Here is a 57,671-nt window from a genome sequence, read left to right as displayed (position 1 = left end):
AGAATGTTGCGGTCAATACGATCTAGTTCCTTGGACGGCTTCTTATAATTGTCTGCCATTTTTTATTCCACCTTATTACTTCCTTGCAAAAAAATATACTACAACTTTTTAATATTCAGTATCAAATTTTATCTAAACCTATCTATACTAGATATTAATTCGACAGAATTACCCTACATATAGATAAAACAACCAAAATAAAATGAGGAGTCAGGATGATCATTGGCGTACCTAAGGAAATCAAGAACCACGAATACCGCGTTGGTATGACCCCAGCTAGCGTGAGAGAACTAATCTCACACGGCCACCAAGTTTTTGTAGAAACCAATGCCGGTACTGGTATCGGTTTTTCAGACGATGATTACATCGCTGTAGGCGCATCCATTCTTCCTACTGCTGCTGACGTTTTCGCGAAAGCAGAGATGATTGTAAAGGTTAAAGAACCTCAAGCTGTCGAGCGAGCTATGCTTCGCGAAGGGCAAATATTATTTACCTATTTACACCTTGCACCAGATTTTCCACAAACTGAAGAGCTTATCAAGAGCAAAGCTGTCTGCGTAGCCTATGAGACTGTAACAGATAATATGGGTCGCTTGCCACTATTAGCACCAATGTCTGAAGTAGCTGGTCGTATGTCTATTCAAGCAGGTGCACAAACATTAGAGAAATCTAACGGTGGTTGTGGTCTTCTTCTTGGTGGCGTTCCAGGTGTTGAACCAGCAAAAGTTGTTGTTGTTGGTGGCGGTGTTGTAGGTGCTAACGCAGCACGTATGGCTGTAGGCCTTCGCGCTGATGTTACAATTCTTGACCGTAACGTAGATACACTGCGTCGACTTGATGAAGAATTCCAAGGTCGCGCAAAAGTGGTTTATTCTACTGAAGACGCCATTGAGAAGCATGTTCTAGAAGCAGACCTAGTAATTGGTGCAGTACTAATTCCTGGCGCAGCAGCTCCAAAATTGGTTACAAAAGAGCACATCGCTAAGATGAAGCCAGGTTCAGCAGTTGTTGATGTTGCAATCGACCAAGGCGGTTGTTTCGAGACTTCTCACGCAACCACTCACGCAGACCCAACTTACATTGTTGATGACGTAGTTCACTACTGTGTTGCAAACATGCCTGGCGCTGTTGCTCGTACTTCAACTTACGCACTAAACAATGCAACACTTCCTTACATTGTTAAGCTAGCGAACAAAGGCTACCGCGAAGCACTTCTATCTGATGAAGGCTTCCTAGAAGGTCTAAACGTTATTCACGGTAAAGTAACTTGTAAAGAAGTTGCAGAAAGCTTTGACCTTGAATACGTAGACCCAGCAGAAGCAATCGCAATGTTTAACTAATGATGTAATGACTAACTGAACGCAATAATCTTCTCGTTGAAGCGTTCAGTTAACTCATACACATTAAACAAAAAGCCAGTACGACATTATGTCGCGCTGGCTTTTTTGCGTTTATGACTTTATTTGCATTAATGAATTGAGATCGTAAAAACACGTAACAGTACGGTTTACCACTAGCGCTCGATTTTAACCCCATGAATCAATAGATTTCTTGGCGTAATACTGCGTTCACAGAACTCTTCAATCGTAGCTTCATAACCTTGCTCTTGCAGATAGATAGCGCGATCTAAAGCCAGCCATATCTCTAATGGTCGTCTAAAGACTTGTTGAACCAAACTCAGCTTTTCCATTTCCCAGAAAAGCGCTTCGCCTTGAATCAAATAAGAGTCAAAATCAATATCTGAGCCCAGCGATAGCTCTTTCACTTCAGATGCCCAACGGCAGAAAGATTCAAAACCCTCAGCTAACTCTGATTTTTTGATGCTCGGTACAGGAATGTATTCGTCAATGTTAAGTTCAGCCTTAAGCAACTGGCTGAAGCCTAGACGATAGCTCATCTCTAGTTGACGATGTCTTTTTACTCTTTCACCACCAGTAACGGTTTCTTGAAGCGGGATTCTCAAGTCGCTCTTACTTAACGTTAATGCTGAGCTTTTCGCGATAGAAGACATCGCTTGATAGTTTTCGTCTCGAATAAGATGATAACAACAAGGAGAAATAGTGACCGCTGGTAGCCCATGTGACACTGACTTTTTAACTAGCTCAACATGAAGATCACCACAAGCATGAAGGGCCACGGCATGTTGGTACGAATTAAACACGTCATCGGCCTTGTCTGAAAACGCATCTCCTTGAACAAAATCCATCGCTAACTTCTGGTCATCCGCAATCTTTTGTCCGCTTTCGCATAACGATTGCTGCCATTCAAAGCTAGTGACTTTTTGATCCGATTGCTGAGATAGGATTCGACCAAGAAAGCCTTTACCAGAACACCACTCGAGCCACTCTTTGCCATGGTGATGGCATAATGCAGCCTCGCCCATTGCGACAATTTGATGTAGCTTTCGGCCAGGAATACCATCAGCAGTACCACGTGGGAGGTCTAAACCAACCAAAGCAGTGTTATCGAACTGGATGTTTTGGGTAGCAGTTTCTAATTCAGGTAGGAAACGAGTCAGTTCCTCAATCAAAAGCTGAGGCTGCTCTTTTAAGGTTTGAATGCTTTCATTATCTAAGCTTTCTAACCAATCAACGAGTGGACGATTGACCTCTTTCCACGGCTGCTGTTGAGTTTGGCATAGGTGAAAAGGCTCTGAACGCCAGTAAATCTGGTGCTCTAGCAAAAATGAATCGAGTATTTTAAACCGTGAATGCATGCTTCCCCCTATGATGCGTGGATTGTAGGGGTAAGAGGTCGAAATGGAAAGGCCCGATAAAGAAAACGAAAACTAAAAGCCCAAAAGAAAAACGGCCTGCAAATACAGGCCGAATAAGAATCAAAATTTACACGATGAGATTAACGAACTGGCAGTTCGATATCTTTAAACATCTCTTCGATCTCTTCGTTCGATTTCAAAGAAATAGCTTGCTCAACCACAGGGCGAGTTAAGTGCGGTGCAAAACGCTCCATGAAATCAAACATGTAAGAACGCAAGAAGGTGCCTTTTCTAAAACCAATGCTGGTTGTGCTCGCACCAAATAGATGGCTCGCATCAATCGCAACCAAATCAGTATCTTGCTCGTGGTCAATAGCCATACTTGCAATTACACCAACACCAATGCCCATACGAACGTAGGTTTTGATTACGTCTGCATCGGTCGCAGTAAACACAACACGCGGTGTTAAACCTACTTTGTTAAACGCGGTATCAAGCTCAGAACGGCCAGTGAAACCAAATACATAAGTCACGAGAGAGTAAGCCGCAAGATCTTCGATCGTGATATTACGCTTCTGTGCCAGGGGATGATCTTTGGTCACGACGATCGAACGGTTCCAGTGGTAACAAGGCAGCATAATCGCATCTTGGTAAAGGTGTAGCGCTTCCGTTGCAATCGCAAAATTCGCTGTACCTTTAGCGACGGCTTCTGACATTTGGCTTGGCGTACCTTGGTGCATGTGAAGCGATACTTTTGGATAGCGCGCCGTGAAACCTTTAATCACATCAGGCAGTGCATAACGAGCTTGAGTATGAGTCGTTGAAATATTCAATGTACCCATCTCTGGATGTGTGTGTTCACCCGCTACCGCTTTAATGCTTTCAACGCGCGCCAAAATCTCTTGAGAGATACGAATGATATCCTCACCCGCTTGGGTAACCTGCGTTAGATGCTTGCCGCTACGCTCAAAAATCTGAATGCCTAGTTCGTCTTCAAGTAATCTAACTTGCTTACTAATGCCAGGCTGAGATGTGTACAAACTCTCTGCTGTAGCTGAAACATTTAGGTTATGGTTTACAACCTCAACAATGTACTTCAGTTGCTGTAACTTCATATCTAACCTCGTAATCCTTTACTCATTTCTGTGCTAACTTATTTGCAAAGAGAGCGTTATAGTCGCGTGTAATATAATTAATAGTTATAACGCTTCGAACACAAAAATGACAGGAAAATTGAGTTTTTCTAGCTTAACAAACAAAAACATCACTAACGCTTTGCAACCCAACCCTCATTCTCATACATTAGTTGGTAAGTTTTGATTGCCGATTTCGCTCAACAAGAGATAATTAGAAATTGCAATTTACGAGTGCCGATACACAATGGAATCGTGTATCCTCTCCAGTTAGCTATAGAAAATAATAAGCAGACTCAAATATATGAATATTGGTTTAATAATCGTCTTAGTAGCCGTTCTTTTGGTGTTAGTTTTAGGCTACAACATCATGCTTCAATATAAAGTTAAGGTAGAAACAGCGAAGAAACAGGAAGCTTCTCGTTATCTAACCATTATTGACGGTACAGAAGAACTGATTGGCAACGCTCATCACATGCCGTTTAGCCAAGATCTTCTTGTATGCTTAAACAATCGAATTCTTGATGCATTAGAAAACATGTATCAACTCGATCCAAAAAATAAGCAGCTTGCCCAACGCATTGAAAGCGTAAAACAACAAATCACTCAGCTAAAAGAGAACTACAAAGGTGGCGAGAGTACCGCTTTCCGCGTACCAAGTAGTGACAAACAAGCGATCATGATGCTTAAGTTAGTTAAACGCCTGCGTGATACGGTGCGCAACGAGCACAATAAAGGCCGTTTCGAGACTCAAGCTTATGTGGTTGAAAATGCTCGCCTAGAAACAATTCAAATCCGTATTAACATTGAAAATGTTATCAAACGTGCAAACGATTCGATTTCTCGCGGACAACCGGGAACAGCGATTCAGCTATTACGCAAAGGTATTGATGCTTTGGCGACTAAGAACGACTCGTACTCTAATCAAGCCAAAGAAAAGCTTCAACAGATGCTTAACGAGCTTGACCAGAAACGCCAAGACAAAAACGCTCAAGATTTGCAGCAGATGGAATCTAAAGAACGAGAAGACGATATGGATGCCCTCTTCGGTCAAAAGAAGAAATGGTAACAGTCTAACTCAACACTTAAAGGCCGCCTTATTTACATTAAATAGGCGGCCTTTTTTGTAGCTGTTGAATTTCCTTTCTCTGTATAGGGAGATCTCTTGAGCTGTGATAAAATCCCCGCATTATCAACAAACTTTCCCTGACCATGTATCAAGAATTACTCGCTCCAATCCACTCTTTTCTTAAAGCCGAAACGCCAGATTCATGGATAGATGAAGCCAAAAAGCCAGAAAATCTTCACATCATTCTACGCGATCACATGCTGTGTGAACTTAAGGCGGCACAGAGTGCTTTATTCCTTATTCGCAAGTACGCCGTCGATAAAGAAAGCGCGAAGCAACTGAATGAATGGATTTTGCCATACGAGCAATTTGCTTACCGTCGTATCGGAGACTTAGAGTCTCTGCGTGGTAAAAGCAACGTATCCAAGCAAATCACAGCGAAAGAAGGCTGTAATTACGGTGCTGACCTAATCGATAAGATGGTTTTACTGATCAAAGAAGAGCTGCATCACTTCTACCAAGTCATGGAGTTGATGGAGAAGAAAGGCGTGACTTACCAGCCAATCGAGGCGGGTCGTTACGCTAAGGGCTTGATCAAACAAGTTAAGACTTACGAGCCTGATGCTCTGGTTGATAAGCTTATCATCGGTGCGTTTATTGAAGCTCGCTCTTGTGAGCGCTTCGCTAAATTGGCTCCTTTCTTGGAAGAAGACATGGAGAAGTTTTACGTGTCTCTACTTCGTTCAGAAGCTCGCCACTACCAAGATTACCTTGAGCTAGCAGAACAGATCGCAGGGAAAGATATTTCAGAGCGTATTTCGCATTTTGCTCAAGTAGAAGCTGATCTTATCACTTCAGAAGACAGCGACTTCAAATTCCATAGTGGTGCTCCGGTTTAGGCTCCACACAGAACATTCAGTCCAGTTTAGACTAATCCAGACTAAAAAATTAAGGCCAGCAATTTGCTGGCCTTCTTTATTTATATCTCAATCCAAATATAGACTTAAGCAAGCGTACCGTTGATCTCTGCAAGTACAGCAGCAGGGTCTATCGCTTGCGTAATCGGACGACCAATAACAAGGTAGTCTGAACCTGATTCAATCGCTTTAGAAGGCGTCATGATGCGCTTCTGGTCACCAACATCTGCGCCGACAGGACGAATACCTGGAGTAACTAGCTTGAACTCTTGACCAAGTGCACCTTTAAGCAAAGAAGCCTCTTGTGCAGAACATACAACACCGTCTAAGCCAGAGTTTTTCGTTAGAGAAGCCAAGCGCATCACGTGTTGTTGTGGTTCAAGATCCAGACCGATACCCGCTAAGTCAGATTGCTCCATACTGGTGAGTACCGTTACACCGATTAACAGTGGACGATCTTTGCCATAAGGTTCTAAGATTTCGCGAGAAGCCGTCATCATACGCTCACCGCCACTTGCGTGTACGTTCACCATCCAAACACCCAGTTCAGCGGCAGCACGGACTGCTTTTGAACATGTGTTCGGGATGTCGTGGAATTTAAGGTCTAAAAATACTGAGAAACCACGCTTATGTAATTCACGAACAAATTCAGGGCCAAACAGGGTAAACATCTCTTTGCCCACTTTTAGGCGGCAAGATGCTGGGTCAATTCGATCGACAAAGGCTAACGCATCCGCTTGATTATCATAATCCAAGGCTACAATGATTTTTTGGTCATTCATTTCATCTCCTAACGCAGTTAACTTTCTAAAAATTTCTAATCACCTAAGCAGGTGATAAATAACAGTCATAAAAATGCAGCCCGAAAGCTGCAATTAATAATTTGGTCTTAAAGTGACCACAAATCTATTCACCATCAAGCCCACGAATAGGCTTGATCGTCCCCCACCCTTTACATGAAGGGCAGTGCCAATACAAAGAGTGTGTCGAGAAACCACACTGACGACAACGGTAATGAGGCTTAACCTTAAGCTGTTCACCAACCATAGATTGAAGTGTGGTTAAGCTGTCTTTTGCTCGGCCTTCTTCTGCTTCCGCTAGGTGGTAATCGATTAATCGATAAAAACCTTTCATGGTTGGATTTTTAACAAGCTGCTTTGTCAGTAACTCTTGAGCAGAGCCTACATCTTCATGGTGAGCAACCAATTGCGCCAGCATCAGTTCGGCAGATACACCGGCTTTCTTCTGAATACACGCTTTGAGGAACTCGACCAATTGAGCTTCTTGTCCAAGCTTGTGGTAACACTCAGCAAGGGTTGGCAACACCTCACTGATAAAATCGATATCTTGTTCAAGTACCGATTCAAGACAATCAATTGTCTTTTGGTAATCTTCGTTCGCTAAGTGGAACTTCCCTAGTGCGATACTTGCGCGAACACATTTAGGGTCTTCAGAAAGCGCCTTCTTAAAATGCTGAAGCGCTTTAGAACGATTACCATCGGCTTGTTCTTGCATTGCAAGCTCACACCAGAAATGCGCGACTGTGGCACGCATCTTCATTTTTTTCTTGCCGAGCTTAACTAAGATATCTCCGTAATGGATAGCCTTGTTCCACTCACGGGTCTGCTGATAAATAGCCACCAACTGCTGTAAAGCGCCCTCTTTATGGTCAGGTTCTTCTACAAGTTGTTCAAAGATTTTTTCAGCGCGATCAAGGAAGCCAGAGACCATGTAGTCTTTAGCTAATTGTTGCAGTGCGAGATTTTTCTGATCGAGGGTAAGCCCCGAACGAGAGATGAGATTTTGGTGAATACGAATAGCGCGGTCGACTTCGCCTCTTGAGCGGAACAAGTTGCCCAAAGCCAAGTGAGTATCGATGGTTTCATTGTCTACTTGAAGCAGTTCAATAAAGTGATCAACCGCTTTGTCAGATTGATCTGACAGTAATAGGTTCAAACCCGTCACGTATTGACGGGAGATCTGGTGTGATTGCTTTTGTTTTTCTTGCTGAGCGTTACGATTACCCATATACCAGCCATAAGCGGCTGCGATGGGCAAAAGTAAGAACAGTAACTCTAACATCAAATATAGCCTTTAAGCTTTAGTATCAGCAGGGACCTGCTTTGATTGCTTATTGAGTTGCTTCTTCAAGCGATGAATTTTTAGCTGAGACCGCATGTGCATATTACCAAAGACTAACCAAGCAAGGGCGAAGCCTGAAACGAATACAACACCTAATAAACTTGATAGGTGGAAGTCACCTTGCGCTAGCAGATAGTTGAAATTCACAGTTGTTTGGTTTTGAGAGCCTAAAGCCAGTGCAATTAGGAAAAGTGCGATAACGGCGACTATTTTTATAATTTTCATAGTTCATCACTCATTGGTTGGTTAGCTGTACGATTATGCAGGAAAATTACTAATCAGACCACCATATTATGGTCATAAAAAAGCGGCATACATTATAGTATGCCGCTTTTCTTAATTCCGATAAGTAGGCTACATTCCTGAGTTTACTCGTTCACGCAGCTCTTTACCTGGTTTGAAGTGAGGAACGTATTTACCTTCTAACTCAACCTTGTCACCAGTCTTTGGGTTACGTCCAACACGAGGCTCACGATAATGCAGAGAAAAGCTGCCAAAACCGCGAATTTCGATTCGATCACCACTTTCTAGTGTTGAAGCCATATGCTCTAAAATGTCTTTTACAGCGTCTTCAATTTCTTTTGCAGAAAGATGCGTTTGCTCAGCGCACAGTCTCTCAATCAATTCAGACTTAGTCATAGTTACCCTCGTTGGTTTTCTTTTTAGAAATTATAGACCTATCGGAAAAATAAGCAAAAAAAAAGGAGCCTTACGGCTCCTTTCTTGGCTAGATAGCTATAATTCTCTTAATGAGAAGCTATTATTCGCCTTTAGCAGCTTTGAATGCGTCTGCCATTGCGTTACCGAACGCGCCTTCTTCAGACTTGTTCAGTGAAGCCATTGCTTCTTGCTCATCAGCTTCATCTTTAGCTTTGATAGATAGGTTGATTACGCGGTTCTTACGGTCTACACCAGTGAACTTCGCTTCAACGCTGTCGCCAACGCTTAGGATTAGAGATGCATCTTCGATACGGTCGCGAGAAACTTCAGAAGCGCGGATGTAACCTTCAACGCCTTCGATTAGCTCGATAGTAGCGCCTTTCGCGTCAACTGCAGTAACAGTACCGTTTACAAGAACACCTTTCTTGTTGTCAGCAACGTATGCGTTGAACGGGTCGTTTTCCATTTGCTTAACGCCAAGAGAAATACGCTCACGCTCTGCATCTACTGCTAGAACAACAGCAGAGATTTCGTCGCCTTTCTTGTATTCACGTACAGCTTCTTCGCCGGCAGCGTTCCAAGAAATGTCAGATAGGTGTACAAGACCGTCGATACCGCCTTCTAGACCGATGAAGATACCAAAGTCAGTGATAGATTTGATCTTACCAGTAACTTTGTCGCCCTTAGCTTGCATTTCTGCAAATGACTGCCATGGGTTAGCTTTACACTGTTTCAGACCTAGAGAGATACGACGACGTTCTTCGTCGATATCAAGAACCATAACCTCAACTTCGTCGCCAACATTAACAACTTTAGAAGGGTGGATGTTCTTGTTAGTCCAATCCATTTCAGAAACGTGTACTAGACCTTCAACGCCTTCTTCGATTTCAACGAAGCAGCCGTAGTCAGTTAGGTTTGTAACACGACCAGAAAGCTTGTGACCTTCTGGGTAACGCTTAGCGATTGCTACCCATGGATCTTCGCCTAGTTGCTTAAGACCTAGTGAAACACGAGTGCGCTCACGATCGAACTTAAGAACTTTAACTAGGATTTCGTCACCAACGTTAACGATCTCTGATGGGTGCTTAACGCGCTTCCAAGCCATATCTGTGATATGTAGAAGACCGTCAACACCGCCAAGGTCAACGAATGCACCGTAGTCAGTAAGGTTCTTAACGATACCTTTAACTTCAGTACCTTCTTGTAGAGTTTCAAGAAGTTCGTCACGCTCAACACTGTTTTCAGATTCGATAACAGCACGACGAGAAACAACAACGTTGTTACGCTTCTGGTCTAGCTTGATTACTTTGAACTCTAGCTCTTTGTTTTCTAGGTGAGCAGTGTCACGGATAGGACGTACGTCTACTAGAGAACCAGGAAGGAAAGCACGGATACCGTTAAGTTCAACAGTGAAACCGCCTTTAACTTTACCGTTGATGATACCAACAACAGTTTCAGCTTCTTCGCAAGCTTTCTCAAGTACGATCCAAGCTTCGTGACGCTTAGCTTTCTCACGAGAAAGTTGAGTTTCACCGAAACCATCTTCAACAGCGTCTAGAGCTACGTCTACTTCAGCACCAACTTCAACTTCAAGTTCGCCAGCAGCGTTCTTGAATTGTTCAGCAGGGATAGCAGATTCAGACTTAAGACCAGCGTCTACAAGAACGAAACCGTTCTCGATAGCTACTACAGTACCTTTAACGATGCTGCCTTGTTGGAATTCAGTTTCAGATAGAAACTCTTCAAAGAGTTGAGCAAAAGATTCAGTCATTATTTAATCTTCAATAATTAAACGTCCATGGGTATCCTACCGCATGGGGTTGATAAATTCGCCGGTCATCATCCTTGCGACCAACGTTCGTACTAGCTCGGCGAAATTACCCAGCCAGTTTCGATTCAATATAGTGTAGTGCTTTTTCTACTACCTGCTCAATATTCATTGAGGTGGAATCAAGCACTAGAGCATCCTCTGCAGGGCGAAGTGGCGCCACTGGGCGATTACGATCTCGGTCGTCTCGCTCTTGGATCTCGCTCAAAAGGTCGTCAAATTTAACATCTAACCCCTTCTGTTGCAACTGTTTAAGGCGGCGACTCGCACGCTCTTCAGCGCTTGCATCTAAAAATATTTTCGCTTCAGCTTCAGGAAACACAACCGTTCCCATGTCACGACCATCTGCAACCAAACCAGGCGCAGCGCTGAATGCACGTTGACGACGAAGCAGTGCTTCGCGAACGCGAGGTAAAGCAGCAACTTTTGAAGCCGCCATGCCTGTCTCTTCTTTACGAAGTTCACCAGACACATCTTCACCTTCTAGGATAACCTTAACTAAGTCGCCTTCAGCAATAAACTGCACGTCTAAGTGTGTAGCAAGCGGTACTAAAGCATCCTCTGATTCAGTATCCACACCATGGTGAATTGCCGCTAAAGCCAATACGCGATAGATCGCGCCTGAGTCTAGAAGATGAAAGCCTAGCTTATCTGCTAGCAACATACACAGGGTACCTTTACCTGCACCACTTGGTCCATCAACCGTAATCACTGGGCTTTGAGAAGGCATCTTTTACTCCACGTTTTGTCGTAAGTTTTATTCTGTACTAGCGATTCGCCACTACTTTATAGGCGGCATATTATAGAGAAAAATTGGAACTCGAGCGAGGTAAATCTCAGATAATTCCGTGTTGATGATGCATAAACCAATGCAACTATCCCAATATCCGTTTGCTTAGGTCAATAAGACACACACGTGCTTTTCGATAGCGCACTTTTCGGTAGATAGAAAAAAGCCTCGCAATAAGCAAGGCTCAGTGGTGTTCTGTAAACAGCTCAAAGAAGCTTAGCCAATAATAGCTCGAACCGCTTCTAGGTCTTCAGGCGTATCAACACCAGCAGCCGGTGCTTCCGCCGCAACGTCTACGTGGATTTTTTCACCGTACCAAAGTACTCGTAATTGCTCTAGGCACTCAATACGTTCAAGAGTGCTTGGTTCCCAATTAATGTAGGTATTGATAAAACCCGCTCGGTAAGCATAGATACCAATATGACGAAGCAAAGGAGATTCCGCTGCAGTACCGTTGTTCGCGTAAGCATCGCGATCCCAAGGGATGGTTGCTCGGCTAAAATACAAGGCGTAACCGTCTTTATCGGTTACAACTTTAACGGCATTAGGGTTAAACACTTCATCAGCATGAGTAATTTCCACACCTAACGTTGCCATCGGGGCTGTACTGTTAGCAAGATTGTTGGCAACCTGATTAATGATTGAAGGTGGGATAAGTGGCTCATCACCTTGAACATTCACGATAATATGATCATCAGGAATATTCATAACTTCAATCACTTCAGCTAGGCGTTCAGTGCCCGATTCGTGATTCGGTGATGTCATACAAACGGTCGCGCCAAATGCTTTAGCCGCTTTTTCAACTCGAGCGTCGTCGGTAGCGATAATAACGTTATCGGCACCCGCTTTCATTGACTGTTCGTATACCCATTGAATCATCGGCTTTCCACCAATGTCAGCAAGTGGCTTCCCTGGTAAACGGCTCGATTGGTATCTTGCAGGTATAACAACCGTATAAGACATTACTTACCCTCATCCATAGAAACGGTGCGAGCTTCAGGTTCTAAAAGAACAGGAATACCCTCTTTAATTGGGTAAGCAAGGCGATCAATTTTACAAACAAGCTCTTGCTTATCCTTGTCAAAAGTTAGTTTACCTTTACATACAGGGCAAGCAACGATCTCAAGTAGACGGTGATCCATAGTATTCCATAACCTCTTTTATTCTTTTTAAAATTTGCTGTTGCGAATCTTCATCGAACTGCGCAGAAACTGGAAGATACCACCAGTTATCTTGAGCATATTCTTCGCATTTTACAGCGTCTTTTTCTGTCATAATCAGATTCATACCTTTCTTAGCTAAGGCATGAAGTTCATCTTTATCAAAATCTTGATGATCGGCGAAACCCTGTGTGAATACCACATCACCATCAAGATCTTCCAATGTTTTAAAAAAGCGCGGTGGGTGGCCAATACCGGCAAAAGCAACCAGCTTCTGTAATTCAGCCACAGACCTTTTCTGACCAGTCTTTAGGTTAACCGCTTGGCTTGGAAGCAAAGACATCGAGAACTCTCGCCTATGCGCTTTACCGCCATTGTTAACCAAAAAGTCGACTTCATCTAAACGAGATACAGGCTCTCTTAACGGGCCTAAAGGAATTAGGCATTCGCTACCAAAGCGTCTTGCGCCGTCGATAACTGCAAATTCAATGTCGCGTTCAAGCGCGTAATGCTGAAGGCCATCGTCAGTGATAATCACATCAACACCTTTGCTCAGCAATGCTTTCACTGCGTTAGCTCGCACAGGGTCGACTGCGACTGGCGCACCAGTTCGCTTACGAATCAAGCGAGGTTCATCACCCGAATGCTCTGCTGGCGTATTTTCATTCAACACTAACGGATAGCTTGGTGCTTTTGCACCGTAACCACGAGACACAACTCCAGGTTTAAAGCCGTGAGCCTGAAGCATTTCTACTAACCAAATCACAACCGGGGTTTTACCATTTCCACCAGCGGTAATATTGCCCACAACAATAACAGGTAAAGGCGGGCGGTAGGTCTCTTTCTTCCCAGAGAGGTAAGCATCACGACGTTGACCACTAATCAATTTGAACAGCAGACTCAGTGGCCACAATAGCGGCCAGAGAAGATATTTCAACGGGTGATTGTTAAACCAAATCTTTTCGATCACAACAAAACCTAATTTATCCGCTGAACTGAATTCGGTGTAATTGTGCATAAGCACCATCATGCGCGATTAGCTCAGCATGTGCGCCCCTTTCTACAATATGACCATCATCAACCACTAGAATCTCATCAGCTTGCTCGATGGTAGAGAGTCTGTGTGCGATAACTAATACTGTTTTGTCTTTCTGCAGTTCTTCTAGTGCAGATTGAATCGCTCTCTCTGACTCAGTATCCAGTGCAGACGTCGCCTCATCAAGAATCAGCACAGGCGCATCTCTTAATAAAGCACGTGCAATCGCAATACGTTGTCTTTGACCACCAGAAAGGCTTGCGCCATTTTCACCAACAACGGTATCGATGCCATTTTCCATGCCTTCGATAAACTCACTTGCATGAGCAAGCTTAGCCGCGTATTCGATCTGTTCACGTGAATACTGTTCTTCTGCTGCGTAAGCGATGTTGTTCGCGACCGTATCGTTAAACAGATGTACATTTTGAGAAACGAGCGCAAAGTGCTCACGCAGATTTCTCAATTCGTAATCACGAATGTCGTGGCCATCAAGCTCAATTGAACCAGAGTCTACGTCATAAAAACGAGTGAATAGGTTAGCAATGGTACTCTTACCCGAGCCAGATCGCCCAACAAGCGCAACCGTTTTACCTTTCGGTATATTGAAGCTGATCTTATCAAGTGCTGGTTTCTCTGCACCGTCATAAGTAAACGTGACATCTTTAACAGCCACTTCACCCATTACAGTTTCAGGTTTCAACGTCCCTTTGTTTTGCTCGGTATCTAGATCCATCAAGCCAAATAGAGTCGTACTCGCAGCCATACCACGTTGGAATTCAGACGTTACGTTAGTTAACGCCTTTAGCGGACGTAATAGACCAAACATTGCAGAGAAGACAACGGTAAACGTACCGGCAGTAAGCTCGGCTTTAATAGAATCGACACTAGCAAGGAATAGAACAACAACAATCGCAACTGATGCGATCATTTGAATAATCGGGTTAGCGGCCGCTTGAGCAGTGATTAACTTCATGCTTTGTTGGCGCATTTGGTTACTAACTTTATCAAAGCGGTGTTTTTCTAGATCTTGACCACCGTAAGTTAGAACCACTTTATGCCCTTTCAGCATTTGTTCAGCTGAAGAAGCAACGTGACCCATGCTAGTTTGCATGTTCTTAGAGATCTTTCTGAATCGCTTCGATACGATACTGATCGCCCACGCAACCAAAGGCGCTACAGCAAATAACACCAAAGATAACTGCCAACTATTCCAGAACATCAGCGTCAACAAGCCTATAATACTTGCACCTTCACGGACAATACTGACTAACGCTTTACTGGTTGCTGCAGACACTTGCTCTGAATCGTAAGTAATTCGAGATAGCAATGCGCCTGTCTGTTCTTTATCGAAGAAAGAAACAGGCATGTGCATGAAATGGCTGAAAATCTTACGACGAATTTCCATCACCACATTGCCAGAGACCCAACTCAAGCAATAGGTTGAAACAAAGCCACTGACGCCACGAACGAACATCATGGCAAAGATAATAAGTGGAAGTGTACGTAAAAAGTCAGATTCAGCATTACCAAAGCCTTCATCAAGTAACGGCTTTAGTAAGGAAATCATATAGGTATCAGAAACGGCATTTATAATAAGCGCAATTACCGCAACACCTAGGCCGGCCTTATATAATCGAATATAAGTCCAAAGTCTTTTAAATGTGACCCAGGTAGTTTCATCTGTTTGTGTTGACATAGAATCGCTTAATTTTCTCACAATAATCTATCTATTCTACTCCCTTACGGAGCATCTGCCTATACCACTGCCCGCCTTGTTGTTCTCTAATCGCATGATATTGCCAACCTTCTTTGCTAAGAGTGATGGTTATTTGTCCGCTTTCTCCAGTATCTAGCCAAGTACTCCCCGCTTCCTGATAACGTTCAATAACAAACTCACTCGGCATTCCCCACTGGTTGCCTTTGGCAAGAGAAGCTATCGCCAGCTGAGGAGACACCGCCTCAATAAACGACTTAATCGATGACGAATCGCTGCCATGATGCGGAACCAACATAACATCACTCCTTAGCTGTTCTCCTTCACGAGCAAGTAACCACTCACTTACCAGTTCAATATCACCAGTGAGCAACATTGAGAAATCAGCACTATGATCTGAGATCTTGACCACACACGAATGTGGGTTATACGCCCTCTTTACTTGCTTAGGCGGCCACAACACCTCAAAAACAACATCTTGCCAGTTCCAAACCTCTCCAATAGTACATGTTTGAATATTAGACGGGGCTTGAGTGATAGATTGGCGTTCTTGAATAATGTTCTGACTGGTTCTTATCCACTTTGGCGTATAGTTCTCAAGTAATGCCGGATAACCACCAGCATGGTCAGAATCGAAATGACTCACAATCACGCCTTCTAATTCATAAATCCCCCGCTGATTCAAAGTAGGAATCAACAAAGACTCAACAACCGAGCCTCCTGGCCACGCATTGCCAAGATCATAAACAACAATCTGATTGTTCTTTTCCAAGACCAAAGACAACCCATGCCCAACATCCAAGATATCAATAGTTAGTTTGTCTTGCTGGGGTTTGCTGAACTCCCACCACAGCACAAACACTGCAGTTACCAATATCGATAATGTTCGCTTGAAATACCGACTAACAAAGCTCAAAAACAAGATAAGGAATACTGATAATGCAATCGTCTGATTATCGACTTGGATCCAAAATCGCTCAGAGAAAGGAAGACTAAATACGAGAGGCTCAAGCGATAAGTCGACTAACTTCCACAGCTGACTGACCAAATCATTGTCTAGCGCTGTTATACCAACCACGCCAGACACTGACTCCGATATTAAGCTTAGAAACATTGCCAGAAACAACAGCGGGATCGTCACCATCGATACCCAAGGCAAAAGGAACAAGTTGTAGAAAACAGAGACTAAACTGACTCCTTTGAAAAACAACATCGAGGAAGGCGCGATAAGGAATGTCAGCATCAGTTGAAGCTTAATAAGTTGGAGTGCGTAGTCGATAAATGTAAAGCTTGAAGCTGAGCGCTGAGTATTACAGGCGATATAGAAAACAGCGCCCAATGCACCAAAGGACAACCAAAAACTGCTCGACAAAGCTGAAAACGGCCAAATCAGCAGAACCACGCACACACTTAAAGTAACATACCGAAGCAAACTGATATTTTGCCCACGCCACAAGAAATAACTCGCGATAACGCACATCACCAAAGCTCTCAAAGTTGGCAGCGTGAATCCAGCAAACCAACTATAGAAATACGCCAAGCCGAGCCCGAATATTGTAGGTAACCAAAGAAATGAAGGGGAAAGTAACCTTAATATCTTGCCAATCTGATAGCCGATACCAAAGGCAATCCCAATATGCAGCCCCGAAATAGCCATCAAGTGAATCAGGCCACTGCTTTTAAGCATATCCCACCGCTGAGGCGGAATAAGGTCTCGATATCCAAAACTCAAAGCGATAATGAGATCTTGATTTGCCAGCAGACTTAACCTTTCAAGGCTGGCTTCAAACCATTGGGCGCGTAAGTTGGTGCTAGAATGAATTCGGTACTTGGTATCTGCTCTGTAAGTTGCATTGGCAACCACGCCAGCACTAAACAAGTACTTTTCTCGGTCAAAGCCGGCTTCGTTGAGTTTGCCCCATATCGGCTTTATTGAGGCCGATAAATAGACATCATCTCCAAGCGTTAGCTTGAAAGGAGTAAACAAACGCAATTTTATCAATTGAGGAAAGATTAATTTTTCGCCGCCAATTGATCTGACTACTATTACGCTTTCAAAACCGTGGCTATTTTCACTAAAAAGGCTAACAACCGACGCATTTATGGTAGTATTCTGCCCTGATTGGAATAAGCGACTCGTTTGTATTTCAATCGCATTCCCTAGGCAGATAACTAGTATCAATGCTGTTACTGGACCTCTTGCACTCCGGAAAACGCTATACTTTGTTGGTGCTAGCAGTAACAACAGCATCAATGGTGCCCAAACCCAATGTGGCATCACAGGCCAGAAGCTGGCAGACACAACTGTCGCAGCAAATGAAATCAAGAACCAAGTGTTAAACAAGAGAGTAGCTTCCTCCTATGCCAAGAAAGTTTATCAAACGATTTATGCCTGACCATGATCTAATCAAGCGTCAGAAAGCATTGAAAGTTTTTGGCAATGTTTTGTACAACCCCAACTTATGGTGCCTTAATCGTCGCTCTGCGGCTGGCGCGTTTGCTGTTGGGTTATTCATGGCGTTTGTCCCTCTACCAAGTCAAATGATTATGTCTGCAGGCCTTGCTGTCGCATGTGGCGTTAACCTGCCTTTAGCTGTCGCACTTGTTTGGATCAGTAACCCGGTTACCATGCCTGTTCTCTTCTACTTTGCTTATAAAGTCGGGGCGTTTGTTATGCATGTGCCACCGCAAGCCTTCCATTTCGAATTGTCTTGGGACTTCATCTTGGCGCAAATGAGCACTATAGGGCCTCCGTTCTTATTGGGTTGTCTGATTTGTGGCGTGGTTTCAGCAATGATTGGCTACTTTGGTATTCGCGGTTTATGGCGCTACTCAGTAGTAAGAAGTTGGAAGAAGCGACAAGCAAGGCACTGAACGCCATTTCTTGTTATTCAATCTAACCTTGTATGCGCTTCACTTAAAACGTACACAAGTTAAAATCGGATGAGCTACTTACCTCTGCAAGATTGGCATGTAACGAAAGTCGTAAAGAACACGAATTGAATTCAATAAAAAAGGATCCCACAGGGATCCTTTTTTGTATCGACTGAAAACTGACGGCCTGTTATTTAGGCGAATGCTATTTAGAACTCAGCACTGAGGCTGGATTCAACTTCGCCGCGCGTGATGCTGGGTACCATGTCGCCAGTAAACTCAGCACAATCGCAGTGCCGGAAACCACAACAACATCCGTCATATCAAGCTGTGATGGCAAGAAGTCGACAAAATAGATATCACCGGACAAGAACTGGTGATCGACCAACTTTTCAAGTCCTTTGATTAGTGTCGTGAGATTAAGAGCGACTAGCACACCTATTGCACTGCCCACTAAACTGCCTAACACGCCTGAGAATACGCCCTGCCAAACAAAGATGCGCTTCACAAGGCCGTCTGATGCACCCATGGTTCTTAAAATCGCGATCTCTGATGCTCTGTCTTTTACTGCCATCATTAGCGTCGAGACAATATTGAAACAAGCCACACCAATAACCAGTACCATCACCAGATACATGATGGTACGAACGAGTTGGATATCTCGATACAAGAAACCAAACTTCTGCTGCCAGCTTCGTAGATACACATACACATCAAGCTGATTGCCCACTTCACGCACAATAGAGTTCGCGTTCAGCACATCGGTCACTTTCAAAGAAACCCCAGTTACCGCCTCACCTAAGTTTGCGTAGACCTGAGCATCACCAATCGGGATTAGCGCCAAACTGTGATCTATCTGACCATTAAGCGTCAGCAAGCCAACCACTTTCACTCGAACACGTTTTGGTGCCTGAACCTTCACAGAACCGTTTACCGTCGGAATCATCAAAGTCAGATAATCACCGACTTTCGCACCCAGCACATTCGCTACACCAGAACCCAAAATGATCTGTTGTTGCCCTGCCTTAAACTCGCTCCAAGCTTGCTTATCGATAAAACTCGATAGGCTTGATACCTGTTGTTCTAGCTGCGGATCAACGCCGCGAACTTCAATTGCTTTGAGTTCTTTGCCCTTTTCAGCAAGCGCAGTAATTTTCACATAAGGCGCAGCAGCAACGACTTTATCGTGCTTAACCGACTCCTCAATCACGTGCTCCCAACGAGTCACAGGCTCATTCACGCCTTCAAATTCACCATGAGGAATGACAGAAAGTACTCGTGATTGAAGCTCTCGCTCAAAGCCATTCATCGCAGATAAGCCGATAATGATCACCGCGACACCAACCGCAATACCAATGGTCGAAGACAATGAGATGAACGACACCATCTTGTCTCGTTGTTTCGCACGGCTAAATCGGCCGCCTATCAATAGAGATAAAGAGGAAAACACTTAGCTCTCCTCTTTTTCTACGTTGACCAGTAAACCATCTTGCATGTGAAGTTGGCGATCCATCTTACCGGCAAGTTCACCATCGTGAGTCACGACCAAAAAGGCAGTATCGTATTCACGGTTCAGTTCACGCATTAAGTCGTAAATAGACAGTGCGGTGTTATGGTCAAGGTTACCGGTTGGTTCATCCGCCAACACTAGCGCAGGCTTATTCACCAATGCACGAGCAATCGCCACACGTTGCCTCTCGCCACCAGAAAGCTCTGAAGGTCGGTGGTCCACGCGGTGACTCAATCCAACTTTGTCCAACAAACGTTGTGCTTCTTGCTTTGCTTTAGCGGGCTTTTCGCCGCCAATCAATAACGGCATCGCCACGTTTTCTAAAGCTGAAAAGTCAGATAGAAGATGATGGAACTGATACACAAAGCCAAGATGCTGGTTGCGAAGCTTCGCCTGCTTATTCGAACTCAAAGATGCTAAATCTTGACCAAGAAAACTCACACTGCCCGCAGAAGCATCGTCTAATGCGCCTAAGATATGCAGTAAGGTACTTTTGCCCGAGCCAGAGGTACCGATGATTGCTACTAGCTCACCCTTTTCGATGTCAAAGCTGACTCCCTTGAGCACCTCAGTATCTAACGAGCCTTCACGGTACGTTTTACGGATATCATTACATTGAAGAAAATTACTCATAACGAAGGGCCTCAGCAGGTTTCACAGACGATGCACGATAAGAAGGGAATACAGTGGCAATCAGGCTAAGTGCAATAGCCAGAACCACAACAACAGCGATTTGAATTGGGTTAATCAAAATTGGTAACTGTCCACCAAAGGAGAATAGAGCAACGCCCATCGCCTCTAAAATAGTATTAAGGTTCATCGCTAGAGCAACGCCTAACACACCACCAGAGAGCGCACCAATCACGCCACTACTTGCGCCTTGAACCATGAAGATCCCCATGACTTGACCATCAGTCATGCCTTGGGTCTTAAGAATCGCGACTTCAGACTGCTTCTCCATCACCACCATGATAAGTGCTGAGATAATATTGAAAGCAGCAACACCGATGATAAGCCCAAGCATTAAACCCATCATGTTTTTTTCCATACGAACGGCTTGGAATAGCTCACCTCGTTGGTCTCGCCAGTCGCTCCACAACCAACCTTCCGGTAATGGCTGAGTTGATAACTCTGCGACTTCAAACGGGTCTTCAAAAAATAGTCGCCAGCCTGAAATAGTGTCTGATTTATAACGCATCAAACGCCCAGCGTCTTGGATGTCTGTCACCATCAGTTGAGCGTCGATATCAGAACCTGTATTGAAAATACCGGCAACGGTGAAATTTCGTTGGCTTGGAATACGACCTAATGGGGTGTATTGGCTAGCGCTGGTCACCATCAAGCGAACTTTGTCACCCATAGATACCTTCAAATTTCTCGCCAAAGTATGACCGAGGAACAACTGATATTGACCCGCTTTAAGTGAAGACAATCTGCCCGCAATCAAGTGGTTCTGAAGAGGGTCATCTGAATTGGGTTCAATGCCAATTAACAAACCCGCAGATAATTGAGCCGGACTCTGAATCACTGCCTCACTGCGGACAATCGGTTCAACGTGACCATTAAGCGAGATTTGCTCTGCAAAATTAGGCGCTTGGGCAGAAAGAGAGGTGGTGCCACCTTGCTCATAAACCACCGCTTGAGGAAGAACACCAAGAATTCGATCTTTTAACTGCGCTTCGAATCCATTCATTACCGATAAAACAGTAACCAAAGACAGCACACCAATGGTGATACCTGCCGTCGACATATAAGAAACAAAACGGCTAAAGCGATCACCTGAACGGCCTTTCAAATAGCGTAGGCCAACAAACAACGAAATAGGATGAAACATACTTTGAACCATCTAAAGGGGATGCGGGTTAATGTAACGGGTATTGCTGTTACTGTGTAGGGGTTAATTGAAAATATAGAGTGAATTAACTCAATTAGTTAGGCTTGAAAAACAGAACCTTGTCAAATTGCCAAATTTCAAACAACTATTTGAGACTTTCAATTAACTGACCTTGATTACTGCGGCCACATAGCGATAATCAATAGATCACTTCAAGGAACTAACGCATGACAGAACAAGAGTTTTTCACCGTTCACCATAGCCTTACCGCTAATATTGAACCAATGGACAGCGGCTTCACTTTACCCTCTCAAATTCAATTCGAATCTGAGATCCCAGCACCATTTGTGGTGGCAAGTGAATTTAGCCAATTGGATCTGTTAGCTGACAGCGCTCGAGCGGAACTGAAAAACAGCGACTTGAAGAATGTCACCAGTTTATTGGATGCACAAAACTCAAAATTAAACCTCTTGTTGAGCTTTATGTTATCGCAGCAAGATGATGAGAAATTTCGCACTCACACCTATTCATTTGGTGCGAGTCAGTTTTCCTGCTTTTCAAAAGCAGACATCGAACCGGGTCGCTTAGTAAAAGCCAAACTTTTTCTAGAGCACCCAGCTGCAGCCATTTATTGCTACGCAGAAGTATTTGCTAGCGAGGCGAAAGACTCAGGTTTCGAAATCAAATTTAAATACGCTCATCTTCGCGATACCGACCAAGACCTGCTAATTAAAGCGGCACTTTATCAACAACAGAAACTCTTGCGTCAACGCTCTCTAGACCGAGATAACAAGTAAATTAACATGACCAAAAAATCCATATTTACACTACCTAAACTTAAAGGTGCCGGTGACAAAAAGCACATCGGTAACCTAGTCGGTTCGTCTCTCGCTCTTGCCATTGCCAAACTCGCAGAGCAACACAACAGCCATACAGTACTAGCAGTGCCAGACCCACAAGTCGCTCTTAAGCTGCAATCTGAAATTGAACAGTTTACGGCACATGAAGTCGCATTATTCCCTGACTGGGAAACGCTGCCATACGATAGCTTCTCGCCGCACCAAGAGATCATCTCAGATCGTATCGCACGCCTTTACGCACTGCCAACACTAAAAGATGGCATCACGATCGTTCCGATCAGCACGTTATTGCAACGCCAGTCACCGCGAGACTTTTTGCTACAACACACGTTAATGGTGAAAACGGGCGATCTCTACTCGCTTGAGAAACTGCGCCTACAGCTTGAAAAGTCAGGCTATCGTTACGTTGATCAAGTGTTTGGCCCCGGTGAATACGCAAGTCGTGGTTCTATTCTCGATCTGTTCCCAATGGGCAGTAAAGACCCGTATCGAATCGATTTTTTCGATGACGAAATCGACACTATTCGTACTTTCGATCCTGAAAACCAGCGTTCTATCGAAGACATCTCTGAGATCCGCCTGCTGCCTGCTCACGAATTCCCAACCTCGGAAACGGCGATTGAAGATTTCCGTATTCGTTGGCGCCAACAGTTTGATGCGCGCCGCGAACCAGAATCGGTTTATATGCAGGTTTCTAAGGGTACTTGGCCTGCTGGTATCGAGTACTGGCAACCGCTGTTCTTCGATCACACAGAAACCTTGTTTGATTACGTTGCCGATGAAGCGCAACTGCTGATTCTAGGTGATGTCGAGACTGCAGTAGACTCATTCCTAACGGACGTTGCTCATCGATACGAACAGCGCGGTGTTGACCCATTACGGCCACTTCTCACGCCTGAACAACTGTGGCTGAAGAAAGACGAGCTGTTTGCTCACTTCAAACAGAAGCCACAAGTCAATCTGAGCTTAGATTCAATTGAAGAGAAAGCTGGACGTACCAACCTTCCGGTTGTGTCTCTTCCTGATCTCAGTGTTCAGCATCAGAATAAAGAACCACTCGCAAACCTAAGAAAGTTCACTGAAGCCTTCGAAGGAAAAGTGGTCTTTTCGGTTGAATCAGAAGGTCGTCGTGAAGCGCTGAGTGAACTGCTTCGTGGTATTAAAGTACGACCAAGCGAAGTTGAAAACCTCGATGCCTCAATTAAAGGCAAAGACAAGTTCAGCCTCATCCTTGGCTCTGCTGAACACGGTTTTATCCATGAAGAGCAAAACATCGCCCTTATCTGTGAAAGCGACCTGTTGGGTGATCGCGTTGTTCAGCGCCGTAAGAAAGACAAAAAAAGTGTTAACAGCGACACTGTCATTCGTCACTTAGCCGAACTTAAACCGGGTCAACCTGTTGTTCATATTGACCACGGTATTGGTCGTTACATCGGCCTGCAAACACTTGAAGCGGGTGGTATGAAAACAGAATACGTAACGCTTGAGTATCAAAATGATGCCAAGCTCTACGTACCTGTTGCTTCTCTGAACTTAATCGGGCGCTACTCTGGCGGCGCTGAAGATTCTGCACCACTGCATAAACTCGGTGGTGAGGCGTGGCAAAAAGCGCGTAAGCGTGCCGCTGAAAAAGTACGTGACGTTGCTGCAGAGCTGCTGGATGTTTACGCCAAGCGTGAGCTTAAACCTGGCTATAAATTTGTTTTAGATCGCGGGCAATACGCAACCTTCAAATCTGGCTTCCCATTTGAAGAAACCGATGACCAAGCGATGGCAATCAATGCGGTGATGTCTGACATGTGCCAAGCAAAAGCCATGGACCGCTTAGTGTGTGGTGATGTTGGTTTTGGTAAAACAGAAGTCGCAATGCGCGCAGCATTCGTTTGTACGGATAACAGTAAACAAGTGGCGGTGTTAGTTCCTACTACCCTACTTGCTCAGCAACACTTCGAGAACTTCCGTGACCGTTTCGCCAACTTGCCGATTCGTGTTGAGGTTCTATCCCGATTCAAATCAGCTAAAGAGCAGAAGTTGATCATGCAAGATGTCGCCGACGGTAAGGTCGATATCTTAGTGGGTACTCACAAGCTACTTTCCAGTGATATTAAGTTTAAAGACCTTGGCTTGCTGGTTGTCGATGAAGAACACCGATTTGGTGTGCGTCAGAAAGAGAAAGTGAAAGCGATGCGTGCGGATGTCGATATTCTAACGCTTACTGCGACACCGATCCCGCGAACGCTGAACATGGCAATGAGTGGCATGCGTGACCTTTCGATCATCGCTACACCACCCGCACGACGCTTGGCAATTAAAACCTTCGTTCGCGAGAGTGATGATGCCATCGTCAGAGAAGCGGTGCTGCGTGAAATCATGCGTGGTGGCCAGGTTTACTTCCTACACAACCAAGTCGACACGATTGAGAAAACAGCAGAGTCATTGCAAAAGCTGATTCCAGAGGCGCGCGTGACTGTAGCTCATGGCCAGATGCGAGAGCGCGAACTGGAACGCATCATGAATGATTTCTACCACCAGCGCTTCAACTTACTGGTGTGTACAACCATCATTGAAACCGGTATCGACGTACCAACGGCAAATACCATCTTGATGGACAGAGCCGATAACCTTGGTTTAGCACAGCTGCACCAATTACGTGGTCGTGTAGGTCGTTCGCACCACCAAGCTTATGCTTACTTGTTAACGCCACACCCTAAAGCAATGACCAAAGATGCGATCAAGCGATTGGATGCGATTGCTTCGCTCGAAGACTTGGGCGCAGGCTTTACCTTAGCAACTCACGATTTAGAGATTCGTGGTGCGGGTGAGCTGTTAGGTGATGAACAGAGTGGTCAAATCCAGTCAGTTGGTTTCACCTTGTACATGGAGATGCTTGAACAAGCGGTTGAAGCATTGAAGGAAGGTCGAGAGCCATCGCTTGATGACCTACTGCGTGAACAAACTGAAATTGAGATGCGTTTGCCAGCACTATTACCAGATGACTACATCCCAGACATCAATACACGTTTGTCTACCTATAAGCGTATTGCGAGTGTGAGTGACTCCGACGAATTGGCAGAGTTGAAAGTCGAGCTGATTGATCGCTTCGGCCTTCTGCCTGATGCAACCAAGAACTTGTTATCAGTTTCTGAGCTAAAATTAGCCGCAGCGTCTATCAAAGCGAAGAAAATTGAAGCCCACGATAAGGGTGGATTCTTAGAATTCTACCCGGATGCTGACATAAACCCGACCTACCTTGTTAAACTGTTGCAATCTCAACCGCAAAAGTTTTCAATGGAAGGACCAACAAAGTTCAAGTTTACGATACCATTGATCGACAGACGGAAACGAATTCAATTTGTTAGTGATTTATTGGGCGAATTCAGACAAAACTTGCTGCCTTCAGCATAAGACCCAATCCACTTGCACATATAAATTATCCAGCCGGTAGTTCGGCTGGAAGACGGAGTAAAAATGAAAAGACTGATCCCACTGCTACTATTGTTCGTCTCACTGCCAAGTTTGGCACAGAGACAATTTGATATAGAAGTGATCATTTTTAAGCGCGCTGTTGATGCAGAGAAGGTGAACGAATCTTGGCCAAATACACAGCCTAAGATTTCACTTGAACGCGTTGGTTCATTTCAAGATACCCAATACCGAGCAAAGAAAGGCGTTCAAATGCTACCTTACTCGGAATACAAGTTAACGCCTCAGAAAGACAAGCTACGTAAACACGCTGGCTTTGAAGTTCTGATGCATACCGCTTGGCGTCAAGGCGACCAAGGTAAGAGCTCGGCACCTGTTTTCCATATTCAAGCAGGTAAAGATTTCTCTAAACAGTTTAATGCTGATGGCTCTGAAAAAGGCGCAATCACTGCAGGCAGCGCTGATGGGTTCCAAGAAGAGACCATTGATAAGCCACTCTACGAATTAGACGGCAAGCTGCAAATCTACGTTCAGCACTACCTATACGCTGAAACGACATTAGATTTAAAAGCGCCAAGCGTTCGTGAAGTGACTCTACAAGAGCAACAAATTGAGCTAGATTCACCAGTAAGTGGCGCAGAAAGCAACGTCCAGGTGGGCAATCTAACTGAAATTTCTCCGACGGTTGAAGTCCAAGAGTTCCTTAAGAGCTACCGCATGGACCAAAAACGTCGTATGCGCAGTACAGAAACTCATTACCTTGACCACCCACTTCTTGGAATGGTGATTCAAGTTAGACGTGTAGCGCAGTAAATTACTTGCCGATTCGGCTATAATTATATAAATAATTCAATCCGCCCTCCTAGTGAGGGCGTTTTATTAAGTGCTATCTATCTTTATTCTGTACTGACTCTCTTTGCTCAGTACTTACACGTTACTTGGTACGCTCTATGAGCCCTGAATTTCAGATCAACACACAAAATCTTAGCCTTAAAATCATTGAGGCCTCAGATGCTCAAGAATTTTCTCAGCTGGTTAAGTCCTCCCCTAGCTTGCTGCCATGGGTCGACTGGTGTCATAAAGAGTTTTCTATCGTCGAGGCCGAGAAATTTATTCTGGCAACTCGCCTGAACTGGGTGAAAGCCGATGCGTTTGGCTTTGGCATCTTTGAACGAAAAAGCGATAAGTTAGTCGGTATGGTTGCCATTAATGAGCTTTACCACACCTTTAATATGGCGAGTTTAGGTTATTGGGTCGGTGATGACTTTCAAAGGAGAGGGATCGCCAAAGAAGCGATGTTCGCCCTATTTGAATTTTGTTTCGCGCAACTCAAGTTAACGCGTTTGGAGATTGTCTGCGATACCGAGAACCTACCCAGCCAAAAGTTGATCGAGAAGTGTGGCGCTGAGCGAGAAACCATTGCCCAGAATCGATTTCTGTTTAACGGTAAGCCGAAAGATGGCGTGGTTTATTCTGTGCTACCTCCAACGTCTTAACAGCAGAAATGAGTTCAACACCTGCGATAATCCATAATCGACACGATCAAAAAAGAGCTCCGAAGAGCTCTTTTTTATTATCAGCGTAATGCTCTGAGAAGGCTTACCTGATTAGTGAAGCTTTAGGTTTGGACGAAGTACACGGTTAATACGACCAACCAGCATCATCAGTGATGTTTTGATTAAGCCGTGAAGCGCCATCTGGTGCATGCGGTACAAAGAGATGTAAACCACACGAGCAATACGACCTTCGACCATCATCGAGCCTTTCGTCAGGTTACCCATCAAACTACCTACCGTAGAGAAACGGCTAAGTGAAACTAGCGAGCCTTTGTCTTTGTAGATGTAGTCTTTCAGGTCACGACCGTTCAACTTAGCAATGATGTTGCTGAATGCACAGCTTGCCATTTGGTGAGCCGCTTGTGCACGTGGCGGAACGAATGAACCGTCTGCTTGTGTACATTGCGCCAAGTCACCGATTGCAAAGATGTTGTCATCCAGTGTTGTTTGCAGCGTGTTCTTCACAACCAACTGGTTGATACGGTTGGTTTCAAGACCACCGATATCTTTCATGAAATCTGGTGCTTTGATACCTGCTGCCCATACCATGATTTGAGCTGGTATCTTGTCACCATCTTTGGTTGTTAGGCCGTCAGAATCCGCCTGAGTCACCATCGTATTCGTACGAACGTTCACACCAAGCTTGGTTAGCTCAGAGTGTGCTGCACTTGAAATACGAGGAGGTAGAGCTGGAAGAATACGCTCACCCGCTTCAACTAGGTTTACGTTCAGCTTGCTTGAATCTAGGTCGCCGAAGCCGTAAGTACGAAGTTCTTTAACGGCGTTGTGTAGCTCTGCAGAAAGCTCTACACCAGTTGCACCAGCACCAACAATCGCGATGTCTACCGTGCCTTGACCGTTCTTAGCGTGAAGCTTTAAGAACTGATTGTTCATTTCTGTACGGAAACGGTGTGCTTGCTCTGGGCTATCAAGGAAAATACAGTTGTCACGAACGCCTGGAGTGTTGAAGTCGTTTGACGTTGAGCCTAGCGCCATCACTAGAATATCGTATTCAAGTTCACGGCTTGGCATCAGCAGTTCACCGTGCTCGTCTGTAAGCTCGCTTAGTGCAATCACTTTACGCTCACGATCGATGTCGTTCAGGCTGCCCATTTGGAAATCGAAGTAATGGTTTTTTGCGTGCGCACGGTAGCTTAACGCATCAACACCCTCGTCCAATGAACCCGTTGCTACTTCATGAAGTAATGGTTTCCATAGGTGGCTTGCTTTACGGTCTACCAGAGTAATCTGGGCACGTTTCTTACGACCTAAAGTGCGGCCTAGCTTAGTGGCTAGTTCTAAACCACCAGCACCGCCGCCTACTACGATAATTTTTGTCACAATGACAATCCTCTACAAAATGAATAAATGGGGTTCGGCTCGATTACTCCAACCGATAAATTCTATGTATCTACTCGGCCTTGAATGCGAAGGCTGTTACAAATTGGGTTACCGCGAAAAAGAATAACGACAGCTCACCGAGTAGTTAGAGGGGTTACAAACAACAAATAATGGTTTGTTGCTTTGCTCACGTGGATATAAAAGGTGACTACCTGAGAGGCAGAACACAAATTATGGGCAAGTTTTTTCACTCGCTCTCAATTTTTTTTGATATTTGTCAAAATATTTTGCTTGGGAACATTATATATAGCAAAAAGATGACCGCAACAAAAAAATCCTTACCCTCAATGAGGATTCGCGACTAATTAGTTAACGTTTGAGCAAACTGATCTATAAATGCACAAACCGACCGATAAAACATATACAACTACTTTATCAATACCAATCTCTAAGATTCAGATGTGAAAAAGCAGCACTCATTGAGCACTGCTTTTATAAAACATCTGGATTGATTAAGCGTTTTTGAACGCTTTCATTGCTTGAAGATGTTGAGAGATCTTTTTGAATTTATGACTCTCTTTCTCATCCCAGATTACATCGTAGTAATCTTCTAGCGCGGCAGCTGTTTTGGTATTGTCGTGAATTTCATCTTCACGAGAAAGCACCACTAAACAGCGTCCTTTGTTTTTCATACGGTACTGAGCAACACATTTAGTTGCGATGTCTTCGTACTCTTCTGGACGGTCAATTCGACCTACCATGTTGTTCTCAGGGTGCAGATTAGGGTTGAACACCACCTGCTTAATCCCACATAAGAAACCAATACGCTCAGACCAAAAACCACCTAAACCTACACCACAAATAATGGGATGCGGATCATCGGATTGCTCTATCACCTTATGCACTTCTTTTAGCAGATGCTGCATATCGTGTTTTGGATGCAAAGTACTGTAGTTGATGAAACGAACGTCATCATCAATGAATTGCAACTGCAGTATTTTTTCGTGATTGCCCGGGCTTGTTGAGTCGAAGCCATGTAGATAGATAATCATTGTACCTCCCCCGTTGAATATTGGTACGTTTTGATCAATCTAACACGAAAAACAAGGTTTTAAAGGTAACAGCTGAGAAATTATATTTTTCACTTCCTAAACGTGATCCTAGCTACATAAAGTGTGACTCAGAGCCTCCGCTTCACGTAGATAACTTTCATCGCCCCAAAGCTGATGAGCAAGTAAATACCATAGCATCGCCATCATCTGGCTTCTTGGTAACCATGCTTCTACACCATCAAGCCAAGGCTGAACATCATGGATTCCTCGCAGCTGACAGTACTTCTCAACCGCTTCTGTGACTGGCGCGCCAGCAACCGCAATGGTTAATGTTAAATCGAGCCTAGGGTCTGCGAGCGCAGCGTATTCCCAATCAATAATCTTAATGCAGTCACTGTTTCTCACTAGGTTATAACCACCTAAGTCAAAATGGCACAAAGACAGGTCAACATTGGTAATACTCGGAGCCACGCGCCACTCTTGATAAATCTTAGTGCAGGCTTCGGTCTTATGAATCGCATCAAGCTGCAGCCAGTAATGGTCGACTCGCGCCGTGAAACTGAATGGTTGCAGTGGTAATCGCGCAGTATTAACCAGATGAACAGAGGTCAGCGTTTTCAACAGGTCATCGAGTTCTAGATCTTCGTAAAGTGTCTCACCCGCAATCCACTCAACCAGTAACCCCTGCTCATTCACTACCATTGGGCTTGGCCCGATACCGAGTCGCTCAATGGCAGACAGCACTTGGTACTCTTCATGGCGAGAAATGAAGAACGCTTTGGTGATAGGTGTGGTTGGCCGCCAAACATACGCAGTACCATCGGCATCGACCAACTTCCAACATCGATTGGTCAAACCGCCTGTTAATGTCTGTGCTCTAACTGGAGGCTCAGAAAAGTAACCGTCAAGCGAACTCAAACTGGTATCAAGAAGCTTAGCCTCAGACCAAGAAAAAATTGCCATATTTACTCCCTATAAACGTCTTAACTGCCCTATAAACGTCTTCATTCCCTACAAAAAAGACACTGACCAAAAGCCAGTGTCTCTTCATAAACAGCACATCATGCACTGCATTGGCGTGTGACCAAGCTATACGCTGTCAAGATTAAGCGCCGCCAATACTAGACATTGTCAAATCCGGCTGCGCATAGTTGGCAAGTAAGCGAAATTAAAGGCCTAGTAGGCTCTTAGATTGTTGCTTACGGATTTCAGTCTCGTCAGCCCATTCAATCAAGCCAGACTCAAGATCCATTAGACGCATCGTCATTTTGTAGTATACGTCTTCATCGCTACCCGCTTTCTTAACGATGCTTGATAGGTTGCCGTACAGCATGTACTGAGCACCAACCATTTTACCGAATTGAATCGCTGAACTTTGGTTTACAAGCTCATCGTTGTTTTGGAAGTTCAATTGGTCACGAACAGACTCTACACGGTCCATATCAACGAAACGGAACTTACCAGAGTTCAGCATCTTAGTACTGATAGTGTCAGTGATTGACTCAGTATCGATGTGCTCACTTGTTTTGTTCTTGATTCGCTCTACAAACACGATTGGACGCTGTTCACGAGTAATGTAAGACACAGAACCAGACGCCATCATGCTATCGACCATTTCACCCGCAATCGTTTGAAGGTCAGTTGAACCGAAATCGATTGTCGTGGTTTCTACTGCTTGTGCATCACCGTAGCTTACCTTGTTTGAACAACCGCCTAAAATAACCGCTAAACCTAGTAGCGCAATGACACTCTTTTTCATTTTGTTTCCTCAACTTATCACTGAGCGGGGTTACCCACACTCTTAAATTCTTGTATTTACGAATCATGAGACCCGTTTAATCTAACTTACTGCTCTCGGAACTGGACTCTGAACTGAGTCGCTTTCGGGTTTACCGACACTTCCGACAACGAAATACTTTCAAAACCACGAACAATCGCTTGCTTCCAAGGACCTTGTTTAAGGTTGACCTCAAGCCCGGCATCGTCGTACCAGTAAAAACGATAAAGAATATGTTGATCGCCTTTATAGTTACTGTTTAAACGAACGATTCCTCGCGTATGACCGTCGACCAGATCGGTGCGAATATCTTCAACCTGTAAACGGCTGCCCAATACCTTGTCACCAAAGAAAACGTTCTGAGTCAGACTATCGACCCTTACGCCAGCTGTATTATCAGCACAACCAGCCAGAGCCATAACCGCTGCTAAGCTCACTAACCACTTTTTCATTACAGCCTCCCTAGCTGTTTATGCCACATTGTTGCATTGTTTCCTTGTCGAGAAATCCACACCAAGGTGGTCTGCCCTTCTCGAATATCAAAGTCGTACGTTTTAGCGCCCGCTTCCAACGTATATTGACCGCTATTTGCTACAAACGTACTGCTCTTAATCTCTGCAGGTAATGATTGCCAACTGCGAGTGTCTGGTTGCTCTGTCAGTGTGTTCCACACGTTGAACAGAATATTACCGACATCATCGCCTTTGGTTGCTTCTTTTCGAATGCGATCTTTCGCGACTACACGTAGCGCTTGGCGAATAACAATGCTAGTCATACGTTCCGATAGATCGTTCTGCGCCATCGCGTTTACATCAGTGATCAAATGTTCTTGTAGCGGCTGTCCGCTGATTCGCAAGGCAGAAAAACGCTCTACGTTTTGACTTGGGTAATATGGCAGCGCAAGAGAGTATATTGCCCCCTGATCGCGACTGTCATAAACAGGCAAATCCAGTCGCCAACTGTCCATAGCTTGCACAGCGCTCTGCTCTTGAAGAACAATCACTCGCCCTTCACCTGCACTAAGTTTAGAAGATTGCTTATAGCGTTTTTCTAATGTTGCTAAATCTTGTCGCAACCCTAAACGAGCGGCTGTTGCCATGGTTCTATCGATGATTTCTTGGTTATCTGGCATCACAGCCAAAGCACGACGATAGTCAACGTAGGCGCTGTTTAAATCATTTGACGCTTCATAAAGCAGACCAGACAAGAACATCAGATACGCATTCTGTACTGACTGCAGTTTCTTACCCGCATCAGGGTAATTGGCAAGGATGCTACCCACATTGGCAGACAAGCCTTGCTTCTTCGCATCGCTGGCTGCTTTGTCTAACTCAGCCTCGCGTTGCTTCTTCGCTTGTTCTTGAACTTGGTTGGCGCGACGCATTTCGATCACCGCACCTTCTAAATCGTTTTTCTTGAGGTAATTTAAACCGAGATACAGATGAAGAAAGCCCAACTCGTAATCGGCTGGCACATACTCGGTAATATTGTCATTCACAGCCAACGCACCCACACTGGTTGCACTGTCTGAGATTGAGATCACGGCTTTGCGTTGCTGCTCAGTAACCGCCTGATCAGCCACTTCAAACGAAGTCTTACTCTCAGGGTATTTTTGATCCAGCAGATTAATTCTGCCTCTTTCAAAGTTATCAAGGATGTCACCTGCCGCGTAATCTGGTAGCTCTTGCTGAGCCTCTGAATAATCTCCAGATTTAACGGCTTGGTAGATCGCTTTGTTTTGTGCGCTGTAATGACTGAACAGGCTTCCTGCAGACATACTCGCACAACCTACGGTCAACGCCGATAACAGGGCAATGGAAGCGAATCTAAACTGTTGCTTCACTTATCGTCTCCGTGCATGTTTAAAATGCCAACTTTATTAGGGTCTGCTGACCTTTAATGGTCTCATTATCAAAACGAAACGCGTTGTAAAAAGGATCTCAAGCCAGTTGAAACCCTACTTATTTAGCCTCTGCCTAAGCGATGCCGACATTCAGACAACAGATAGAACTTAAAGTTGGCATACAAACTACAAATTTTCCAACTAACTACTTGTGTTAACCCACTAATGAGCGCGTTTAAACTAGCTCATTAGCTTTCATTAACTCGTTAGCTTTTCATTAGCTCATTAACTTTTTATTAGCTCATTAATAGGGGGCCAAGTGGACGGCCGCCAACCAAGTGCATGTGAATATGATAAACCTCTTGGCCACCGTGAGAGTTACAGTTCACGATAAGACGATAGCCATCTTCTGCAATGCCCTCTTCTTTTGCTAACTTGCGAGCAACAGTAAACATGCGCCCCATCATCGCTTCATCTTGGACTTCAACATCGTTAGTTGTCGGAATCAGCTTGTTTGGGATGATTAGGATATGGCTTGGCGCGCGAGGGTTAATATCGCGAAATGCGGTTACTAAATCGTCTTGGTATAGTAGATCTGCTGGGATTTCTTTGTTGATGATCTTAGTAAAAATGGTTTCTTCAGCCATGTTTCTCTCCGATAAAACATTTATTTTTTAATGCTTTGAGTATGCGCTATGCCGCATCAAACCACAATAAATCTGCTTTAAAGCATAATAAAAAACACCGTTCAAATCAAAGAAAACGAGCCTTAGCTCTCAAGAATGGCATGTTGGTTATAACTGAGCGCTATTTTTGACGTGTGCGTCATAAAATGCGTAAGCCGAGCTCAATAGAATGCTGATAATTTTGTTAGTTTTACTTTGACCTGACATTAGGTCTGCATTTTTATTTAGGGAGAAAGCCATGAAGGGATCTGTGATCAAGCGTATGTACGCTGGTTTCGCACTGATCATCATCATGTTCGCAGTCACGATAACCATCATGATGAACAGCATGAATCAGATACACAGCAATTTTGAGAGTGTCTCAGAAACCTCATTACCACTTGTCGCGCTTTCAAATCAAACGAGTGTTCAATTGCTTTCTGCTGATAAGTCATTCAAAGATTTCTTAACCACACAAAACGCTGAACGCATGTCTGCAATGCGTACAGAATTTGCTGCATCACAAAACTCGTTTTCAGAAGTTCTCGGTAGTTTAGAAGCGGCAAGCCAAAACAATGCTTCACTTGTTGAACGTATCGCGCAATTAAGAGCAATGGAAGAACGCTACTTCGCCGAAGCTGACGAAGCGATGAACAACTACGTCGCGATGTTCGAAGCACAAGAACAAGTACAAAAAGCGTCTCGTGACTTCCAACGCTTACATTCAGAATTAACCGTTGGTATGAAAGAGTACGTTGCCGACCAAAAAAGCATCTCTGTAAAAGTGATGGCAAAGAGCTACTTCATCAAACTGCAAGACGCAGAAGTTATTACCTCTGATGCACTTGCTAGCTCTGATGTTGCCTTCGTTCAAAAAGCCCTTAACCAAAACAAAAAGGCCGTTACTCATCTTAACTACGCTTATCGAGGTCTATCAACACAACTACCAGCACTTAAAAATGTCTTCGATGAGTCGGTTCAGAAGTTCACCAAAGACGTTGGTCAGAAAGGTGGCGTACTAGACAAACACAATAACTACCTACAAGCCAAACAAGCGTTGTACGTGAACATCGCTAACCTAGCTCTAGAAGTTGACCAAGCGATGGCTGTTTTGGACTCATTCAACGTGACCGCTGAAGAGCAACTTAACTCATCACTCGCTGACGCAAGCAGCATCTACGACAAAGGCCTATTCAACGCGATTGCCATTGGCATTGTTGTGACTGTGTTCGCTGCTGCGATTGGTTACCACATTGCACACAGCGTACGAGAGCCATTAACTCGCATCCTCGGTACATTAGAAGGTCTAACTGAAGGTGATATGACTCAGCGTATCGATATTCGCTACGACAACGAATTCAGCCGCGTGAGCCGTCACATCAACACCTTGGCTGACAACCTGCACAATATCCTTGTGAAGTTGAATGATGCTTCAGATGACTTAACTAAGACTGCAAGCGTCAACCAGAAGACGTCATCTGAAACGCAGGCTCAATTGAACAGCCAACGTGAGCAAACCGCGACTGTTGCGACCGCAATGACAGAGATGTCTCATTCTGTACAAGAAGTGGCGAACAGCGCGCAAAGCTCACTCACCATGGTTCAACAAGTAGAATCGGCTTCTGAGTCTGGTCGTCAGATCATGAACACCAACATCAGCACCATTAATCAGCTTGAAGTTCGCCTTACTGAATCAGTGGGCGCTGTAGGCGAGCTACAACAGATGAGTAGCCAGATTGGTTCAATCCTTGACGTTATTCGTGGTATTGCTGAACAGACCAACCTACTTGCACTTAATGCGGCAATCGAAGCAGCGCGTGCAGGTGAACAAGGTCGTGGTTTTGCAGTCGTTGCCGATGAAGTACGAGTGCTAGCACAGAAGACCACTCAATCAACCTCTGAAATCGAGACTATGATCAGCAATCTGCAATCAAGCTCGAAAACGGCAAGCAACGTTATTGAAAGCTGTATGAGCGATATGGACATGTCGGTTCAACAAGCTTCAAGTGCAAACAGTGCGATGGAAGAGATCCAAGCCTTGATTCTAGAGATCAGCCACATGAGTACACACATCTCTCAAGCAGCCGCTGAGCAGAGTGAAACGTCTGGTGATATTGCACGCAACATCGAAGACATCAACCATATCGCAGATAAGAGTTACCAAGCGATGTCTTCAATTGCAGAAGCCAGCCAAAACCTAACAATTTTGGCGAATCAGCAAGGTGATTTAGTACATCAATTCAAACTATAGATAAATGAAGAATCGATAGATATTTAGTGAGATTGTTGAGACTTCTTACCCAATAGTGGTAACTAATTGAGCTAGGGCAACTTTTATCAAGGGTTGCCCTTGTTTTTTATGAGCTTTGTCATTATATGATTATTAAGGCTTGCTGCTTCCCGTTTTTTCTTTCACCTTTATGAGCGAGCCGCTATTAAGGAATTTATATGGCTGTTCATGTTGGCATTATCGATCAAGACCCCATTCGCTTGCTCACCCCATTACTTGATAACCGAACGGTCAGCACCCACATCGTGTTTATCGGCGACAAGAATCAAGTCAGTATGTACAAACGTTTAGACAGCGTTTTGCATAAGCGCGACATTACGAGTGAGTTTTTCGAAATTCCGACCATCGTAAATACGTCCGTCATTAAAGAATCTATCCAAACCCTTGCCGAAGACCTCAAAGCACGCGGTCAAGAAGTGAAGCTCAACGCAAGTTGTGGCCTTCGTCACCGCCTACTTTCTGTGTACGAAGTATTCCGTACTTACCACTGGCCAATCTTCGTGGTTGAACCAAACAGTGACAAGCTGTGTTGGTTGTACCCAAATGGTAAAGAAGATGCACAAGTTCAAGACCGCATCACCATCGACGACTACCTGACTGTGTTCGGTGCTCGCGGTGAATTCAGCGATGTTCAGCTGTCTCCGCAACTGGATCAGAAACTTTATGAACTGGGTGAACGTTGGGCAAGTAACGCACTCGAACTAGGCCCTGGCCTTGCGACATTGAACTACCTAGCAACGACCTGCCGTAAAGAACAAAAACTTGATGTAGGTCTATCTGAGAAGCAACAAGGCTATCGCGAGCTCAACATGCTGTTGAGCGATTTGGTTGAAGCTAAAATTGCGACTTACGACAATGGTATTTTGACCTTTGCCAACGAAGACGCGCGCCGCTTCTCAAACGGTGAATGGCTTGAAACATTGGTTCACAGCACAGTTAAGCAGATCCAAGATGACATGCCGACCATTCAAGACCGTTCTTTGAATGTTCAGGTATACCGTCAACTGGGTGAACGTGAGGTTCGTAACGAGCTTGATGTTGCCTCTGTGGTGAACAATAAGCTGCACATCATCGAATGTAAGACCAAAGGCATGCGTGATGATGGTGATGACACCTTGTACAAACTGGAATCGCTTAGAGACCTGCTAGGTGGCCTACAAGCACGTGCAATGTTAGTGAGCTTCCGCCCTCTTCGCCATAACGACATCACACGAGCTGAAGATCTTGGCCTTGCATTGATTGGCCCTGACGAATTGAAAGATCTTAAAACACACCTAACGGCATGGTTTACAGCTGCGGGTGGCAGTGAAGATCTAGAGTGCTAAAAACCAATAAGCTCATGAGAGCTCAATGCTCTTAAGCAGATTGTTAAAAAGGCGAATGACGATTAAATCACTCGCCTTTTTTGTTGTCTGTTTTCTCTATTGTTCACTTTAAGACAACACAAAAAAATGGCCGCATCTTTCGATGCGACCATTTTCAAAATTTAGTGTCACTTGAAGACTTAATGCTCTCTAAAACTCAGAGCACTTTAAGACTTAAAGCATTTTACGAGCAGCTTCTACAACCACTTTGATTGAACGTGCTTCCGTTACTTTTAGAGTGTCGTGATCAGGCGTCTCTTTTTGAGTACGGTTGATGATTACACCAGCAACACAACCTGCTTTCAGACCAGAACTTGCACACATTGTTAGTAGTGTTGCAGATTCCATCTCGAAGTTTAGAACGCCCATGTCTTGCCATTCTTGCATAGAACCTTGGAAACGCTTAACAACGCGACCAGAGAACGTGTCGTAACGCTCTTGACCTGGGTAGAACGTATCACTTGAAGCCGTTACGCCCATGTGAACTGCTGCGCCTGATTCTTCAACTGCCGCTTTCATTGCTGTAGCAACTTCAAAGTCAGCCACTGCTGGGAACTCCATTGGAGCAAAGTGCAGGCTAGCGCCATCTAGACGAACAGAACCTGTAGAAACAATCATGTCACCCACGTTTACGTGAGGTTGGATAGCACCAGTCGTACCAACACGTAGGAAAGTGCGAACACCAAGTTGAGCAAGCTCTTCAACTGCGATAGAAGTCGATGGACCACCAATACCTGTTGAACATACAACAACTGGTTTGCCGTCTAGCTCTGCGCGGTAAAGCGTGTATTCACGGTGACTAGCAAGGAATACTGGGTTCTCCATCTCTTCTGCAATTTTTTGCACACGAGCAGGATCACCTGGGATGATCGCAAGAGTAGCACCGTTAAGATCTGCTTCAGTAACACCTAAGTGGAAAACAGCTTGAGACATAGTTCGCTCCTTTTGGCTTATTGGGCTTTTTACCCTTATTTAAGCTCATAGTAAATTCGTGGGGTACGAACACACTCTAACCAAGCTCATTACAAAATGAAGTGACACATGTCACATGAATGATCGCAACAAGAATTCAAGTTTCACAAAAAACCGATTGGCATCACAAAAATAAGCAATCCGTACGCCGGTGTTGCATACTAATGAGACAAAAAGCGCCTTTAACGTATTACCGCTAAAGGCGCTTTTAAATTAAGAATGCTCTATGTCGGTGAGCTCGATTTAGTCCGCTTTAGATTTAAATCGAAGCAGCCGCAATGCGTTCAATGTCACCAATGCAGTTGCACCACTATCCGCTAAAACTGCCACCCACAGACCGGTAATACCTAGCAAGCTTGTCACCAAGAATACGCCCTTCAAACCAAGCGCAAGGGCTACGTTTTGACGGATGTTGTTCATGGTCGCTTGCGACAGTTCAATCATCGCTGGCAGCTCAGTTAAACGGTTATGAGTCAGTGCTGAATCCGCCGTTTCCAAAGCGACATCCGTACCACCACCCATTGCGATGCCGACATTCGCCGTTTTCATTGCTGGTGCATCGTTAATGCCATCACCGACCATCGCCACGTGCGACTGTTGAGATAACTCCTCAACGTAAGATACCTTGTCGCTTGGCAATAGGCTTGCCTTGTACTGCATACCAATCTTGCTACTGATCGCTGCTGCACTGCGCGGATTATCGCCGGTCAGCATGATAGATTGAATACCCAAGTCATTAAGTCGTTCAATCGCAAGCTTAGCGTCACTGCGTAACGTATCTTGCCAAGCAATCAGACCAATCACAGTCGTAGTTTGCTCTGTTGACTCTTCTTGATCTTTAACCTCAAGAGCAACCACAACCGTCTTGCCCTCGCCTTCTAATGCTTCTACTTGAGAAACCACATCGGCACCAAGTTCGAACGTGACTTTAGACGGTGACAAAACCTGATACTTAACACCATCAACATCACCTTCAACACCACTACCAATCAACGCTTTCTTGTTGTGTGATTCAGGAATCTCAATATTCAGGTCTTTTACTTTAGCGACAAGTGACTGCGCCAACGGGTGAGTAGAGCCAACTTCAATTGCCCCAACCACACGCAGCATCTCGTCTTGTTGCCAACCCGATAGAGGTTGAATATCCGTAACCTGAGGCTTACCTTCGGTCAGTGTGCCTGTCTTATCAAAAGCGATGGTTTGGATTTTGCCAAGCTGCTCTAGCGCTGCGCCGCCTTTAATGAGCGCGCCACGTTTCGCAGCTGCTGCTAAACCAGAGGTAATCGCTGCAGGAGTCGAGATCACCAAGGCACACGGACAAGCAATCAACAATAGCGCTAGGCCACGGTATACCCATGTTTCCCATGGCTGCGCAAACAACAATGGTGGTGTGATGATGACTAACAGAGCCACTACCATCATTAACGGTGTGTACCAACGGCTGAACTTATCGAGGAACCGCTCTAATGGTGCTTTACGTGATTCTGCTTCTTCAATCAGATGAAGAATACGATCGATCGCGTTCTCACCCTGTTTTGAAGTGATGGTGATACGAACCACTTTATCGACCACCACAGCGCCTGCCATGATGCTGTTACCTTCGATGTGTTCAACGGGAACAGATTCACCGGTTAACGCACTTTCATCAAAGCTCGCGGCATCAGTCATCAGTTGACCATCAGCAGGCAAGCGAGAACCCGCTGCCACTTCAATGACATCACCAGGAACAAGCTCGCTTACCGCCACTTCAACACGTTCACCGTTGATAATTTTGGTCGCGTTCTCTGGTACTAATGTCATTAAAGCTTGAACGCCACTTCTTGCTCTTGATGACGCAAACGCTTCTAGGCGCTCACCAATCAAGAATAACAGCAACACCATCGCCGCTTCCGCGGTTTCACCAAGATACAAAGCACCGAGCGCAGCGACACTCATTAAGGTTTCGATGGCAAAAGGCGTACCCGAGCGCGCCAATTGCACGGCTTTCTTAGCTACCGGGTATAAACCGAGTAAACAGGTGACAGTGAATAAGCCTTCACTTAATTGAGGAGAAGTACTTTTCAGAAGCGCAGCGAACAGCATTGCAGCTGCAATCGCTATGATCTGTAAGTTGGGTTGGATATGAGCTTGCCAAAAGGTCTCTGGTTGTTGTTTTTCTTTCTTAGAACCCACTTCCGTTAATGGGAAGCCAGTTTTGATAGAGACTTGTTCAATGGTGTCAGCAAGACTTTCATTATCAAATTTCACAACCAGTTTTTCGGTAGCAAAGAGAACCTTCGCTTGAATAACACCGTCAATATTGCTGATCGCGTTTTCTATTTTTCTTGCACAAGCTGGGCAGTCCATTCCGGCAACCAGCCAACTTTTCGAAAATTGGGCGTCGAGAGATAAGGTTGAGGGCTGACTGTCTTCTTCTCCACTGTCCGACGAACTACAACAATCGTCTCCAGACGATGACGGTGCAGCAGAAGAGCTACAACAACCAGATGAAGTACCTGCTGCTGTGATGCTTGAAATTTTAGGGCTAGAGCAACTTGCTCCTGCCGCTTGAGGTTGAACGTCCACTTTTGCTGAGCGGCACGCTGCATGTTTTGCGCACATAATGTATCTCCTTAATACTCAAAAGCCTTGAGGTTGTTACTAACTTACGAGCAACAGAACCTTAAGTTCATCAAAAGTATAAACCTTGGAGGCTACTCCAAGGTCAAGAAGAAGTTTTCAAGAAAACAAAAATATTATGTCCGCGCCGATGACTTACTGAGATTTAAGCTCCGCACACTCCTCACGGTTCGCCGATACATCATCAATAAGCACCGCATCGTGTGAACAGAATGGCTGAGTGTTCAAGCTGACAATCGACACATCATCTTCCACTGGATCAACTTGAGATCCTTGCATCAGTTCAGCGATATGATGTCGAAGCACCAAGATACCTAAAATTCCGAACAAAACATTACCCAAAGCTTGACCATAGAGAACACCCAAAGCGCCATACCATTGCGAACCTAGATATACGAACGGCAGAGTACCTAACGTCGCTTTACCCAAATTCAATGCTGTCGAGTAAAGCGGTTTACCTAGGTTGTTGAAAGACGTGTTGGCAACAAATAGTGCACCGTTAAAGGTGAAGGTTAACGCCACATAGGTACAGAAAGCCGCCACAATGATTGCTGCATCACCTTGTAAGCTAAAGCCTTGAATGACATAACCTTGAACGAAGTACAACAGAATACAAACAGCGATGGTGTATGCCGTAGTAACCAGCAATGAGTTATTGAGTGTTTCTTTTACTCGGTCCATGCGTTCAGCACCAAAGTTCTGACCAATGATTGGCCCCACAGCGCCAGACAAGGCAAAGATAACCGCAAAACAAACTGGCGTCAGACGACCTATCACGGCAAAGCCCGCGACAAAATCCTCACCATATTGTGCGATACCCGTTGTTACAATCGCATTACCGATAGGCGTTGCGGTATTGGTGATAATCGCAGGCAGCGCAATCGCCAATATTGGTCGAATATTAATGCGCCATTGCACAAAAGAAGGCGGAGCTACCAGCTGATGGCTGCGAATAAGAGGATAAAGCGAAAAGAATAGCACCGAGAAACGAGCGACAACCGAAGCGATAGCCGCCCCTTCGATGTTCCAACCAAAACCAAAAATAAACAGAGGATCGAGAATCGCGTTAACAATGCCGCCAGACAAAGTTGCCCACATCGAACGCTTAGCATCACCTGCCGCTCTTAAGCCCGCACCCGCTGCCATCGCTAACGCCAAAAATGGACCACTAGGTAGCAAAATCTGTAGGTAAGCTTGAGCGCGTTCGGCTGCAATGCCTTTGGCGCCTATCGCGGCTAGCAGCTCTGGAATATAAGCGAACATGATTGCAGTTATGGTTGAACTGATAACAAACGCAGTCAGCATGATACTGGTGCTTAGGTTTCGAGCGTGCTCTTGATTCTTGGAGCCGATGGCTTTGGACACTAATGCGCCCATGGCAATGGAAGTACCGATAGAAACGGAGGTAGAAAAGAAAGTCAGCGTACCTGCAAAGCCTACCGCAGCAGCCAATTCAACCTGTCCGAGCATACTGATAAACAGCATGTCGAGCAGATCGACCACAAATAACGCCATCAAACCGACAGAGCCAGCCCCCGACATCACCAATATGTGGCGCATCGTTGAACCTTCAACAAACTTTGCCGTTTGATTTGACATGAAACCTCCAAAAGTTGGAATACCCAAGAGCTAAAGCCTAATCAGCTGTTCAACTGTTCAACTGGCTAGGGATCCAAAAAGAAAGGATCGACCAAGAAAAGCGCTATACAGAAAAAAGGCGCTAGTGCGCCTTTTTTCAATTGAGAGTATTGAGAAAAATAATCGTTCTTAACACGCTACTATACCTGATGTTTGAAGCATTCTTCCAAGTTCTTGCCAATTGCTCTCAAAACATCAGTTCTGGTGATAATACCCACCAGTTTTCGATTATCGATCACAGGGTATGCTTTAGGTTTTCCAACCTGCATCATGTCCGCCAATTCAATAATGGATAAGTCAGGTGACACCGACAGCACTTCTTGGTACATACAGTCACCCACAAGGTGTGTGTCTTGGCAGAAGTAACTGACCTTCACAAGTTTCTCGAGTAAATCCTGCTCTGAAAGGAAGCCAATCACTTGTTCGTTATCATCGATTACGGGCCCACCCATATGGTGGCTACGCATCACTTTGTCTAACGCTAGACTTAACGGCATATCAGGAGTAAATGTCACAACCTGCTGCGTCATGTAATCTTTCACTTTAATAGAATGCATTGCGTTCTCCCTAAATACTTTGCGTCATATATTTTCTATCTTGTTAAGTTAATTGTTGTCTAAAATCTTGATTTTACTAAATGGATTTCAACAATTTTATTGATAGGCAAAACCTAACAAGACAAAAAAGTGAGACAAACAAAGGGTTGAGCACGTTTTCGAACGCCAGAAAAAAGAAAAAAAAGAGCCCTTACAAAGCCTTACTTTCCCTTGCTTAACCTTACTTAGCCGAGCTAGCCTGCTTAAATAAACCCTGTAATCTTCACCTCACTAATAATTAGAAATCCCGTTTTAGGAAGTTTATGCAACACGACAACAACATGTACGCGTATATTTACGCAGGTAACGACGGCACAGAAAACACACTCATCGCCACTATCGATAATCAAGAAAAACCGCTGATATCAAGCTGCGTTGATGAGATAAAACGCATGTCATGCTTAGCCATTGATTTAGCAGCAAAACACGACCTAAAAGTGAAGCTGGTGAAATATCAAAGAGAACAAGAGATCGACTTCGGCTTATTCGTTAAATAGTGAATCCGACACTGATTTGGTTAATCTCTTACTGGCAGCCATAGTAGCATTAGCAAGCGCAATAGCCGTGAATGGCTGCCGAATTCGACCTGACAAGCCTAACGGGTAAAGGCTATAATGATCAGACGGCGCCCTTGCCGATTTTCATTGTCCAAATACGGTTTACTATGTCTTCCCAAACCCCACCTAAAACGTATCTAACGAATTCCTTATCTAAGTTAAAAAGCTACTTTAGTGAGTTATTGGATTTCCAATCACGCATTTGGGTGGTTCATATCTTTGAAGACTCTATTACCGATCAGTCGTTTGTGATTAATGAAGATGGCTTTAAAGAACCGCTAGAGTGGATGAAAAAACGTGATTACCAAGCGAGAATGCTTGATCGTGTTGATAAGATGAAAATCTCACAGGTGATTGAGATTCAGTTCGAAGACAAAATGCATCGCTTGATGCGAGTGAAGTAGCTTTATTGTTTGGGCGTTCACGAAAAGCCCTTGCTAGAAATCAAGTATAAAAAGGCCAGCGCTCGCTGACCTTCTCTCATTGATTACAAACCACCATCTAACGCGCACAATACTCATGCCACAGGCGCACCGCTTTCTGGTATGCCTCAGTTTTATCGTGCGTTTCTGCAAAGAGAATGGCTGTCATGCTGTCGACAACGGTATTCGCCATTAGCGCCATATCTTCAGCCGATGTGCCAAGTACACATTGACTAGGAAGTGGCAGCTCTAGGTTCATCATCTCTTCCCAGTAGAACGATTCGACTTTGTCAGGAGAGCTCATCCATACCGTTTGGCTAACTTTAGGATTATATTCCGACTCACCGTTCATCCCTTTGAATGAAATCACCGAGTGGGATTTATTTCCGATAACATGCTCAACTTCCGCATGAAGTTGTGGAAAGCCAGGATGGAAACTGCCACGCAGACCTAAACGGCCACCACCAGGATTCAATGCTCGAACTACCGTGTTAATTGGTGTTCTCAAACCGTAGCGGTGTTTCCAACCAATCATGGTTTGTGCTTCGGGCGCAAAGTTAGCTAGCGGTAAATAAGCAATGCCGTCTTGTTCAAGAATCGACTTAGCATGTTCAGGGCTCTCAGCACTTTGCACACCGACATCTTGCAAATGGCTTTCAACGTGCGTCCTACCGCTCGGCTTATCCATATAGCCATGCATTAACACTTTATAGCCATTGTCAGCTAAGATTTTTGCCGCCAACAAGTTCCAAGGCTTGCCACTGGCGTTATCGTTACGCTTACCTGCATAACACGGCCAATCAATATCAGCGCCTAAATCTGGCACTCGAGATTGAAACGCTTTTACAAAGCCAGCGATCTCTTCATTGGTTTCATTCTGCACACGAATCAACATCAGTAGCATAGCCATTTGGTCGTCACCGACTTCTTCGCTTAAATACTCATCCATGATGCGGTAGGCTTGTTCGAACGATAAAGGCTTACGCCCTCTTTCTCCTCGTCCAACTGTACGAATACACTCTAAAATACTACTCATTGATTGTTTATTCTCTTCCGTTGATATCAATAAAATTCGAATACACTTTCGATTCTATGATACCCACCGTGCATTGCAAAGCGATTCAGTTGCTCTCGACCGAATTACCAATACGCGGATTGGTGTTCTAAAAGTAAACTTACTGGTGTAAAATTAGCGTATGTAATGCTAACCGCGACATATTGAGTAGTATCCCGATGACTGTAAAAAAAACGCTGAGCCAAAGAAAACGTGAATCGATCGTTGCCGCTGCTATCGCAGAGTTTACTGAGCATGGCTACAAGGCCACCAGCATGGATAAAATATCGAGTCGCGCAGAAGTATCAAAGCGCACCGTATACAATCACTTTGCCAGCAAAGAACTGCTTTTAGATGAGATTCTAGACAGCATTTGGAGCAAAACTCTGGCCGCAACGCATTTCCCATATCAAGCAGAACTGCCACTTGAAGAACAGCTTTCCTCGATAGCCAATCAAGAGCTTGAGTTACTTGAGTCTGAAGGCTTCATCGACCTGTCACGCGTTTTGTTCTCAGAGTATTTCCATAACGCAGAACTGGCGCATCAAGCGATGGAAAAATATTCCCAAGCAGAAAGTGGACTTACAACCTGGATTAAAGCCGCGTTGGCAGACGGTCGTTTAGTAGAACTAGACCCACAATTCGCCTCCACGCAGTTCATTGGTCTGCTTAAGTCTTTTGCGTTTTGGCCGCAAATCATTGGTCATGTGCCGTCACCGGATGCTGCACACAAGCAAGTGCTCATTACTTCAAGTGTCGAGATGTTCCTTAAACAATATCAGGCGTGATTTTGGTGGTTGACGAGAATTCAACCACAATAAAACCATCACTGGTATCCGCTGTTATTTTCCCTATACTGCAACCCACTTTCGTCATTACGACTCAGTAAAACTTCAACTTTAGGTAGCCCTATGATTACTTTCACCACCAACTTTGGCGATATCGAGATTGAACTGAACCTTGAAAAAGCGCCAGTAACGTCGAAAAACTTCCTTAAATACTGCCAAGACGGTTTCTACGAAGGCACGACATTTCACCGTGTTATTGAAGGTTTCATGATTCAAGGTGGTGGTCACACTATCGACATGACAGAAAAACCAACTCGCGCCCCAATCGTCAACGAAGCAAACCGTGGTTTGAAGAATGTGATTGGTTCTGTGGCAATGGCTCGGACTGATGCACCACATTCTGCAACGGCGCAGTTCTTCATCAACCTTGATGACAACGATTTCCTAGATCACACCTCAACAACCAATGCTGGCTGGGGTTACGCGGTATTCGGTAAGGTTTCAGCAGGTATGGATGTGGTAAACAAAATTGCGAAAGCACCAACAACCATTCGCTGGGGACACGAAGATGTGCCTTGCGAAGATATTGTGATTACAAAAGTCACTATTCGCGACTAATTCATTCACGTCCTTTCCCGCCCCTAGTGCATTCGAATTGATGGCATAAAGAAAAGAAGGCTGTGCGATAGGACTATGGTGGTAAGGGTTCGACTTTACCACCTGTATTCAAAGCTCGTTGTTAGAATAGTTACCAGCGAGAACGATAAGTACGGTGACACCCTTTGCACGTCTTATTCGCAGAATTTAACCCTTGCTCTGCACTCGACAAGTCTTGTTCAACACTCGCCTGATAAAGCTCAGAAAAGCACTTGAAGAACAACTCGTTCCTATCCCCGTTCGTTTAAACAAAGAGTTGATGAACGAGTTAGATGCTGAAGAGCAACAACAAATGCTCAAGCTACTTCAGAAAGTAGTCGCGGCAATCTGATCTTACCGCGTTCACTGCTTACCAAGCTTAGTGCTTAGAAATTATTGCTTTCTAAGCGTGCATTAAAAAACAACCCACACTCGGCCTTGCGCCGAGTGTTTTATTTTCGTCTCGACCATTTGATATAGCAAAATAGTGAAGCAATGATCACCGCCCCACCGAGCAGCTTCTGCATCTCTACACTTTCGCCAAGCACACTCACACTTAACAGCAGCGTCCACACAGGCTCAAGAATCATGATCAATGCCGCCACTTCCATGTTCACGGAGTGCTGACCGACCGTTTGTAGCAAGTAACGAATAGACGTTGCGATCACCGCAGAGACAATAAACCAGAAGACTAAGGTTTTGGTGATTTCGAACTCCGGCTGAGCTGTCATAGAAGCAAAGGCTAAACCACTCACACCCACCACAAACAGTTGCACACAGATTGATGCGATAGGCTTGATATTGGTAATCACACGCTTGTTCATCACAAAGTGAACAGACAACAACATCGATGCTAGTAAGAAATAAATCTGACTCTGCTCAACATGCCAGCCGTTACCCAAAGTCAGCAACAGCATGCCGATAATCGCGATAGGGAAAGACATCCAAAACGCACGATTAGGTTTAACTCGAAACAAAATCCAAGACACAAAGGGGGCAATGATCATGGCTAAGCTCATGATGAATGCCCCTTCAGACAAGGTCTCGGTCACCGACACTGCATACACCCAGACTTGCAGTGAGGCAGACAGCAACAAACCCACGCCGCAAAGAGACAAGATCTGTTTAAACGAAAGCTTACGAATATGATGAATACAAAACGGCAGAAGAATAAGACTCGCCACTAAAAAACGCACACCAATGAACACTGGTCCCGGCATTTCCAATACCACCAGCTTAGATGCAATCCATCCAACCCCAGCTAGCAGGGTGGCAAATAGAAGGTAAAGCTCTCCGCGCATCGCTTTCACGTTCATCATTTTACTTAGTCCAATAACAAAAAAAGCAACCCGACTCTGCAAGGTTGCTTTTTATAAACATTCAACAGGATCGAGATACTATCTCAATACTCTGCTTCAGGCAGCTGTTTTTAGCCTGCGTATTCTGGGTAATCCGTTAAACCTTTTTCAGCACCACCGAACAATGTGTTTGGATCGTGCGCTGCAAGTGGGTAACCATTTTGAATACGAGCTGGTAAATCTGGGTTCGCAACGAATGGACGACCAAAACCAACCATGTCAGTTACGCCTTCAGCAACGGCTTTTTCGCCACGCTCGCTATCGTATTTACCCGCATAAATAAGGACACCCTCGTAGGCTTCACGAACTGCTGCTTTAAATGCTTTTGGCGTTTCAGGTGCATCGTCCCAATCAACTTCTGCAATGTGTAGGTAAACAATTTTGTATAGGTTAAGTAGTGCTGCCGCCGCTGTGTAAGTCTCTACTGGTGTAGCGTCAACCGTACCATTCAACGATGTGAACGGAGCAAGGCGTACACCAACACGGTCAGCACCAATCGCTTCAACCATAGCTTCAACCACTTCGCCTAGGAAACGTAAACGGTTTTCAATTGAACCACCGTATTCGTCAGTGCGGTTGTTTGCTTCAGAATCGATGAATTGGTTGATTAAGTAACCATTCGCTGCGTGAAGTTCGATACCATCAAAGCCTGCTTCAACCGCATTCAAAGCCGCTTGGCGATACTGTTCAACCACCTCTTTGATGTCTTGTTTCGTCATTTCACGAGGTTCAACCACATCAACAAAGCCCGGTTCATCAGTACCGTTATCGATGAATACCTTTACGTTTTGTGCTTTAAGTGCAGAAGACGAGATTGGCTGTTCACCACCAATGTTGTCTGGGTGTGTTACACGGCCTACATGCCAAAGTTGAGCGAAGATAACGCCCTCTTTTTCATGTACGGCATCAGTCACTTTTTTCCAACCAGCGATCTGCTCATCAGAATAGATACCCGGAGTCCAAGCATAGCCTTGACCCATAGGTGAAATTTGTGTGCCTTCAGCAATAATCAAACCTGCAGAAGCACGCTGAGCGTAGTAAGCCGCCATCATATCGTTTGCTGAATTACCAGGTTGCGTTGCGCGAGAACGCGTCATCGGTGGCATAACAATACGGTTTTTAAGCTCGATATTACCAAGTTGAATTGGTTGAAATAGTGCGTTTGTCATTGTTATATCCTCGATTAACCTAGTTGAATCAGTTCGATTTGGTAGCCGTCTGGGTCAGTAATAAAAGCGATATGAGTTGAGCCGCCTTTCACTGGACCCGCTTCGCGAGTGACGTTGCCACCTAGCGATTTGATTTTGTCACATGCTGCGTAAATATCTTCTACACCCAATGCCAGATGACCAAACGCGCTGCCCATCTCGTACTCATTCGTATCCCAGTTGTACGTTAGCTCGATAGTCGTGCCGCCTTGCTCATAGCCAACAAAAACCAATGTGTAGCGGTACTCTTTGTTTTCGTGGCGTTCAAGTTCCTTCATTCCCAATACCTTGGTGTAGAACTCGATAGACTTGTCTAAATCAGTAACTCGGATCATTGTGTGTAGGAATTTCATATTTCGCCCTTTTTAGCCCAGCAACCTGAGCCGATATAATCGTGAGTGGAGGTTACCCACTTCTTTGTTAGGGTTAATATACGAGCTGACAGCAAATAAATGAAATTATCATAAATTCTCATTGTGATAATTTTTTATTATAACTCACTTAATACAAGTGATTTGTTAAGAAGATATTTGGCAAACAAAAGATAGGGCGACGATCAGAAAGCGGAGCGCCAACTGTTTAGTGATTTAGACATGTCATTAGTCGTATTGATGATCTGCTCTCTCAACCACTTATGTGCCGGATCGGTGTTCTGTTTTTTCAACCAAATGAGGTAATGAGAGATAGGCTGATAATCGAAAGGCGGTTTGAACAACTGTAACCCAAGACGTTCCTGATACTGGATCGCCATAGAAAGCGGCACAACAGTGATGTAATCAGTCTGGCTACACAGCATTAGGTTACTGGCCATAGAGCTACCGTGAATTACAATTTTACGCGAGGATAAGTCTAACGAAGTGTAGTGAGTCAAACTTCTTACTTGGCGACGTGTTCTGGCTAAAACCGCATGTTGCTCACTGAGATATTGCGCCTCGGTGATCTCACCTTTGATCCTAGGGTGCCCATTTCGGCAAACAATCACAAACTCACTGTCGTAGAGCTTTTCGCTCATCATGCTTGAATGCTCAGGCAACACAATGTCGATCATCAAATCAAACTTCTGAGTTAATAGATCCTCATGGACTTGATCATCACTATCTGGTTGGTCATACACCTCAAGAGATAAGCCTTGGTTAGATAACTGAGAAAATCGATCGAGCAACATCCACTTTAAATGTTCGGGAACCGAAGCCACAAACCTGCGCTCTGTACTCGCTTCATCAAACCCAGCCATACCTTGAAACACGCCGTTGAGCTCGTGTATTGGCGCTTTGATTTGCTCATACAAGCTTTGCGAGTAAGCAGTAGGCACAACCCCTCGCCCACTGCGCACAAACAACTCTTGGCCAATTTCATTTTTCAGTCGGCCGAGCGCAGTGCTGATCGTCGATTGATTGGTATTCAAATGATCGGCAGCCTTACTCAAACTGCCCTGCTCCATCACCGCTGAAAACACAGCCAATAAGTTAAAATTCGGAATGTCATTACTCATGATTCAGTGCTCATTTGGCGATAGATTTAATTATCTTATCGTAAAAGCGATAGAATGAAACAACGGATGCTCATTGAGAAAACAAAACTGAGAAGGAAGCATCATATGGTAAAGAGCAAAAATGTCAGAACAACTCATTCTTTCGAATAGCTGCCACATTCGCCAGATTGGAATCTAAATCTCTTCGCTGTGCCAGTAACGCTTAATCCACCCAAACTCACCCTAGACTGGTCGGAGTATTCAATATTTCCGTCCTGCCTTATTGATACTTTTATAGCCACTTCTATGATCCAGGCTTATTAAATAGACATATTTTATAAGCCGAGTTTGAGCCTGTTCAAATAAACCCACCTCACGTTTAAGCAACCACTCAATTCATCGTAATTACGATAATTCAATATCGCAATAATGCGTAGATAGCACCAGTTACACTTCCTATTATTTCGCCAACAAATCAATTCTTAACCTAAACAGAAAACCTAAAAATGTGTAGATGATGGTGTTGCACACATCACGGAAGACGGCCTTAAAACCCAATGCAGCAAACGAACCTATCAATGGTAGACGTTACTTAAGAATGATTTCGCCAGGTGTTTTTAACACTCTATTCGCGAGAATGCGTTGTCTACGTGGTCAAAGCGATTTTTAATTGTCATCTAGTACTTTTGACTCAGTAGGTCTATACGGTTACGTGAGTTCAACACCTCTTTCAGATGTCTTCTAAAAGTCTTGTACCAAGGCTGCACTTTCTCTCTCCTTATTTAGGTTGAGATATGAACTTTATAAAAATCGTTTTCCAGAAAATCTGGGCCGTTGTGATGGTCTTGATTAAATTCTGCCTGTTTATGGCAGTGATGTTTGCGGGAGCATGGGCTCTTGCACCATTAGGCACAATCCATTCTAAAGACATCGACATGTCTCAATTCAACAATCATCCCAATGAAATGATGATGAACTTCTTCCAGATGGAGTCCTTCTCTGGTTACTTGTTCTCAGTGACCATTGCTGTGGTTTTAGCCGGTGTTTACGGCATGTGGCAGTTGCATGAACTGGGTGTGCATAAAGCAAAAGAGCACAAAAGCGCTCACGTTCAAATCGTGTTTGCACTGTCACTTTGCGGACTCTTCATCAGCAAAACATTCTGGGTTATCGCATTGGTTATCGCATTGGCGAACTGGAAACATATTGGTCAATCACTGAGTGATGTGATTCGCCGTGGTGTTCAGCCTAAACAAGACGCGACCAATACAGAGACAGCCGCAGTCCACGTATCACCTGAACAACCGGTAACAGAGCCGTCTTCAGTAGAGCAATCTTCAAAAGAACAGGCTTCAGAAGAAAAGACTCCAACAACACCATCCGCTACAGAAAAAGAGGTCGCATAATGAAAGAGATGATGATTCCATACATCCTAATTGTATGGTCACTGTTTGCGACAGGCGCACTTAAGAAGAACTTCAAGAACTACACATGGGCTGCCATTGGCGGCGTAACGATTCTTGCGGTATTAGCGGTTATCTCTCGCTTGTGGGCACCCGTTGATCTAACCAACTCAACCACAGTGAAAGCACCACACGCGGTAATGTCACCGATCTTTGGCCAGCAGATCGACCAAGTGCTTGTTGAACACAACCAAATGGTTAAAGAAGGCGACGTAATTTACACACTCGTCGACATTGACTCAGCCGCAGACAAAGCAAAGATCGAATCTTCAATTGTTCAGAAAGAAGAAGAGATCAAGCAAATGAATCGCGACTTAGAGCGTGCTGAAACGTCACCTGAAATTTTCAATATGCGTGACGTAGAAAAGTACGACTCTGATCTTCGAGTGCTGCATGCTGAACTGGTGTCGTTAAAAGCCGATTTACAAAAAGTAAATTGGGCGCAAGAGAAAAAGACCATTAGAGCTGAGTTTGATGGTCAGGTATCGATAGTGAATATTGCTGAAGGTTCTGTCATGGGTAACATGCACCTCTACAACACCAGCAAAAAGTTTCTTGAGATGCGTATTTCAGACCAAACTTATGGCTATGTTCAAGTAGGAGACTTCGCTGAGTTCTTCGTTGATGCATACCCAGGTCACGTGTTCCGAGCAAAAGTACACAGCTTTAATGCCGGTACTGGTGAGTCGAGTATTTCTCCACTTCAGGGGCCACAAAGCGTCGGTCAACACGTGGTAAGAAACGGCAATGGTTTAGGTCGTACTATCGTACTTGAGATCATTGAACCAGAAGGTTACAACATCCCTATTGGTTCAACTGGCGCGGCTTGGATCTCAGCTGAGAAGCCACATCCGTTCTGGGGCTTCATCGATGTAATCGGTGCAGCAACGGTTCGCCTACAATCTTACAAGTCATACTTAGGTGCTTGGTAAACGATTAGCTCTTGATAAGCAACTAAATATTCAATGATTTGGCTGTTATTCACTCGTATCACAGCCACTCATGAACTAGCGACTAATTGTAAAACAAATGCCCTGAATTTCAGGGCATTTTTGTATCTGTTGCAAGCTCATTTACTAATTGATTTAGATCAAAATTAATCGCCAATACAATCGTTTATCAAACAAATCATCGAAAAAACGATAGATTGAAATATTATTAGCGCGTAGATAGCGACCTCCCCCACCTCTATCATTTGGCTCAAGAAATCCAATTCCTGTATCCAAATATAAGGTCACTACCATGACTAATACATTCAAAAAAATGGCGCTTCCTGTTGCTATTGCGAGCACTCTACTTGCTTCTGGTTTTGCATCTGCAACGCCAACTGTAGAAGCGACATCGAAAGTCGGCCAAGAACTTCAGACGGCAAATGCTGCGCAATACCAAAACATTGATCTTGATGCTCGCTACAAGAGCGAGGTTCTATTCGAACACAAATCAAACATGTTCTGGGGAAAAGGCGAACGTATTCAAGTTGTTTCTAAAACAGGCGATTCTCTAGCTTACACTGCTGAGTCTGACCATGTTCACCCAATCCTCACCAAGCATGGTCGTAAAATGGACCAAGCAATCATCAAAGTAGATGACAACGTATATCTTGGTTACGGTTTCGGTCTAGATACACCCGTCATGATTGAAGGTACGGACGGCATCATCATTGTTGATCCAGGCGAGTCGGTAGAAATGGCTCAATCGGTTAAAGAACAGTTCCGTCAAATCACCGACAAGCCGGTTAAAGCAATCATTTATTCTCACAACCACATCGACCACATCTCTGGTGTGCGTGCGTGGGTGACTGGCGAAGAAGTGGCATCAGGTGAAGTAAAAATCATCGCTGAAGAAGGCCTAACCGCTGCAGTGGCTAACTGGTCTTCAAACCTAGGTACTCTATTTGGTCACCGTACTTCTTACACAGGTGCTAAGCACGTAGAAGAAGGCGAGCACGGCACAGTAAACGACGGCCTTGGTCCACGCTTCATGCAAGGTGCTATCTCGTTCATCGAACCAAACCTGCTTGTACCAAGCCAAAGCCACATCGAAATCGAAATTTCTGGCGTGAAAATGCACATCGAGAACGTGCCATCTGAAACTAAAGATGAGTTAGTGGTTTACTTCCCAGACCAGAAAATCCTGCACGCGGCTGAAGTACTTCAAGGTGAGAACTTCCCTAACCTTCACACCATCCGTGGTACTAAATTCCGTGACCCATCAATGTGGTTCAAGGGCATCGACGTAATGCGTAAGTTCGACACTGAGATCATGATTAACTCTCACGGTCGTCCTGTTGAAGGTAAAGAAGCAGTAGCTGACGTACTAACGGCTTACCGTGATGCGATTCAATACACTCATGATCAAACTATCCGTTACATGAACAAAGGTATGACGCCAGACGAGCTAGTTGAAGTAGTTAAACTTCCTAAGCACCTTGCAGAACACCCTTGGTTAGGTGAACACTACGGTACTGTTGCACACGCCGTGCGTCAGATTTACGTAGGTTACAACGGTTTCTTCGAAGCGGATCCATGGCAGCTAGAGCCAATGGCTTACGAGCAACGCGCTAAAGCATTCGTAGAGATCATGGGCGGTCGTGACAACATCCTTACGACTGCACAAGCAGCAATTAAGGCTGAGAACTACACATTTGCAGCAGAAATTCTTTCTTACCCAATCACGGTAAACAAGCAAGATATGGAAGCTCGTGAGATGAAAGCACAAGCTTACAAAGCATGGGCTGCAGACCAAGTGAACATCAACTGGCGTAACTGGGCGCTCAACGCGGCGGCTGAACTAGAGAACAAACGTGACTTCTCTAACATGATCAGCTTCGCTTCTGTTGACGTTCTTACTGCACTACCAAGCAAGCAGATCTTCGACATGATGACTTCAACGCTTATCGCAGAAAACTCGTTAGACGTGAACATGATGCTAACGTACAACTTCTCTGATACGAACGAAGCATTCACTATCGAAATTCGCAACGGTATTGCTCAGTTACACGAAGAAGCAGTGAAAGGCGCAGACGTTCAAATCGACACCACTCGTGCAGTATTGAACCAAATCTTGATTGCAGGTCCAAACGCTCAACAAGTGATTGGTACCAACCTACAGTCTGGTGCATTCACGTTCTCGAATGGCGACATCAAAGGCTTCGGTCAATTCATGAGCTACTTCGATAAGGCAATGACTCCAGAAGAGATCATGCTCATCGTTCGCTAATAATCAAAGGCTGCTAAGGATGGCGAGTCGATAACTTAGGGACCCATTGTGGTCCCTTTATCGTTTATTTATTGGTACAGTTCGCAACCTTAACTCAACGATCTAGGTCTATTGTTGGAGTAAGGAAACTGCCCTGCTTCTTTTAAGGTTCACACATGCTAAAACGTTTTGTTCTTTTGCTTTCACTCAGTTCTTCTCTGGTATTAGCTTGCGGATTACACCAAGAAACCGGATTTAGTTTAGTGACAGAGCCCGGTTCACTGGAGGTATTTGGCAATGTCATCACAGCAAGGCAAGATGACGAGTTCGGAAACCTAGATAAACCGGATCATTTCAAACTGTTTTCGATAAAGTCAGCACTCGCAAAGGCGCATCCGAGTAAGATTGAATTCAACTTATTTGAAGCGATTAAAGGTCACTACAGCCAAATCAGCATTGAAAAAGGCGTGAACGTTTCAGGAAGAGACACTTTGCCGACAGAGAACGATTTATTGCTTATTACAGAGCTCGACGTGTTCGATGCATTGGCCAACGGAACGATCTCTTGGGATCAAGCTACACTGAATGGATTAGTGGTAATCAATGGCCCCCAAGATAAACGCGAGCAATTAGAAGCTTGGTTCAATGATATTTTTGCTGAGTGATCGACTCATTCTAACCTTACTTGCTCAATGGTATTCCCCTCAATATTGAGCACAAACGATAACGAGCCGATAGCAAGAAAATAGTGTGCTAACTGATTAAAAACACTTCAAAATCACAAACCACTCCCCTCTCAATTATATAAAGCCACCATTATTGGAATTAACATCACTTAATGTAAGCTCCACCTTGCAATTTTGTTCAAAATTCAACCTAAAAACAAATAGTTACAAAACACCCTCTGTAATTGGTGAAAAAGAAATCAATTACAATAGTATCCACAAAAAAAATGTGACTTCCTGCGAATCTCCAAAATAAATTTGTGGTTAAATACGGCACATCATGAATCAAAGATAAGAGAAAGCATGTCTACAAAAGCATTTGGTGACTTCTATTGCTATTTACACTGCCTCACTTTACTTTCAACAAAGGAGCAGGGGCTCACACCTAAAGAGTATCTTGATGATGTTCGAAAAGAGCCTTTTTATTACCGTGGAGACACCTCACAAGAGGCTCAACAAAAGTGGGCAGAGCGCATATTAGACTCCGTATATAAATACCATGGAGTCCAAGGTTCTGGTCCGGTCGGGCATTCGGAGTTATTAGTACGTAACGGGACTGCATCGAAAGCTCGTTATAAAGTAAAAGAAGGCGTTGATTTTGATGTAAACCCTGGATTAAGTGATTCAATCTCAATGTTAGGTAGTATTGGCAATCAATTGCGAGAACGGCTTTTGCCGTCAGCAGGAGCGAAACTCAACGACGCCCTAAGGCTTATTTCAAGAGCAAAAACAACGCTAAATAGCGCACCATTCAAAATTCAAGTAAGTTGCTACGACTTTGTAGCGCCACAGGTTGAACAATCCGTGCTTTATGACATAGAAAGTGCACTTGAAAATAGACAAGTACTCTCATTTGATTACAACAATCATCGCTGTGAGGTTGATCCATACGCTTCGTTTGTCTATCAAAAAGTATTTTATCTTGTAGCTCGAGAGCGTTACAAAAGAAGCTCTAACGGTAGCTCCATGTCTGGAGAAATGCGTACCTATACGATGCACAAGATAAACAACATTGAAATACGCTCAAATCAAAGTTTTTCAATGGGTAACAAGTCTGAATTTTGCCTCCACGCTTATCTATCGACGACAAAGGGTAAATGGGTTAACGGCGGTGAAACGTTCGAAGTATTACTTAAAATGATGAGAGATTCTGAAGGTAACAGCAAGTTTGTAAATGAATTTAAACTGAGTGAATGCCAGGAAATAGAAGAAACATCGAAAAGCCACTACATTGTCAGAGCAAGGGCTAGAGATAGCTTAGATTTTAAACATTGGCTCATTCACAACGCAGATTGTGTGGAAATTTTAGAGCCATTAAAACTACGTCAAGATGTAATACGAGACCTTAAACAAGCGATGAATGTCTATTCACATTAGATAGCATAGTCATCATCATAGACAGGATCTTAAGA

At 44.4% G+C, this 57,671-nt stretch carries 53 protein-coding genes and 1 pseudogene (1 of these 54 running past the window's edge); 20 read left to right on the top strand and 34 right to left on the bottom strand.

Features of this window, described 5'->3' with window-relative positions; genetic code table 11:
• Positions 1 to 59 carry the 5' end (the start) of a leucine-responsive transcriptional regulator Lrp gene (gene lrp, locus AB4371_RS10810; RefSeq protein WP_004734558.1) on the bottom strand. The gene continues 436 nt to the left of window position 1, outside the view, so the window shows 59 of its 495 coding nt (coding positions 1–59); it begins with the start codon at positions 57 to 59; the stop codon falls past the left edge of the window.
• Positions 60 to 215: 156 nt separating this feature from the next.
• Here lrp and ald point away from each other — a divergent pair, with 156 nt between their 5' ends.
• Positions 216 to 1,340, top strand: coding sequence for an alanine dehydrogenase (gene ald / locus AB4371_RS10805; RefSeq protein WP_017060246.1), 1,125 nt, complete (start codon positions 216 to 218; stop codon positions 1,338 to 1,340).
• 173 nt (positions 1,341 to 1,513) lie between these two features.
• Here ald and AB4371_RS10800 read toward each other — a convergent pair whose 3' ends face one another.
• Positions 1,514 to 2,716, bottom strand: coding sequence for a methyltransferase (locus AB4371_RS10800; protein ID WP_102393838.1), 1,203 nt, complete (start codon positions 2,714 to 2,716; stop codon positions 1,514 to 1,516).
• Positions 2,717 to 2,856: 140 nt separating this feature from the next.
• On the bottom strand, positions 2,857 to 3,831 hold the full coding sequence (gene cysB, locus AB4371_RS10795) for an HTH-type transcriptional regulator CysB (RefSeq protein WP_017060244.1): 975 nt from the start codon (positions 3,829 to 3,831) through the stop codon (positions 2,857 to 2,859).
• A 322-nt stretch (positions 3,832 to 4,153) separates the two neighbouring features.
• On the opposite strand from cysB, the gene AB4371_RS10790 reads away from it, so the two are divergent.
• Together AB4371_RS10790 and miaE are read left to right on the top strand one after the other, a co-directional pair.
• A complete protein-coding gene (locus AB4371_RS10790) occupies positions 4,154 to 4,918 on the top strand; it encodes a hypothetical protein (protein WP_017060243.1) in 765 nt (254 codons plus the stop codon).
• A gap of 143 nt (positions 4,919 to 5,061) precedes the next feature.
• Positions 5,062 to 5,817 carry a tRNA isopentenyl-2-thiomethyl-A-37 hydroxylase MiaE gene (gene miaE, locus AB4371_RS10785; RefSeq protein WP_017060242.1) on the top strand — a complete coding sequence of 252 codons (756 nt, stop codon included), beginning with the start codon at positions 5,062 to 5,064 and terminating at the stop codon, positions 5,815 to 5,817.
• 104 nt (positions 5,818 to 5,921) lie between these two features.
• On the opposite strand, the gene pyrF is transcribed toward miaE, so the two are convergent.
• From pyrF to AB4371_RS10730, 11 genes are all read right to left on the bottom strand, one after another.
• On the bottom strand, positions 5,922 to 6,617 hold the full coding sequence (gene pyrF / locus AB4371_RS10780; RefSeq protein ID WP_017060241.1) for an orotidine-5'-phosphate decarboxylase: 696 nt from the start codon (positions 6,615 to 6,617) through the stop codon (positions 5,922 to 5,924).
• A gap of 124 nt (positions 6,618 to 6,741) precedes the next feature.
• Positions 6,742 to 7,917, bottom strand: a complete 1,176-nt coding sequence (gene lapB / locus AB4371_RS10775; protein ID WP_372149685.1) for a lipopolysaccharide assembly protein LapB — start codon at positions 7,915 to 7,917, stop codon at positions 6,742 to 6,744.
• A 12-nt stretch (positions 7,918 to 7,929) separates the two neighbouring features.
• Positions 7,930 to 8,202: a LapA family protein gene (locus tag AB4371_RS10770; protein WP_017060239.1), complete on the bottom strand. Its 273-nt coding sequence runs from the start codon at positions 8,200 to 8,202 to the stop codon at positions 7,930 to 7,932.
• A 129-nt stretch (positions 8,203 to 8,331) separates the two neighbouring features.
• Positions 8,332 to 8,616, bottom strand: coding sequence for an integration host factor subunit beta (gene ihfB / locus AB4371_RS10765; protein WP_017060238.1), 285 nt, complete (start codon positions 8,614 to 8,616; stop codon positions 8,332 to 8,334).
• Between the two features lie 121 nt (positions 8,617 to 8,737).
• Complete coding sequence (rpsA, locus tag AB4371_RS10760) at positions 8,738 to 10,408, bottom strand: 30S ribosomal protein S1 (protein WP_010439921.1); 1,671 nt, start codon at positions 10,406 to 10,408, stop codon at positions 8,738 to 8,740.
• A 106-nt stretch (positions 10,409 to 10,514) separates the two neighbouring features.
• A complete protein-coding gene (gene cmk, locus AB4371_RS10755; RefSeq protein WP_017060237.1) occupies positions 10,515 to 11,195 on the bottom strand; it encodes a (d)CMP kinase in 681 nt (226 codons plus the stop codon).
• A gap of 276 nt (positions 11,196 to 11,471) precedes the next feature.
• Positions 11,472 to 12,218, bottom strand: coding sequence for a 3-deoxy-manno-octulosonate cytidylyltransferase (kdsB, locus tag AB4371_RS10750; protein WP_017060236.1), 747 nt, complete (start codon positions 12,216 to 12,218; stop codon positions 11,472 to 11,474).
• Entirely contained in the window at positions 12,218 to 12,397 is a 180-nt protein-coding gene (locus AB4371_RS10745; protein WP_004736429.1) for a Trm112 family protein, read from the bottom strand. Before AB4371_RS10745 ends, kdsB begins: the two co-directional genes overlap by 1 nt.
• On the bottom strand, positions 12,378 to 13,385 hold the full coding sequence (lpxK, locus tag AB4371_RS10740) for a tetraacyldisaccharide 4'-kinase (protein WP_372149692.1): 1,008 nt from the start codon (positions 13,383 to 13,385) through the stop codon (positions 12,378 to 12,380). Before lpxK ends, AB4371_RS10745 begins: the two co-directional genes overlap by 20 nt.
• A gap of 13 nt (positions 13,386 to 13,398) precedes the next feature.
• Positions 13,399 to 15,147 (bottom strand): lipid A ABC transporter ATP-binding protein/permease MsbA, encoded by a 1,749-nt coding sequence (msbA, locus tag AB4371_RS10735; RefSeq protein ID WP_017060234.1) that lies wholly within the window; start codon positions 15,145 to 15,147, stop codon positions 13,399 to 13,401.
• 31 nt (positions 15,148 to 15,178) lie between these two features.
• Positions 15,179 to 17,509 carry a DNA internalization-related competence protein ComEC/Rec2 gene (locus AB4371_RS10730; RefSeq protein ID WP_017060233.1) on the bottom strand — a complete coding sequence of 777 codons (2,331 nt, stop codon included), beginning with the start codon at positions 17,507 to 17,509 and terminating at the stop codon, positions 15,179 to 15,181.
• Positions 17,510 to 17,526: 17 nt separating this feature from the next.
• Between AB4371_RS10730 and AB4371_RS10725 the strand changes: the two genes are divergently transcribed.
• On the top strand, positions 17,527 to 18,039 hold the full coding sequence (locus AB4371_RS10725; RefSeq protein WP_017060232.1) for a DUF2062 domain-containing protein: 513 nt from the start codon (positions 17,527 to 17,529) through the stop codon (positions 18,037 to 18,039).
• A gap of 205 nt (positions 18,040 to 18,244) precedes the next feature.
• Here the strand turns inward: AB4371_RS10725 and lolE are convergent, their stop codons facing one another.
• From lolE to lolC, 3 genes are read right to left on the bottom strand one after another with little or no spacing between them, the layout of a single operon-like run.
• A complete protein-coding gene (lolE, locus tag AB4371_RS10720) occupies positions 18,245 to 19,489 on the bottom strand; it encodes a lipoprotein-releasing ABC transporter permease subunit LolE (protein WP_017072111.1) in 1,245 nt (414 codons plus the stop codon).
• Positions 19,490 to 20,182 carry a lipoprotein-releasing ABC transporter ATP-binding protein LolD gene (lolD, locus tag AB4371_RS10715; protein ID WP_017060230.1) on the bottom strand — a complete coding sequence of 231 codons (693 nt, stop codon included), beginning with the start codon at positions 20,180 to 20,182 and terminating at the stop codon, positions 19,490 to 19,492.
• Positions 20,175 to 21,383 carry a lipoprotein-releasing ABC transporter permease subunit LolC gene (gene lolC / locus AB4371_RS10710; protein ID WP_102429154.1) on the bottom strand — a complete coding sequence of 403 codons (1,209 nt, stop codon included), beginning with the start codon at positions 21,381 to 21,383 and terminating at the stop codon, positions 20,175 to 20,177. Before lolC ends, lolD begins: the two co-directional genes overlap by 8 nt.
• Positions 21,384 to 21,610: 227 nt before the next feature.
• Here lolC and AB4371_RS10705 point away from each other — a divergent pair, with 227 nt between their 5' ends.
• From AB4371_RS10705 to AB4371_RS10690, 4 genes are all read left to right on the top strand, one after another.
• The gene (locus AB4371_RS10705) at positions 21,611 to 22,180 is read left to right on the top strand and encodes a hypothetical protein (RefSeq protein ID WP_017065300.1); all 570 of its coding nucleotides are present in this window, start codon (positions 21,611 to 21,613) and stop codon (positions 22,178 to 22,180) included.
• A 6-nt stretch (positions 22,181 to 22,186) separates the two neighbouring features.
• Positions 22,187 to 25,648 (top strand): transcription-repair coupling factor, encoded by a 3,462-nt coding sequence (gene mfd, locus AB4371_RS10700; protein ID WP_372149683.1) that lies wholly within the window; start codon positions 22,187 to 22,189, stop codon positions 25,646 to 25,648.
• A gap of 63 nt (positions 25,649 to 25,711) precedes the next feature.
• Positions 25,712 to 26,479, top strand: a complete 768-nt coding sequence (locus tag AB4371_RS10695) for a peptidoglycan binding protein CsiV (RefSeq protein WP_017065298.1) — start codon at positions 25,712 to 25,714, stop codon at positions 26,477 to 26,479.
• 137 nt (positions 26,480 to 26,616) lie between these two features.
• Positions 26,617 to 27,162, top strand: a complete 546-nt coding sequence (locus AB4371_RS10690) for a GNAT family N-acetyltransferase (protein ID WP_017060225.1) — start codon at positions 26,617 to 26,619, stop codon at positions 27,160 to 27,162.
• A gap of 111 nt (positions 27,163 to 27,273) precedes the next feature.
• On the opposite strand, the gene AB4371_RS10685 is transcribed toward AB4371_RS10690, so the two are convergent.
• The 7 genes from AB4371_RS10685 to hinT form a co-directional block, all read right to left on the bottom strand.
• Positions 27,274 to 28,563 (bottom strand): NAD(P)/FAD-dependent oxidoreductase, encoded by a 1,290-nt coding sequence (locus tag AB4371_RS10685; RefSeq protein ID WP_009847154.1) that lies wholly within the window; start codon positions 28,561 to 28,563, stop codon positions 27,274 to 27,276.
• 512 nt (positions 28,564 to 29,075) lie between these two features.
• Complete coding sequence (gene ycfP / locus AB4371_RS10680) at positions 29,076 to 29,615, bottom strand: alpha/beta hydrolase YcfP (protein WP_009847155.1); 540 nt, start codon at positions 29,613 to 29,615, stop codon at positions 29,076 to 29,078.
• A gap of 108 nt (positions 29,616 to 29,723) precedes the next feature.
• Positions 29,724 to 30,578 (bottom strand): phosphotransferase, encoded by an 855-nt coding sequence (locus AB4371_RS10675; protein ID WP_372083358.1) that lies wholly within the window; start codon positions 30,576 to 30,578, stop codon positions 29,724 to 29,726.
• A gap of 205 nt (positions 30,579 to 30,783) precedes the next feature.
• Positions 30,784 to 31,374 carry a penicillin-binding protein activator LpoB gene (lpoB, locus tag AB4371_RS10670; RefSeq protein ID WP_017060223.1) on the bottom strand — a complete coding sequence of 197 codons (591 nt, stop codon included), beginning with the start codon at positions 31,372 to 31,374 and terminating at the stop codon, positions 30,784 to 30,786.
• An 86-nt stretch (positions 31,375 to 31,460) separates the two neighbouring features.
• Complete coding sequence (locus AB4371_RS10665) at positions 31,461 to 31,844, bottom strand: YcfL family protein (protein WP_017060222.1); 384 nt, start codon at positions 31,842 to 31,844, stop codon at positions 31,461 to 31,463.
• Positions 31,844 to 33,235: a COG3014 family protein gene (locus AB4371_RS10660; RefSeq protein WP_372149680.1), complete on the bottom strand. Its 1,392-nt coding sequence runs from the start codon at positions 33,233 to 33,235 to the stop codon at positions 31,844 to 31,846. The genes AB4371_RS10665 and AB4371_RS10660 overlap by 1 nt, the downstream gene beginning before the upstream one ends.
• A 296-nt stretch (positions 33,236 to 33,531) precedes the next feature.
• Positions 33,532 to 33,882, bottom strand: coding sequence for a purine nucleoside phosphoramidase (gene hinT / locus AB4371_RS10655; RefSeq protein WP_017060220.1), 351 nt, complete (start codon positions 33,880 to 33,882; stop codon positions 33,532 to 33,534).
• Between the two features lie 277 nt (positions 33,883 to 34,159).
• Here hinT and AB4371_RS10650 point away from each other — a divergent pair, with 277 nt between their 5' ends.
• Both AB4371_RS10650 and AB4371_RS10645 read left to right on the top strand, forming a co-directional pair.
• A complete protein-coding gene (locus AB4371_RS10650) occupies positions 34,160 to 36,151 on the top strand; it encodes a methyl-accepting chemotaxis protein (RefSeq protein ID WP_017068093.1) in 1,992 nt (663 codons plus the stop codon).
• A gap of 197 nt (positions 36,152 to 36,348) precedes the next feature.
• Positions 36,349 to 37,515 carry a DUF1887 family protein gene (locus AB4371_RS10645; RefSeq protein ID WP_017060218.1) on the top strand — a complete coding sequence of 389 codons (1,167 nt, stop codon included), beginning with the start codon at positions 36,349 to 36,351 and terminating at the stop codon, positions 37,513 to 37,515.
• 213 nt (positions 37,516 to 37,728) lie between these two features.
• Here AB4371_RS10645 and udp read toward each other — a convergent pair whose 3' ends face one another.
• From udp to AB4371_RS10625, 4 genes are all read right to left on the bottom strand, one after another.
• Positions 37,729 to 38,487 carry a uridine phosphorylase gene (udp, locus tag AB4371_RS10640; protein ID WP_017632176.1) on the bottom strand — a complete coding sequence of 253 codons (759 nt, stop codon included), beginning with the start codon at positions 38,485 to 38,487 and terminating at the stop codon, positions 37,729 to 37,731.
• 282 nt (positions 38,488 to 38,769) lie between these two features.
• The gene (locus tag AB4371_RS10635) at positions 38,770 to 41,127 is read right to left on the bottom strand and encodes a zinc/cadmium/mercury/lead-transporting ATPase (protein ID WP_372149677.1); all 2,358 of its coding nucleotides are present in this window, start codon (positions 41,125 to 41,127) and stop codon (positions 38,770 to 38,772) included.
• 153 nt (positions 41,128 to 41,280) lie between these two features.
• Positions 41,281 to 42,744 (bottom strand): MATE family efflux transporter, encoded by a 1,464-nt coding sequence (locus AB4371_RS10630; RefSeq protein ID WP_017065289.1) that lies wholly within the window; start codon positions 42,742 to 42,744, stop codon positions 41,281 to 41,283.
• 179 nt (positions 42,745 to 42,923) lie between these two features.
• Positions 42,924 to 43,340 (bottom strand): CBS domain-containing protein, encoded by a 417-nt coding sequence (locus tag AB4371_RS10625; RefSeq protein WP_017060213.1) that lies wholly within the window; start codon positions 43,338 to 43,340, stop codon positions 42,924 to 42,926.
• Between the two features lie 302 nt (positions 43,341 to 43,642).
• On the opposite strand from AB4371_RS10625, the gene AB4371_RS10620 reads away from it, so the two are divergent.
• Positions 43,643 to 43,876, top strand: coding sequence for a hypothetical protein (locus AB4371_RS10620; RefSeq protein ID WP_017060212.1), 234 nt, complete (start codon positions 43,643 to 43,645; stop codon positions 43,874 to 43,876).
• A 167-nt stretch (positions 43,877 to 44,043) separates the two neighbouring features.
• Complete coding sequence (locus AB4371_RS10615; RefSeq protein WP_029235295.1) at positions 44,044 to 44,340, top strand: hypothetical protein; 297 nt, start codon at positions 44,044 to 44,046, stop codon at positions 44,338 to 44,340.
• Between the two features lie 97 nt (positions 44,341 to 44,437).
• Here the strand turns inward: AB4371_RS10615 and AB4371_RS10610 are convergent, their stop codons facing one another.
• Positions 44,438 to 45,424, bottom strand: a complete 987-nt coding sequence (locus AB4371_RS10610; protein ID WP_372149675.1) for a glycosyl transferase family protein — start codon at positions 45,422 to 45,424, stop codon at positions 44,438 to 44,440.
• A 167-nt stretch (positions 45,425 to 45,591) separates the two neighbouring features.
• Between AB4371_RS10610 and AB4371_RS10605 the strand changes: the two genes are divergently transcribed.
• Positions 45,592 to 46,200, top strand: coding sequence for a TetR/AcrR family transcriptional regulator (locus tag AB4371_RS10605; RefSeq protein WP_017066785.1), 609 nt, complete (start codon positions 45,592 to 45,594; stop codon positions 46,198 to 46,200).
• A 123-nt stretch (positions 46,201 to 46,323) separates the two neighbouring features.
• On the top strand, positions 46,324 to 46,818 hold the full coding sequence (locus tag AB4371_RS10600; RefSeq protein ID WP_017060208.1) for a peptidylprolyl isomerase: 495 nt from the start codon (positions 46,324 to 46,326) through the stop codon (positions 46,816 to 46,818).
• Between the two features lie 130 nt (positions 46,819 to 46,948).
• Here the strand turns inward: AB4371_RS10600 and AB4371_RS10595 are convergent.
• A pseudogene (locus AB4371_RS10595) lies at positions 46,949 to 47,065 on the bottom strand (cytochrome c); the annotation flags it as partial.
• Between AB4371_RS10595 and AB4371_RS10590 the strand changes: the two are divergent.
• A complete protein-coding gene (locus AB4371_RS10590; RefSeq protein WP_017070441.1) occupies positions 47,033 to 47,188 on the top strand; it encodes a hypothetical protein in 156 nt (51 codons plus the stop codon). The pseudogene AB4371_RS10595 and the gene AB4371_RS10590 overlap by 33 nt on opposite strands.
• 100 nt (positions 47,189 to 47,288) lie before the next feature.
• On the opposite strand, the gene AB4371_RS10585 is transcribed toward AB4371_RS10590, so the two are convergent.
• From AB4371_RS10585 to AB4371_RS10570, 4 genes are all read right to left on the bottom strand, one after another.
• Positions 47,289 to 48,155 carry a DMT family transporter gene (locus tag AB4371_RS10585; RefSeq protein ID WP_102394218.1) on the bottom strand — a complete coding sequence of 289 codons (867 nt, stop codon included), beginning with the start codon at positions 48,153 to 48,155 and terminating at the stop codon, positions 47,289 to 47,291.
• 110 nt (positions 48,156 to 48,265) lie between these two features.
• Entirely contained in the window at positions 48,266 to 49,363 is a 1,098-nt protein-coding gene (locus AB4371_RS10580; protein WP_017065285.1) for an alkene reductase, read from the bottom strand.
• A 14-nt stretch (positions 49,364 to 49,377) separates the two neighbouring features.
• Complete coding sequence (gloA, locus tag AB4371_RS10575) at positions 49,378 to 49,755, bottom strand: lactoylglutathione lyase (RefSeq protein ID WP_017066787.1); 378 nt, start codon at positions 49,753 to 49,755, stop codon at positions 49,378 to 49,380.
• Positions 49,756 to 49,958: 203 nt separating this feature from the next.
• Entirely contained in the window at positions 49,959 to 50,894 is a 936-nt protein-coding gene (locus AB4371_RS10570) for a LysR family transcriptional regulator (protein WP_102394217.1), read from the bottom strand.
• A 773-nt stretch (positions 50,895 to 51,667) separates the two neighbouring features.
• Between AB4371_RS10570 and AB4371_RS10565 the strand changes: the two genes are divergently transcribed.
• The 5 genes from AB4371_RS10565 (at position 51,668) to AB4371_RS10545 (ending at position 57,636) form a co-directional block, all read left to right on the top strand.
• A complete protein-coding gene (locus AB4371_RS10565) occupies positions 51,668 to 52,279 on the top strand; it encodes a hypothetical protein (protein ID WP_017065282.1) in 612 nt (203 codons plus the stop codon).
• Positions 52,279 to 53,268: an efflux RND transporter periplasmic adaptor subunit gene (locus AB4371_RS10560; RefSeq protein WP_012604427.1), complete on the top strand. Its 990-nt coding sequence runs from the start codon at positions 52,279 to 52,281 to the stop codon at positions 53,266 to 53,268. Before AB4371_RS10565 ends, AB4371_RS10560 begins: the two co-directional genes overlap by 1 nt.
• A 310-nt stretch (positions 53,269 to 53,578) precedes the next feature.
• Positions 53,579 to 55,555, top strand: coding sequence for an alkyl sulfatase dimerization domain-containing protein (locus AB4371_RS10555; protein WP_102394215.1), 1,977 nt, complete (start codon positions 53,579 to 53,581; stop codon positions 55,553 to 55,555).
• Between the two features lie 155 nt (positions 55,556 to 55,710).
• Entirely contained in the window at positions 55,711 to 56,199 is a 489-nt protein-coding gene (locus AB4371_RS10550) for a hypothetical protein (RefSeq protein WP_102394214.1), read from the top strand.
• Positions 56,200 to 56,562: 363 nt separating this feature from the next.
• Positions 56,563 to 57,636, top strand: a complete 1,074-nt coding sequence (locus AB4371_RS10545; RefSeq protein WP_102394213.1) for a YafY family protein — start codon at positions 56,563 to 56,565, stop codon at positions 57,634 to 57,636.
• Positions 57,637 to 57,671: the final 35 nt, after the last annotated feature.

The organism is Vibrio sp. 10N.261.51.A3, from assembly GCF_041471965.1.
GTDB lineage: Bacteria > Pseudomonadota > Gammaproteobacteria > Enterobacterales > Vibrionaceae > Vibrio > Vibrio crassostreae_C.
The sequence above is the reverse complement of the archived record's forward strand: the minus strand, read 5'-3'. Positions and strand labels throughout refer to the sequence as shown.

What these genes read in the sequence shown, in the direction of transcription:
- ald (WP_017060246.1), top strand. Translation starts at nt 216, where the DNA reads ATGATCATTGGCGTACCTAAGGAAATCAAGAACCACGAATACCGCGTT.
- AB4371_RS10800 (WP_102393838.1), bottom strand. Translation starts at nt 2,716, where the DNA reads ATGCATTCACGGTTTAAAATACTCGATTCATTTTTGCTAGAGCACCAG.
- cysB (WP_017060244.1), bottom strand. Translation starts at nt 3,831, where the DNA reads ATGAAGTTACAGCAACTGAAGTACATTGTTGAGGTTGTAAACCATAAC.
- AB4371_RS10790 (WP_017060243.1), top strand. Translation starts at nt 4,154, where the DNA reads ATGAATATTGGTTTAATAATCGTCTTAGTAGCCGTTCTTTTGGTGTTA.
- miaE (WP_017060242.1), top strand. Translation starts at nt 5,062, where the DNA reads ATGTATCAAGAATTACTCGCTCCAATCCACTCTTTTCTTAAAGCCGAA.
- pyrF (WP_017060241.1), bottom strand. Translation starts at nt 6,617, where the DNA reads ATGAATGACCAAAAAATCATTGTAGCCTTGGATTATGATAATCAAGCG.
- lapB (WP_372149685.1), bottom strand. Translation starts at nt 7,917, where the DNA reads ATGTTAGAGTTACTGTTCTTACTTTTGCCCATCGCAGCCGCTTATGGC.
- AB4371_RS10770 (WP_017060239.1), bottom strand. Translation starts at nt 8,202, where the DNA reads ATGAAAATTATAAAAATAGTCGCCGTTATCGCACTTTTCCTAATTGCA.
- ihfB (WP_017060238.1), bottom strand. Translation starts at nt 8,616, where the DNA reads ATGACTAAGTCTGAATTGATTGAGAGACTGTGCGCTGAGCAAACGCAT.
- rpsA (WP_010439921.1), bottom strand. Translation starts at nt 10,408, where the DNA reads ATGACTGAATCTTTTGCTCAACTCTTTGAAGAGTTTCTATCTGAAACT.
- cmk (WP_017060237.1), bottom strand. Translation starts at nt 11,195, where the DNA reads ATGCCTTCTCAAAGCCCAGTGATTACGGTTGATGGACCAAGTGGTGCA.
- kdsB (WP_017060236.1), bottom strand. Translation starts at nt 12,218, where the DNA reads ATGTCTTATACGGTTGTTATACCTGCAAGATACCAATCGAGCCGTTTA.
- AB4371_RS10745 (WP_004736429.1), bottom strand. Translation starts at nt 12,397, where the DNA reads ATGGATCACCGTCTACTTGAGATCGTTGCTTGCCCTGTATGTAAAGGT.
- msbA (WP_017060234.1), bottom strand. Translation starts at nt 15,147, where the DNA reads ATGTCAACACAAACAGATGAAACTACCTGGGTCACATTTAAAAGACTT.
- AB4371_RS10725 (WP_017060232.1), top strand. Translation starts at nt 17,527, where the DNA reads ATGCCAAGAAAGTTTATCAAACGATTTATGCCTGACCATGATCTAATC.
- lolD (WP_017060230.1), bottom strand. Translation starts at nt 20,182, where the DNA reads ATGAGTAATTTTCTTCAATGTAATGATATCCGTAAAACGTACCGTGAA.
- lolC (WP_102429154.1), bottom strand. Translation starts at nt 21,383, where the DNA reads ATGTTTCATCCTATTTCGTTGTTTGTTGGCCTACGCTATTTGAAAGGC.
- AB4371_RS10705 (WP_017065300.1), top strand. Translation starts at nt 21,611, where the DNA reads ATGACAGAACAAGAGTTTTTCACCGTTCACCATAGCCTTACCGCTAAT.
- mfd (WP_372149683.1), top strand. Translation starts at nt 22,187, where the DNA reads ATGACCAAAAAATCCATATTTACACTACCTAAACTTAAAGGTGCCGGT.
- AB4371_RS10695 (WP_017065298.1), top strand. Translation starts at nt 25,712, where the DNA reads ATGAAAAGACTGATCCCACTGCTACTATTGTTCGTCTCACTGCCAAGT.
- AB4371_RS10690 (WP_017060225.1), top strand. Translation starts at nt 26,617, where the DNA reads ATGAGCCCTGAATTTCAGATCAACACACAAAATCTTAGCCTTAAAATC.
- ycfP (WP_009847155.1), bottom strand. Translation starts at nt 29,615, where the DNA reads ATGATTATCTATCTACATGGCTTCGACTCAACAAGCCCGGGCAATCAC.
- AB4371_RS10675 (WP_372083358.1), bottom strand. Translation starts at nt 30,578, where the DNA reads ATGGCAATTTTTTCTTGGTCTGAGGCTAAGCTTCTTGATACCAGTTTG.
- lpoB (WP_017060223.1), bottom strand. Translation starts at nt 31,374, where the DNA reads ATGAAAAAGAGTGTCATTGCGCTACTAGGTTTAGCGGTTATTTTAGGC.
- AB4371_RS10665 (WP_017060222.1), bottom strand. Translation starts at nt 31,844, where the DNA reads ATGAAAAAGTGGTTAGTGAGCTTAGCAGCGGTTATGGCTCTGGCTGGT.
- hinT (WP_017060220.1), bottom strand. Translation starts at nt 33,882, where the DNA reads ATGGCTGAAGAAACCATTTTTACTAAGATCATCAACAAAGAAATCCCA.
- AB4371_RS10650 (WP_017068093.1), top strand. Translation starts at nt 34,160, where the DNA reads ATGAAGGGATCTGTGATCAAGCGTATGTACGCTGGTTTCGCACTGATC.
- AB4371_RS10645 (WP_017060218.1), top strand. Translation starts at nt 36,349, where the DNA reads ATGGCTGTTCATGTTGGCATTATCGATCAAGACCCCATTCGCTTGCTC.
- udp (WP_017632176.1), bottom strand. Translation starts at nt 38,487, where the DNA reads ATGTCTCAAGCTGTTTTCCACTTAGGTGTTACTGAAGCAGATCTTAAC.
- AB4371_RS10635 (WP_372149677.1), bottom strand. Translation starts at nt 41,127, where the DNA reads ATGTGCGCAAAACATGCAGCGTGCCGCTCAGCAAAAGTGGACGTTCAA.
- AB4371_RS10630 (WP_017065289.1), bottom strand. Translation starts at nt 42,744, where the DNA reads ATGTCAAATCAAACGGCAAAGTTTGTTGAAGGTTCAACGATGCGCCAC.
- AB4371_RS10625 (WP_017060213.1), bottom strand. Translation starts at nt 43,340, where the DNA reads ATGCATTCTATTAAAGTGAAAGATTACATGACGCAGCAGGTTGTGACA.
- AB4371_RS10620 (WP_017060212.1), top strand. Translation starts at nt 43,643, where the DNA reads ATGCAACACGACAACAACATGTACGCGTATATTTACGCAGGTAACGAC.
- AB4371_RS10615 (WP_029235295.1), top strand. Translation starts at nt 44,044, where the DNA reads ATGTCTTCCCAAACCCCACCTAAAACGTATCTAACGAATTCCTTATCT.
- AB4371_RS10605 (WP_017066785.1), top strand. Translation starts at nt 45,592, where the DNA reads ATGACTGTAAAAAAAACGCTGAGCCAAAGAAAACGTGAATCGATCGTT.
- AB4371_RS10600 (WP_017060208.1), top strand. Translation starts at nt 46,324, where the DNA reads ATGATTACTTTCACCACCAACTTTGGCGATATCGAGATTGAACTGAAC.
- AB4371_RS10585 (WP_102394218.1), bottom strand. Translation starts at nt 48,155, where the DNA reads ATGATGAACGTGAAAGCGATGCGCGGAGAGCTTTACCTTCTATTTGCC.
- AB4371_RS10580 (WP_017065285.1), bottom strand. Translation starts at nt 49,363, where the DNA reads ATGACAAACGCACTATTTCAACCAATTCAACTTGGTAATATCGAGCTT.
- gloA (WP_017066787.1), bottom strand. Translation starts at nt 49,755, where the DNA reads ATGAAATTCCTACACACAATGATCCGAGTTACTGATTTAGACAAGTCT.
- AB4371_RS10570 (WP_102394217.1), bottom strand. Translation starts at nt 50,894, where the DNA reads ATGAGTAATGACATTCCGAATTTTAACTTATTGGCTGTGTTTTCAGCG.
- AB4371_RS10565 (WP_017065282.1), top strand. Translation starts at nt 51,668, where the DNA reads ATGAACTTTATAAAAATCGTTTTCCAGAAAATCTGGGCCGTTGTGATG.
- AB4371_RS10560 (WP_012604427.1), top strand. Translation starts at nt 52,279, where the DNA reads ATGAAAGAGATGATGATTCCATACATCCTAATTGTATGGTCACTGTTT.
- AB4371_RS10555 (WP_102394215.1), top strand. Translation starts at nt 53,579, where the DNA reads ATGACTAATACATTCAAAAAAATGGCGCTTCCTGTTGCTATTGCGAGC.
- AB4371_RS10550 (WP_102394214.1), top strand. Translation starts at nt 55,711, where the DNA reads ATGCTAAAACGTTTTGTTCTTTTGCTTTCACTCAGTTCTTCTCTGGTA.
- AB4371_RS10545 (WP_102394213.1), top strand. Translation starts at nt 56,563, where the DNA reads ATGTCTACAAAAGCATTTGGTGACTTCTATTGCTATTTACACTGCCTC.